Consider the following 57,671-nt stretch of genomic DNA (forward strand, 5'->3'; position numbering starts at 1 on the left):
CCACCTGACCCCATGCCGAACTCAGAAGTGAAACGCCGTAGCGCCGATGGTAGTGTGGGGTCTCCCCATGCGAGAGTAGGACACTGCCAGGCATCAAATAAAGCCGAAAGCCCTGAACTAACGTTCAGGGCTTTTTGCTATGCGTAAAACGTAAAAAAGCGCAGCTACGCTGCGCTGCTTTCTCCTCCTTCTTCTCCGTCAGCGAGCCAGAGAAAAGGCCCCGAAGGGCCTTTGATTAGGGTGTGTTTGCTTTTTTCACTTATTATTCGGTCAATGCGAGCTGCCCTGAGAAATGCCCAGCCCGGTTTGCGAACGAACAAACTGCGCCCGGAAGCGTTCCCGCTCTTGCTGCCCGGCCAGTGAGCTGTCGGTGATCGAGAACAGCCAGGTGCCGACAAAGGCCACGATCATCGAGAACAGCGCCGGGTATTCGTACGGGTAAATCGGTTTCTCATGGCCGAGGATCTGCACCCAGATCGTCGGGCCGAGGATCATCAGAATCACTGCCGTCAGCAGGCCTAACCAGCCGCCAATCATCGCGCCGCGGGTCGTCAAACGCGACCAGTACATCGACAGGATGATGATAGGGAAGTTACAGCTGGCGGCGATGGAGAACGCCAGCCCGACCATAAAGGCGATATTCTGCTTCTCGAACAAAATCCCCAGGGCAATGGCGACCAGGCCTAATACCACGACGGTGATCTTGGAGACCTTCAGCTCATCGCGCTCGGTCGCCTTGCCGTTTTTAATCACGCTGGCGTACAGATCGTGGGACACGGCCGAGGCGCCGGCCAGCGTCAGGCCTGCAACCACCGCCAGAATGGTGGCGAACGCCACCGCCGAGATAAAGCCGAGGAAGAAGTTGCCGCCAACGGCATTGGCCAGATGCACTGCCGCCATGTTGGTGCCGCCCAGCAACGCGCCGGTGGCATCTTTGAACGCCGGATTGGCGCTGACCAGCAAGATGGCGCCGAAGCCGATGATAAAGGTCAGAATATAGAAGTAACCGATAAAGCCGGTGGCGTAGAACACGCTCTTGCGCGCTTCCTTGGCGTCACTCACGGTGAAGAAACGCATCAGGATGTGCGGCAGACCGGCGGTGCCGAACATCAGCGCCAGGCCAAGCGACAGCGCGGAAATCGGATCGGACACCAGCCCGCCGGGGCTCATGATGGCGATGCCTTTCGGATGCACCTTCACCGCTTCGGCGAACAGGGTATTGAAGTCGAAGTTAACCGACTTCATCACCATCAGCGCCATAAAGCTGGCGCCGGCCAGCAGCAGCACCGCTTTGATGATCTGCACCCAGGTGGTGGCCAGCATGCCGCCGAACAGCACGTACAGCACCATCAGGATACCGACCAGGATCACCGCCACATGGTAGTTGAGCCCAAACAGCAGCTGGATCAGCTTGCCGGCGCCGACCATCTGCGCGATCAGATACAACGCCACCACCACCAACGAGCCGCAGGCCGAGAGGGTACGGATCGGTTTCTGCTGCAGACGGTAAGAGGCTACATCGGCGAAGGTATAGCGGCCGAGATTACGCAGGCGTTCCGCGATCAGGAACAGAATGATCGGCCAGCCGATGAGGAAGCCGATGGAGTAGATCAGGCCGTCATAGCCCGAGGTATAGACCAGTGCGGAGATGCCGAGGAACGAGGCGGCGGACATGAAGTCGCCGGCGATCGCCAGCCCGTTTTGCAGACCGGTGATGCGCCCGCCCGCAGTGTAGTAGTCCTGACGGGAACGGGTGCGTTTGGAGGCCCAATAGGTGATGTAGAGCGTGGCGCCGACAAACAGGATAAACATCACAATCGCCTGGATGTTCAGCGGCTGACGATGCACCTCGCCGCCAATGGCGTCGGCGCAGGCCAGGCCCGGCAGCAACAGCAGCGCGGCGGCGGACAATAAGCGCTTCATTGTTTCACCTCGCGCAGAATCTCTGCGGTGAGGCGATCGAATTCGCCGTTGGCGCGGAACACATAGATCCCGGTCAAGACGAAAGAGATCACGATCAGCCCGACGCCGACCGGGATCCCGCGGGTAATGGTCGATCCGGCGGCGATCGGCGTGCCGAGCCATTGGGGATCGAAGGCGATCAACAAAATGAAGCCGACGTACAGCGCCAGCGTAATCAGCGAAAGCAGCCAGGCGAACCGGCCGCGTTTTCTAACCAGCTCTTTAAAGCGCGGGTTTTCTTCAATCCCTTGATAAATGGTGTCATTCATCAGAGTGTCTCCAGTAGGTATTGATAGAGTACGCCGCGCCAGGGCCGCTCAACGGCGCGTTATCCGAATGAGCGGCCTGAAGCGGCGTAAATTATGACGGCACTTTCATTGATTGTTTTTCTTCCAACAGCTTGTCGACTACAGCCGGATCCGCCAGCGTGGAGGTATCCCCCAGGTTGCTGGTGTCGCCGGCGGCAATTTTGCGCAGGATACGCCGCATGATCTTGCCGGAGCGCGTTTTGGGCAGCGAGTCTGTCCAGTGCAGCACGTCCGGCGTGGCGATCGGCCCTATCTCTTTGCGCACCCAGTTGCGCACTTCGGCATAGAGCTCCGGCGTCGGTTCTTCGCCGTGGTTCAGCGTGATATAGGCGTAGATCGCCTGGCCTTTGATGTTATGAGGAATGCCGACCACCGCCGCTTCGGCGATTTTCGGGTGAGATACCAGCGCGGACTCGATCTCGGCGGTGCCCAAACGGTGGCCGGAGACGTTCAGCACGTCATCGACGCGGCCGGTGATCCAGTAGTAACCGTCCTCGTCGCGGCGGGCGCCGTCGCCGCTGAAATACATGCCTTTGAAGGTCGAGAAGTAGGTTTGCTCGAAGCGGTCATGATCGCCGAACAGGGTGCGCGCCTGGCCCGGCCAGGAATCGACGATCACCAGGTTGCCTTCGCAGGCGCCTTCCTGTGGCGTGCCGACATTATCGACCAGCGCCGGCTGTACGCCGAAGAAAGGCCGCGTGGCGGAACCGGCCTTCAGCTCGGTGGCGCCCGGCAGCGGGGTAATCATGAAGCCGCCGGTTTCGGTTTGCCACCAGGTGTCGACGATCGGGCATTTGGCGTTGCCTATCTTGTTGTAGTACCACTCCCAGGCTTCCGGGTTGATCGGTTCGCCGACCGAGCCCATGATGCGCAGCGAATCGCGCCGGGTGCCTTCGATCGCCTTGTCGCCTTCGGCCATCAGGGCACGAATGGCGGTCGGCGCGGTATACAGAATGTTGACCTGGTGTTTGTCTATCACCTGCGACAGACGATTGACGCCCGGATAGTTAGGTACGCCTTCGAACATCAGCGTGGTGGCGCCGCAGGCCAGCGGGCCGTACAGCAGATAGCTGTGACCGGTGACCCAGCCGACGTCGGCGGTGCACCAGTAAATGTCGCCGTCGTGATAGTCGAACACATACTTAAAGGTCATCGCGGCGTACACCAGGTAGCCGCCAGTGGTGTGCAGCACGCCTTTTGGCTTGCCGGTCGAGCCGGAGGTGTACAGGATAAACAGCGGATCTTCGGCGTTCACTTCTTCCGGAGGGCAATCGGCGGAAACGCCCTGGGTCAGCTCATGCCACCACAGATCGCGCCCTTCCTGCCAGTAACCCGGTTTGCCGGTGCGCTGGAACACCACGACGTTGGCCACGCTGACCACGCCGGGGTTTTTCAGCGCATCGTCGACGTTCTTTTTCAGCGGCACGGCGCGGCCGGCGCGCAGGCCTTCATCGGCGGTGATCACCAGTTTGGCGTTGGAGTCGATAATGCGCCCGGCGACCGCTTCCGGTGAGAAGCCGCCGAAGATCACCGAATGTACGGCGCCGATGCGGGCGCAGGCCAGCATCGCGACCGCCGCTTCCGGCACCATCGGCATATAGATAGCCACCACGTCGCCTTTTTTCACGCCGAGCTTTTTCAGCACGTTGGCGAATTGGCAGACATCATGGTGCAGCTGTTTGTAGGTCACTTTCTTGGATTGGGTCGGGTCATCGCCTTCCCAGATAATGGCGGTCTGGTCGCCGCGCTCGGCCAAATGACGGTCCAGGCAGTTGGCCGCCAGGTTCAACGTGCCGTCTTCAAACCAACGGATGCTGACGTGGCCCGGATCGAACGAGGTGTTTTTGACTTTGGTATAGGGTTTGATCCAGTCCAGGATTTTGCCATGCTCACCCCAGAAAGCTTCTGGGTCTTGAACCGACTGTTGATAATACTGTTGGTATTGTGCCGGATTAATCAGGGCGCGTTCTGCAATTGCAGAAGGAATAGCGTGTTTATGCAGTTGGCTCATAGCTTTTCTCCTTGAAGTTGTTAATGATATGTCAACTGAAGGTTAAGTATAGTTTGCTACGATTCTTTGTTTCTTTTTTGCGCGGCAGATCACGCAACAAAGATATTGATTTGTAATAGTTCTGTCGCATTTGCAGTACGTATCTATCTATTTGGCGTTTAAATCATCATAAACCCGCTTTTTTAGCCAAAAACACTTATCTAAAGAACAAAAAAGAATAAACAAAGGCGAGGGTATTTGCCTTGCGCTTAATAAGGGTGGGAGAGACCGACATTATTTCGCGCTATAAATCTTTTTTGATTATTTTTCGCTATTAATATTCGAAGTTGGTATTAACGCGATATAACGATGGACGGCACATCGTGAAATAACGTTCTATTAACGTTTAATTCCTGATGAAAACTCGGGAAATACCGTGTGGCATTCATCCTGCTGAATTGTTCGATTTTTAATCGGAATATAAAACGGCGCTGCATTTATGGGTGAAAATGTCACTCGGCCAATTCCCATTTATTTGACTTTTGAGTAACAAAATATAAACATTTGATGCGGACTAAATATGCAGAATGGACGAAAAATAACGCATTTTAATCGCGTTCAAAAAAACGTCGCCGTCGCGGTTATGTGCTTCATTATATGAAAAATTATGTTTTTAATAACAAGCAATTATGCCATTTGAAATAGTTACGCGAATTTTTTGTGATTCGATTCAGCGCTCAACCCTGACAAATCAAGGCTTGCAGAGCATGCCGCCCGGATGATACAGATTTATACTGCGTCGCACCCAGGGCAGGTGAACGCTTCCACTGAATTAACATAAGCCTGTAATAAATGATTAAGTATTCTTTTCGCCGTGTTGCGACTTTGTACGGCGCAAAGAGTCTTTGAGGACTTTTTGGGTATGAAAAGTGTAAAAATTAGCCTGGCTTGGCAAATCCTGATCGCGTTGGTGCTGGGTATTATTGTTGGCGCGGTATTGCACAACCAGACCGAATCTCGTGAGTGGCTGGTGATCAATATTCTCAGCCCGGCGGGTGATATCTTTATTCGTCTGATTAAGATGATTGTGGTGCCGATCGTTATTTCCACGCTGATCGTCGGTATTGCCGGCGTGGGGGATGCGAAAAAGCTGGGCCGCATCGGATTGAAAACCATTATTTACTTCGAAGTGATCACCACGATCGCCATCGTGGTGGGGCTCACCTTGGCCAACGTCTTCCAACCGGGCCACGGCATCGATATGTCGACGCTGACCACGGTGGACATTTCGCAGTATGAGAAAACCACCGAACAGGTGCAAAGCGGTTCGCACAGCCTGGTGGCGACCATTCTGTCGCTGATCCCGTCGAACGTCTTCTCGTCGATGGCCAAGGGCGACATGCTGCCGATTATCTTCTTCTCGGTGCTGTTCGGTCTGGGGCTGTCGTCGTTGCCGAAAGAGACCAAAGAGCCGCTGCTGAAGGTCTTCAAGGCCGTGTCCGAGAGCATGTTCAAAGTCACCCACATGATCATGCGCTATGCGCCGATCGGGGTGTTTGGTCTGATTTCGGTCACGGTGGCGAACTTCGGTTTCGCTTCGCTGCTGCCGTTGGCCAAGCTGGTGGTGCTGGTGTACTTCGCCATCGCGTTCTTCGCCCTGGTGGTGCTGGGGGCGGTCGCTCGGCTGTGCAACCTGCGCATCTGGACGCTGATCCGCATCCTGAAAGACGAACTGATCCTGGCTTATTCCACCGCCAGTTCGGAAACGGTGCTGCCGCGCATCATCGAAAAGATGGAGGCTTACGGCGCGCCCAAGTCGATCACCAGTTTCGTGGTGCCGACCGGTTACTCCTTTAATTTGGATGGTTCGACGCTGTACCAGAGCATCGCCGCCATCTTTATCGCCCAGCTGTACGGCATCGAGCTGTCGTTGGGGCAGGAGATCGTGCTGGTGCTGACGCTGATGGTGACCTCGAAAGGGATCGCCGGCGTGCCGGGCGTCTCGTTCGTGGTGCTGCTGGCGACGTTGGGCAGCGTCGGCATTCCGCTGGAAGGCCTGGCGTTTATCGCCGGCGTGGACCGTATCCTGGATATGGCGCGCACCGCGCTGAACGTCGTGGGCAACGCGCTGGCGGTACTGGTTATCGCCAAGTGGGAGCACCAGTTCGATCGCAAGAAGGCGCTGGCCTACGAAACGGAGTTCCTGGCGCAGAAGGTGAAGCCGGCCAATCAAGGCTAATCACCGGCTAGCGGGATATGAAAACGCCCCGGGCATCCGTGCCCGGGGCGTTTTGTTTTTATGCCCTTTCAGCCTGCCACTTTCTTTTCTCTGCCCCCGCTGCGTCGCTTGCATCCCCGCTTAACAGAATCTAAAGTGTTACCAAATTATTTGAAATGATAATAAATGTTATTATCATTTTCATTTGATGATGTATGGAGACACACAAAAGCCGTTGAACGGCGGGGTATCGCCCGTTCGGCGCTTTTATTCAGGCTTATCAAAGGTAGGTAACATGTCGGACACCGCTTTGGCCTCTGAATGGTTGCCGCTGGCGCCAGCGCAGCTTGATTTCTGGGAAGAATACACCTTGCACCCTGGGCAGACCTTATCCACCGTCGCCCATTGCACCGAACTGTGCGGCGCAATAGAGGAAGCGGCGCTCTGCCGGGCGATCGCCGCCACCCTCGCCGAGACGCAGGCGTTTGCCCTGCGCTTTGGCGAACGGCGTGGCGACCATCCTCCGCCGCTACGGCACGAGCCACAGCGCATACCGTCATTGCAACGTATCGATCTGCAAACGCATCGCGATCCCTGGCAGGCGGCGCAAAGCCTGATGCACGAGGATATCGCGCAGCACCGGGCGTTGCACCGCGAACCGTTAGCCGCCGCCTGGCTGCTGAAGCTGGGACCGGAGCGTTACCTCTGGTACGTGCGTGCGCACCATATTCTGGTCGACGGTTTCGGCATGGCGCTAATCGAACACCGCTGCGCCGCGCTATATGCGCACTACCTCGGCCAGGGGAGCGCGGGCATCCCTTTGGGTGCTTTCGCCCCCTTTCAACAGGCCGAGTTGGCCTACGTCGATTCTGAACGCTGCGAGCGCGATCGGCGCTTTTGGCAGGCCTATCTGCCGCCGTCGCAGGCGCTGCCGACGGTGCGTAAGGGGGGCGGGGAGTATGGCGTGCGACGCCTGAGCGTCAACCGTCGGTTGCCGACAGAAGTCGCGCAACGTCTGGCGCAGCAGTCGGAACGCAGTGGCATCAATTGGCCCGACTTGCTGGTGGCGCTGTCGGCGGCCTGGCTGTTTCAGGTCATGCCGCGCCACGTCCGGCAGGGCGATGCGTTGCCGATGTGGATGCCAGCGATGAATCGCCGCGGGCAAGCCGCCACCAACGTCCCTTCGCTGGCGGTTAATACCCTGCCGCTGCTGGTATCGCCGTCGCCAATGGAGACGCTGGGGAGCTTTCTGACCACCCTGACGCAGCAGCTGCGCGAGCTGCGCAGCCACGCCGGCTATCGTCTGCGTCAATTGGCCGCCGATCGCGGCGTGGATCCGAACTCGCGCTTCTTTATTTCTCCCTTCATCAACGTGCAACCCTTCGACGCGCCCCGTTTTGTCGGCTGTCGCGGCGCCCGGCGCGTATTGGCCGGGGGCTCGGGCGACGGTTTCAACCTGACGTATCGCGGCCGCACCGACGCCCGCGATCTGCAGGTGGATATCGACATTTATCTGGAACAGTTCCCGACGGAGGATGCGCTGGACTATGGCGAGGCGCTGCAAGAATTTCTGCTGCGCGCGCTGCAGCGGGAAGCCTGGGAACAACCGCTCGCGGCCCTGACGGCATTGCCCGCCTGATAACCTGCGGGCGGGGGATATCCCCGCCCGAGTGATGTGGCTTCAGCTGGTCAGTAACGCCGCCACTTCGCGCGCATTCTTGCACGGCAAGAGCGCACTGCTCACCAGCCGGGTGCCGAAAGCGTCATTGAGGCGCTCCGCCACCTGTTTGATATGCGGCAGCTTCAGCCCCATGGCGATAAATGCCGTCTCTTCTCCCCATTCCGGGCGCGGCGTCACGCCGATCGCCTGCCAATAGATGGTCAGGATCTCTGCGCTGCGCGCCAAAGGCGCGTTCGGCGGCGGGGCTGCGCAGGCGTTCAGCGCCGGCGCGGTTTGCCGCTGGCTCAGGTCGGCGCGGATGCGATGGCGGTCGGTTTTGCCGTTGGCAGACAGCGGCAGCGCCTCGGCGTGGATAAAGCGAGTGGGAATATGGGTACAGGGCAGATAGCCGGTGGCGAAGGCGCGGATCTCGGACAGCGGCAGCGGCTTGCCGTCGCGGGTCAGATACAGGGCGCCGAGCGCCGCCTCGTTGTTTTCTCCGCTGGGATAATCCACCACCACCATATCCCGGATCGCCGGATGGCGGCGCAGCACGTCTTCGATTTCCGGCAGCGAGACGCGCACGCCGCGGATCTTCACATAGCCGTTCACCCGGGTGGCGAACATGATGTTGCCGTCCGGACGGTAATAGCCCTGATCGCCGGTACGGAAAGCGCGCAGCGGCTGCCCGTCCGGCCCTGCGAGGGTGACGAAGTCGTGCTGCTTCAGCTCCCCCTGCTCCAGGTAGCCCAACGCCAGGTTGACCCCGGCGGTATGGATGCGGCCGACCACGCCGGCCGGGCAGTGGCTGCCGTCGTCATGGCAGATGAAATAGCGGTTGGCCGGCAGCGGGCGGCCGTAAGGCACGGTGCCGCTCTCCTGCGGGGCGATCGGGTGCCAGATGCTCCAGATGGTGGTTTCGGTCGGCCCGCCGAGTGAGAACAGAGTGAGATCCGGGCGCAGAGTGCGCAGGGTTTGCACCGTCGCTGGCTTTATGTAGTCGCCACCCTGCGCCACCAGGCGCAGCGAGCGCAGGCTGTCGGCCGTTTTACAGGTGAGCAGCATCTCCAGAATGGCGGGCACCGAGCACCACAGGCTGACCCGATGTTTTTCCACCAACTGGTTCCAACTGATGGCGTCTTTTTCCTGATGCGGCGCCGGCAGTACCAGCGTGGCGCCGGCGCACAGCGAACCGAACAGATCGAACATCGACATGTCATGGTGCGGCGGCGTCACGGAAATAAAGACGTCGTCGGCGGTGACTCTCCAGCGCTGTTGGGTTTGGTGCACGACGTTGGCGGTGGCGCGGTTGTTGAGCACCACGCACTTGGGTTTACCGGTGGTGCCGGAGGTATACAGGTAATAGCTCGCGGCCTGGCTGGCGCTGCGTTCCGTCAATGCCTGTTCATCCGGCAGCGCGCGCGCGCGATCCGTCGGCGTCAGCAGGGTCGCCGGCGTCACGCCGATCGGCGTCTCCAGATCGCCGCCGTGCACCACCAGCGTCGGCCGGCAGTTCTCCAGCAGGTAGGCGGTGCGCTCCGGCGGCGAGTTGATGTCGACAGGCACCCAGATCACCCCCTGCAGGGCGCAGGCGAGGCTGAAGATGATCTGTTCCGGGCTGCGCGGCAAATACAGCGCCACCACGTTGCCCGGCTGTACGCCGTGGCTCTGCAGGTTGGCGATCGCCGTGGCGATCCGCCGGCCCAGCTCGCGATAGGTCAGCGTCTGCTCGCCGCAGATCAGCGCGTTGCCGCCGTTATGCGCGCCGAACAGCCGCTCGGCCAGCTGCGCCAGATAAGGATAAGGCGCGTAATTCGCTTCGCTGTCGTTGTGGCGGTAATGCGCCAGATCGATGAAATCTCGTGGGGCGATCGCCAGATCGGCGCGTTGGCAACTGTGCAGGATGCGCCGCTGCAAGGCCGCCAGCATGGCCGCTACCTGCTCGCCGTGCAGCGCCTGCTCGGCGTAATCCACGCACAGCTGCAGGTTTTTTTCGCTGTCCAGCGTCAGGCGAATGTCGATGGCGACCTGCGGCGTTTGGGTCAGGCCGTCGTGGAAGCGCACCGGCGCCTCGGCCGGCAGCGTTTCCCAACCCAGACAGTTGGTCAGGATCACCGGCAGCGCCGGGCCGCCCTGGCTTTGGCCGAGCAACTGACGCGCCAGATCGACGCCGGAAAACGCCAGGTGATCGAGCGCACCGAGCACATCGTCCTGCAAGGCTTGCGCGCGCTGGATAAAGTCTTCGCCATAGCGCGAATAGCGCACCGCCACGAAGCTGGAGGCGTTGCCCAGCGCACCGTCGGCGGCGGGGAACGCCACCGGCACCCCGACGCACAGCTCCCCGTCGGTGGTCCAGTGGGCCAGCGTATCGAGGATCAGCGCCGAGAGCAGGCTGTTGCGCAGCAGCGCATGCGGCGATCCCAGGCGGCCGAGTTGTTTGACCGTGTCGTGCGGCAGCGTCAGGGTGGCGCGGCGATAGCGTGATGCGGTGAGATTGGCGAGCGGGGCGCGCCACGGCAACGCCGACGGGGTGGTGACATCCTGCAGCTTCTCGCGCCAGTAGGCGGCATCGGCCTGGCGTTGCGCCGCCGATGCCGCAGGGGGCGGCAGCGCGGCGGCGGTCGGCGTCAGAGGGCGATCGTCGAACAGGCGCGCGATCACGGCGGAGATCCCCTGGCCGTCGAGGATCAAGGCATCAAAGCTGGTAAAGATCAGCGTATCGTACGGCGATCCTGTCGGATCCTGCTGTTCGGCAAGTTGGATCACGGCGATGCGCCACAGCGGTTGGCTCGGATCGTGGCGCTGGTGGGAGTAACGCTCGCGCAGTTGTTCCGTCTGGCGCTGCGCCGCTTCGTCATCCAGCGAGCGCAGGTCGTGGCGATCCAGATGCAGCGTGATTTCCGGGCGCACGTGCTGCGTGCCGCGCTGCACATCGATGCAGGTGCGCAACGCCGGGTAGTGCTGTACCAGCTCGGCCAGGCGCGCTTCAAGGCGCAGCACATCCCGCTGCCGGGCGCGGTATTCGCGGAAGTCGTGCATCGCCACGCCGCCGAGCGGCCATCGATCGCTGCGGCCGAGAAGATAGGCCTGCTGCAGTGCGGTTAATGGTGTCTCCATGGTGCTTCCCTATAGTCGCTAACCGATTAAAACGTGCCGGACGTCGCGCGCCCGGAAACCGATCTCAGTGCTGCGGCGCCAGCGCGGCGAGCAGCGTTTTCGCATGCCGTCCTGCCTCGGGCGAGCGTTGGCAGATCAATGCCGCCAGCGCCGCCGGAGAGGGATGCGCCGCCAGATCCTGCGCCGTCAGCGCCGCCGCCAGATATTTGTTGAGCACCGTTAGCAGCGCGTTCACCCCAGCATCCGGCAGGGCCAAGCGGTGGATATCGTCGTGGTCGCGCAAGCCGGCCTCGGGAGCCACCCGCGCCAGCAGCCGGTGCAACACCTGGCGCACCGGCGCCTGCTGCGCCAGCGCGTCGGGGGTACACTGCGCCAGCAGTTGCGACAGCGGGCGATCGAACGCCCCCGCTTGCCGTGCGGCCAGGTGCAGCAGCGCCCGGTAACAGGCCAGCAGGCGTGGCAGCGCGTGCTCGGGAAACGCGTCCAGCCGCACGTCCCAGTTGATCAGAATGCCGTCGTCGACGTGGGCGACCTGCGCATCCAGCGCGACCTGCGGCCCCTGAGAGATGACCCAGCCGAGAGGGCCGAAGGTGTTGGCGACCCGTTCGGAAAACAGCGTCTTGCCGCGGATGCCGAAACCGGCGGTAAACACCACCGGCGAAGGCTGCAGGCTGCCGTGCAGGCGTGACAGATCGCGCATCACGCTGACGCCGGGATAATCTGCATGCTCGATCAGCTCCGCCAGCTGCGCCATCAGGCGTTGGCAGAAGGTGTTCAGGTTTTCCGTCGGGTTCAATTCCACGCCGAGCAATACCAGATTAGAGAAGTCGCCGACGAGGCGATGCGCGTCTTCCCGTTCGCTCTCGCGGTGGAACAGCGGCACGTTGAGCCGGAAGCGCGTCATGTTCCAACCCTGGCCGACGGCCAGCGCGAACAGCGCCAGAAACAGCGTCGAGAGGGAGGTGTGGTGCCGCTTGGCCACGCTCTCCAGCGCGCGGCTTTCTTCTGCATTCAACTGGATGGCCAAACGATCGCTGCGGCAGCGATCCGGCGTGCGCAGCAGGCGCGGCGCCGGCGGCACCTGCGCCAGGCGATCACGCCACCAACGCTGGCCGCGTTCGCGCCGCTGGCGCAGCGCCTCGTCGGCGTTGCGTCGTTCGAGGTGATCGAAGTAGGCCGGCGGCGCGTCATGGGAGGGCGCCGCCGGACACTGGTGATAAAACGCCGTCAGATCCTCCATCAGCAGGCGAAAGCTCATGGCATCGCCGGCGATCATGTCGAGATCGACGTGCAAGCGGCTGCGCCCTTCCGGCAGCAGGCTCAGGCTGATATCGCAGGGAACGCCCTGTTCCAGCGGCAGCAGCTGGGTGCTTTTCGCCTGGCGTTTGGCGTCGAGCGCGGCCGCCAGCGTCGCTTCATCGGCGTGTCGCCAGTCGTCGAGATGCAAGGTATGCCGGGGACTGGGGGGCGCGATCGTCTGTTGGCCATCGTCGGTAATGCGCAGGCGCAGCAGCGGATGATGCAGGTACAACATCTCTACGGCCTGGCGGAGCCGAGCGGCATCCAGCTCGCCGCCGTCGAACTCCGCATACAGGTGGGCGGCCATGCCGCCCAGAGGGGGAGCGGACTGTCGGCCTACCCAATAGGCGGCCTGCATCGTGGTTAACGCTTTCATCGGGTATCCATTTTGATTCAGCCAACGAGACTGCAAGAATATATCCAAATGTTAATAGGAATGAAAATTATTATTATTTGATCCATTTGGCGCATGGGTGCTATCTATAAGGCGTTTTAGCAATACTGAGCAGAGAGGGCGTTGGGCGTGAGTAATTTATCTATATTATTCTTAGCATTGAAATGATTGCTTGTTATTGCAGCGCTCGTTTTTCCTGCGAAAGTATAAGGGTTTCTGGCAGTTATCTTGTCAGGCTTCACACCTTTATTGATAATGATTTGCATTAGAAAATGCAAAATATTATCATTCTTAACATTATTTTACGTTTTTATACAAGCTGCCGGCCGCTCCGCCGGCGGCTTGGCCGTGGACGGGGCCGCGCCCGTTCGGCCGCGAAAGGCATGGGTTTGCCGCAGGGATAAGCAACAGCAAGGCCGGGAAGGCCGCAGCGTCATGATCTGTGTGAGTGTCGATGTAGGTTGTGTAAAAAAAAATCAAATTTTGTGCACCTCTGGGATGAAAGGAGAAGACATCTATGGGCAAGCATTTTGCGGCTCAACGGCATGAAAGCGTAGGAAACGGGGAAAAGGCGGGGTTGAAAGCCATTGGGGCATTTTCCTCCGTATTTTTAGGGGTTTGTTCACTGGCGATCGGTAACGTCAACGCGGCGGAAACGAAGAGCAACGAAACCTACCAGGACGCGGAAACGCTGCTGGTCACCGGTGAGAAGATCAAACGGTCCATTTTCGACACCGGCTCCAGCGTGCAGGTGTTCGACAGCAACCGCATCGCCTCGATGCCCGATGCGGTGCAGATCCCCGATCTGCTGCGCATGACCCCCAACGTGGTGGATTTGGGCATCGGCAACGAACTGCCGACCGTGCGCGGCATCGACGGTTCCGGCCCGAACGTCGGCGCCAACGCTTTCCTCAGCGGCACCCGCCCGCGCCTCAATCTGTCATTGGACGGCCGTTCGCTGACTTATAACGAACAGGCGTTCGGTCCGCAGTCGCTGTGGGATCTGGATCGCGTCGAAGTGTTCCTCGGCCCGCAAAGCTACATCCAGGGGCGCAACGCCATCGCCGGCGCCATCGTCATGGCCAGTAAGGATCCGACCTTCGAGTGGGAAAGCGCCTTCAAGGGCGGGGCCGGCAACCAGCACTCTTCACAGTTGGCGGCCATGGCGTCCGGCCCGCTGGTGGAAGATCAGCTGGCGTTCCGCGTCAGCGTCGATCGCCAGCGCCGCCGCAGCGAAGCCGATCTGCCGGCCTATGCGCCGGTGGGCGATCCGCGCGAAGTGGAAGCCACCACCGCCCGCGCCAAGCTGTTGTTCAACCCGGCCGGCCTGCGCGATCTGACCACCAAGCTGACCTTCAACCACTTCGGCAGCACCGCGCCGCAGAACGAAAGCCTCAACCCTCAGCCGCATCCGACCAACCCGCGCCACGATCCGCGCCGTGCCGTGTTCAAAAGCAACATGAACAGCACCATCTGGGATCTGGCCTGGGAGCAGTCCGACGCACTGACGTTGGAAAACCGCGTTATCTACACCGACTTCAACATCAACCGTCCGACCGCTTACAACATCCAATACGCCGAGATCGACGGCCAGGAAGTTCACGTGGAGCCGGTAGTGCGCTTCGGCGGCGCGGACAGCCGCCTGCACGGGCTGGCGGGGCTGCGTTACTTCCACGGCACGCAGGATGAGTTCGTCAACATCTTCGGCGGCTCGACCTTCAAGGATAAGACCGATACCCATTCGGCGTTCGCCGAGCTGACCTATGCGCTGACGCCGCAGGTGGACGTGACCGCCGCCAGCCGTCTGGAGCGCGAACATCGTCGCCGAGACGGTGGCAGCCAGGCGGTGCGCATCGATTTCGATGAAACCTACACCGTGTTCCTGCCGAAGCTGGACGTGGCCTGGAAACCGACGGATACCCAAACCTACGGCGCCAAGATCGCACGCGGCTATAACGCCGGCGGTGGCGGCATCACGATCGGCACGCCGGTGGTCAGCTACACCTACGGTTCCGAGTATGTCTGGAACTACGAGCTGTACACCCGCCATCACCTGAAAGACGCCAACGTGGTGCTGACGGGTAACATCTTCTACAACGATTATAAAGACATGCAGCTGCCGTACTCGCTGGGCGAGAACTCCAGCGTGATCCGCAACGCCGACAAGGTGGAAACCTACGGCGCGGAAATCGGCGCTACCTGGCAGCCGCGCTGGGATTTCGAACTGTTCGGCAACCTCGGCCTGTTGAAAACTGACATCAAGAAGTTCTCGGGCAGCGGCGTGGAAGGGCATGAGCTGGCGCGCGCGCCGGCTTACACCGCCAATATGGGCGCCAAATATCAGTTCCTGAAAGGGTGGGAGCTGAGCAGCAACGTGGCGTTTACCGACTCCTACTATTCGCAATACGACAACGACTCGCGCGGGCGCATCGGCTCCTATTGGACGGCCAACGCCCAGCTGGCTTACACCTTCGACTACGGTCGCGCCACGCTGTATGCGAAAAACCTGTTTGATTCCGACCGCCGCGAGATGGTCAGAAGCAATGACATTTACACGGCGACTCTCCAGCGAGGCCGCCTGGTCGGCGCAGCGGTTGAGCTGACTTTCTAACGCTATCGCGGTGACGGGGGACGAATGTCCCCCGTTTTATGCGCTATCCCGGCACGGCCGGGCAAAGGAGATAACGCAGTGATCGGTGATTTTGACAGCATTCTGAGCGATGAAGAGGCCCAGCGGCTGGAGAGCGCGTTTCAGGCGCTGGGCGCGGGGGCGGCGAACGGCGAGCGGCCGGTAAGCGAAGCCGAAGAACGGGCATGGTTTGCCCATCTGCAGCAGGGTGACGCACGCGGGCAGCGGGCGCTGGCCTGGCGCCTGACGGGAGAGGTGGATATCGCCCAACTGACGGCGGCGCTGCAGGCGCTGGTGCGGGAAACGCCGGGCGTGAACGTGCATTACGTTTTTGATGACGAAAACGGTCTGATTAAACGCGCCGCCGATTCGGCGCCGTTGCCGGTGAGCCTGCGTCAGGTGGCGGATGAACAACACGCCATGGATTGCCTGCTGCAGGCGCAGGCGGCGCCGTTTGAACTGGAAGGCGAAGCGCCGCTGCGCTTCTTGCTGTTGCTCACGCCGGGCGGTGACGTGATGTTGGGCGCGGTATTGCATGACATCCTGGCGGAAACGCTGCCTTGGCGCCACCTGCCGGCGATGTTGTCCGCCCGTTATAACGGAGATGCGATGCCTCTGCCTTTCGCGGCGGAGCCGGTCGAGCCGCCGGAAACCCCGGAGCCACAGCTGCCCTGGGCGCGCCAGGCGGTCTCGCTGCAGGATTACCGCAGCCCGGCGCAGCGTGTTGAAGCGTTGCCACCGGTGGGCGCGCGCGTGGTCACGCGCATTGCGCGCTTGCTGTTGCCCGCCAACGACACGCCGCGGGCGTTGATGGCGGCGGTGGCGGCGCGTTTTGCCGAGTTCGTCGCCACGCAGGCCGGCGGCCAAGCGGTGCAGCTGTGCGTGCCGGCGGCAGAAACTGCGGAGTGCGTCGGCCTGGAGTTGGGCCTGACGGCAGCGCCGCTGATGCGCCTGACCGTACGTCACGGCGACGGCGATGCCGGGCAACGGCTGCTGGCGCAGACCGTGTCTGAACAGCCGGATCCGCAGCGGGCGCAGCTGCTGGTGGCCTGGCGCGACGATCTGGCTGCAGAGTGGCGGTTGGAAGGCGTTCACGCCGAACGCCTGTTGCTGCCGCCGCTGCATACGCCGTTTGAACTGGCGCTGCTGTTGAGCTCGCCCGAGGCGGAAACGCTGACGCTGGAGCTGGTCACCGATCCGCGTCTGTCTCCGCATGCGGCGCCTTTCCTGCTGGAGCAGTTCAGCGCCTTTCTGGCCGGGCAGCGGATTGCCGTCGCATTGCCGGCGGCTGAGGCCGTTTCCCCGGCGATGGCCGCGCCGGTGGCGAACGGCGACCCGGACGAAAGCGTTGCATCACTGATTTTGCAGGCGTTCCGTGAGGCGCTGGCGGCGCCGGAAATGACCCTGGATGAAGACTTCTTCGATCGCGGCGGCCATTCGCTGGTCGCCACCCGGGTGATCGGCCGCTTGCTGAGCCTGCATCAGATCGAAATCAACATTAACGATCTGTTCAGCCATCCGACGGCGCGCGGGCTGGCGGGGTACGCCAAACGCCTGGACGTCGCGCAGCCGAATGCCGCACTGACGACCGCCGACGATCATGAGCGGGCGCAGGCGCCGCTGTCGTTGGCGCAGGAATCGTTGTGGAAGGTGTATGAAGCCTTTGGTCATGACGAGATCTTCAACCTGCCGTTCTCCCTGCGTTTCTTCGATGAGGTGGATGAAACGGCGCTGCGTCAGGCGTTTATCGACGTCATGACTCGCCATACCGTGCTGCGTTCACGCTTCGTCGAGCAGCAGGGGGAGGTGGTGCAGGTGGTGGTGCCGGCCGCCGAACTGTCGGATTACCAATGGTTCCGCTTCTCTCAGGAAACGCCGGCGGGCAACGCCGCCGCCCTGTTGGCCAACGCCGGCCAGCACCGTTTCGATCTGGCCGCCGAGCTGCCGCTGCGCGTCACGCTGCTGCGCGATGCGGACAACGGCCAGCAGCTGCTGTCGCTGCTGTTCCACCACGTGGTATTGGATGAATGGTCGCTCAACCTGATGATGGATGAGCTGGGCGTCGCCTATCGCCATCGCGTCGTCGGCCAGGCGCCGCAGTGGAGCGGACAGCCGCCGCAGTTCCACACCTTCGCCCGGCAGCAGCGGGCCTCCGGGGTGCAGCAGCAACATCTGGATTACTGGCTCGACGCGCTGCGCGGCGCGCCGGTCGGCCAGCCGATCTTCCGGCAAGAACCGTCCACCCATCCGGCGGTGCCAGCGCCGGCGGACGTCAACGGCGGCTGGCTGGAGTTCGAGGTCGATCCCGCCGTGGCGGAAGGCCTGTATCAGCTCGCTCGCCGCAACAACGCTTCGTTGTTTAACGTAGTGTATGCCGGGATTACCTCGGCGCTGCGCCTGCTGGGCGGCCCGGCGGATCTGCTGGTGGGCACCTCGACCTCCGGCCGTAACGACGCCGAGTTCTTCGATACCGTCGGCTACTTCACCACCGTGGTGGTGCACCGCGTGCGCTTCGACGAAGGGCTGACGGTCGCCGGGTTGGTCAGTCAGGTGAAAAACACCATCAATGGCTCGCTGCCATACACCGACATTCCGATCGACCTGGTGGAAGAAGGGCTGTTCGGCGTGGATGCCGACCGCAAAAACCACATGTTCGAAGTGTTCATCCAGATCCACAGCCGCATCAAGCTGAACGGCGAGTTCCGGCTGCAGGACGGCCGTGCGATCGCCTACCGTCAGGTGGAGCCGGAGAAAGCCGAATCGCTGCTCGGCCTGCAGTTTGAGGTGATGGAAGACGATCTGGCCGGGAAGAAATCCCTGCGGGTGATGATGACCTATCGCCAGGATCACTACAGCAGGGAGCAGGCCACTCTGATCGCCGACGGCGTTCAGCACGTCTTTACCCAGTTTGCGCAGCACATCGCTGGCGATATCGCTCTGGCGGCGCTGCCGCCCGGGCCGCAGGCATGACGTTGTTTCACTCTAACCGAAAGCATGATTTTCAAGGAGATAAAAGGATGTCTGGAACCCTAGCAACCCCGCGCGCGTTACTGTCGCTGCTGGTGGCGGCCTCTCTGGTGGTCGCCGGCGCCGCGCAGGCCGACGATGCCGGCATCAAACCGCAGGACATCAAGCGCCAGGCGCTGTCGTCGGCGGTGGTGGAGATGGCCTACAGCACTTCGCAACAGGCGCTGTTCGTCAGTGCGCCGGACTGGAAGGAAGAGGCGCGCTCCCGCGTGCTGCGGCTGGATCCCAACACCCTGGCGATCAAGGCGGAGATCCCGCTGCAGGTGAAAGGCTTCGGCGTGGCGCTGAACGACGCGGGCAATCGCCTGTACCTGACGCAGGCCTTCAACGGCGAAGTCGGGGTGGTGGACACCACCACCAACCACGCGCTGGGCAGCATCAAGTTGCTGGACAAAGCGGTGCTGGAGCAGGCTTACAAGCAGGCGGGCATCAGCGGCAAGCGTCTGGATTTCCTGTTGGCGGAGCTGAAGAAGTTTAAAATCACCGAGGACTACCTGTACCGCCTCCGCGAGCTCAAGTATGACGCGCAAAGCGGCCGTCTGTTCCTGCCGGGTCTGGGCTTCGGCGTCGACAGCGTGCTGTACGTGGTCGATACCAAGGCCGGCAAGCTGGAGAAAGTGATCCCGGGCTTCGGCTACAACGCGGTGGGCATCACGCTGGATGAGAAGGGCCGCCGGGTGTTCGTCTCTAACATGCAGGGGCAGGTGATCACCCTGAACGCCGACACGCTGGCGATCGCCGCCACGCACGAAGTGCAGGCCGATCAGCTGCTGAACCTGGTGTATGACCCGGCGAGCAATCGCCTGCTGGGCGTCGATCAGGGCATCGATCGCGACGACTACCGCAATCATCATCTGGGGCACGACTATGTGAAGCGCAGCAGCGGCCACCGGGTATTCGCGCTGGATGCGGACAGCGGAAAAGTGCTGGCCAGCGAGCTGACGGATGAGGTGCCGATCGGCCTGTTGCTCGATGAGCGCAGCCAGCGGCTGTATGTCGCCAACCGCAAAGGCGTGCGCGTGGATCACGGCGCCGGCACGCTGACGGTGTTTGACGCCAAAACCCTCAAGCGCCTGCAAACCGTAGACCTGCCGCCGCACCCTAACAGCCTGGCGCTGGATCCGAAAGGCGATGCGCTGTTCGTGACGGTGAAAAACGACGGCGCTGCCACCAAGGCCGGCAAACCCGAAAGCGTAGTGCGCATTCAGCTACACACCAAATAACTGAATGGAAAGATAAAAAAAGGGCGCCGCGGCGCCCTTTCTCGTGGCTGACAAAGGAGGAAAAAGCGTGGTTTTTCCTCCTTTGTGGTTATCAGCCGAAAATCAATGAATTGATTTTCCTTGTTTTCTATCTGTCGCCTAATGAAAGCCCGGCAACGTCATCCGCTTTGTCATTTACCTCAAAGGGGGGCTGAGCCCCCCTTTGTCGTTGGTTCATGTCATCAGAAGTGGGTGTTGATGCTCATGTAGTAGGTACGGCCCGGTTCGTTGTAGGTGGCCGCGCCCGCGCCGGCGATGTTGATCGCGCCGGTGTTCGGATCGCCCACGTTCTGCGCGTTGCCGGCGCGGAACTGGCGTTTGTCGAACAGGTTGTCGATGCCGGCGGTGAGGCTGACGTTTTTGGTCAGGTCATAGGTTGCGCTGGCGCCGACGACGGCGTAAGGGCTGACCTCGCGGGTTTCGCCGCCGGTGGCCGGTTTACCCTGATAGTTGTACTTCTTCGGCTTCTGCCGGCCGTACCAGGTCAGGGTGGACTGCATCGACAGATCCTGCGTGGCCTGCCAGCTGAGGGTCGAGTTGACGGTGAACTTCGGGATCACCGACAGGTAATCGCCGGTGGTCTTGTTCTTGTTCTCGATCATGTAGGTGGCGTTGTTGCTCCAGGTGACGGTCTCGCTGACCGGCACGTTCAGCGAGCCTTCCAGCCCTTGCACCACCGCCTTCGGCACGTTTTCCCACTGATAGACCGCCGTGCCGGTGCTGCTGGTGGCGATGCGGGAGTTACCCGCTTCAATCTTGTTGTGGTAATCGTTGCGGAAGTAGGTCACGCCGGCCAGCCAGCCGTCGTTATGGAACTCCAGCCCGATCTCTTTGTTGACGCTGGTTTCCGCCTTCAGATCGTCGTTGCCGAGCAGGTAGCAGCCGTTTCTGGTATCGCTACCGGCGCATCCCTGGCCTTTGCTGTACAGCAGATAGTTGCCGTTGGTCTGGAACAGGGTCGGGGCTTTATAGGAACGCGCGATGCCCATCTTCAGCGTGAAGTAGTCGCCCAGTTCCTGCGACAGGTTCAGCGCCGGGCTCCAGTTATTGCCGGATTCGGAGTGCAGATCGTAACGCAGCCCCGGCGTCAGCATGGTGGTGTCGGTCAGTTCAATGTTGTCTTCGGCGAACAGCGAGAAGATATGCGCGGAAGCGTAAGGGCTGCGCGTACCGGTCGTCATGCCGGGAATGGTGCCGCCCATCAGCGTTTGGCTGGTGGAGGTGCCGTCCTTCATCCGTTGTTGGCTCCACTCGGTACCCAGCGTAGCGGTTTGCGCGACGCCCAGCTCGAACGGCACGCTGACTTCGCTGTGCGCCAGGAAGTCATCCAGCTTGGTGGTGCCGAAACCGGTGTTCTTGGTATCGAAGATGCCTTCGGTGCCGCCGGCCAACCCTTCGTTTATGCGGGTGTTGCGGGTGCGTTCGAACTGCACGTAGTTGTTGGTGCTCACGCCGTTGTCCCAGGCGCCGCGGTGGGTCAGGCCGAAGGTTTCACGGTAGATGCGGTTGGTTTCTTTGCCGTAGTTGCTCTGCACCAGGGCGTTGGTGTTGGTGTTCTGGGTATCGCCGGCGTACAGGTTGCCTTGGCGGCCATAGGCGTATTCGAACTCCAGCGACTGCAGATGGGCGAAATCCCAGTGCAGCAAGGCGTCGATGTTTTTATCGACCACCCCTTCGCGCCCGGCGGGCACGCTGTTGGCGTAGGCGCCGACGCGTTCGGATTTGTGCGATTCGTTAATGTCCCAGGCATCGGCCTGCGTTTTGCTGTAGCCGCCGAACAGGCGGAAGCTCAGGGAATCGCTCAGCGGGCCGGACAGGCTGAAATCGGTGCGCTTGGTGGCGCCTTCCTGCTTGTGCTGCGGCACGTTGAAGTAGCCGTTCAGCGAGCCGTGCAGCGCATCGCCGGCCTTCTTGGTGATGATGTTGACCACGCCGCCCGCGGCGCCGTTGCCATAGCGCGCCGCAGCCGGGCCGCGCAGCACTTCGATGCGTTCGATCATTTCCGGCGGCACCCAGGCGGTATCGCCGCGTGAGTCACGTTCGCCGCGCCAGCCCTGACGCACCGAGTTGCGGCTGGAGGCCGGTTTGCCGTCGATCAGAATCAGGGTGTTTTCCGGGCCCATGCCGCGGATATCGATCTGGCGGTTGTTGCCGCGCTGGCCGCTGGTGGAGTTGCCGGTCAGGTTAACCCCGGGCATGGTGCGGATCAGCTCACTGATGTCGCGTGCCGGCGGGCGTTTCTTGATCTCGTCGGCGGTGATGGTGGATACCCCCGGCGCCTGCAGGTTCTGCCGGGCGGCGGTCACGACGATGGTGTCTTCGCCGCGCGGCTTTTTATCCGCTGTGCCGCTGTTTTCTTCCGTGGTGGGGGTGTCGGTCTGCTGCGCGGCGTTGGCGAACGCGGACGCGCCCAATCCCAAGCCGATAAGAGTGGCCAAAGAATAACGTGATAGCTTGCTTTTCATTTGAGTGCCCTACCTTGCTGCCCTCCCTCGCCGAATGGGGGAAAGGCGGTTGTAGTTTTTGTGTAGTCGGAATAGAAAATCGGCTGCGGCAAGGGATGCCATTGATGTATCCCCGATCCCTGTCCGTTGCGCGCAATACCAGCACGATCTCCAAGCCTTACACACTATTGCAAATGCAAATTATTATCAATAGTATTTGACCTACAGTGTGTTCGGGCGGTGGCCGGCGATAGGGAAAAGTCGACGTTCCCGGTGCCGCCAACTACAAAATGGGTAGGCGTTGTGAATACAGAACTAGAATCAGAAAGCAGCAGATTATTGGCCAGCAGCAATGCGGGCAGTCCAGGGTGGTGGTTGACGGTGGCACGACGCGGTACGCCATGGGTAGAACCGGCGGGTAACGGCCGGTGGCGAACCACCTTTTTCTGGCGCGATCCGCAGGGATGCGAATTGACTTCTGCCTACCGCCGGGTGTGGATCAACATCAACTGCCTGACCGACCACCATCAGCCGAATCCGCCGCAAAGCCTGCTGCGTTTGGCCGGTACCGACGTATGGTACTGGCAGACCGAGCTGAACGGCGCCTGGCGCGGCAGCTACTGCTTTATTCCTTGTTTTGACGAGCGGCCGCCGGCGTTCAGCGACGACGACGCGCACGCCAACATGCACAACCTGCGTCACTGGTGGCACCAGGTGTTCGCCTGCGCCACTCCCGATCTGCTCAACCCCTATCGCTCCTGGCAAAGCGCCAGCGGCCACAGCGTTTCCGGTCTGCATATGCCGGATGCGCCGCCGCAGCCGGTGTGGCGCTCGTTCGATGAGTATGAGATCGCCAGCGGGCGCTGCACGCCGCCGCTGCCGGCGCGTTTGCAGCGCCATACCTGGCAGAGCGAGCGTCTGGGCAACAGCCGCGATGTCTGGATCTACACCACCGGCGACAGCAAGCCGGCCGAACGCCCGCTCGCGATCCTGCTCGACGGCCAGTTCTGGGCGAAGCAAATGCCGGTCTGGGCGCCGTTGATGCAACTGACCCGCGAGGGGGCGTTGCCGGAAGCGGTGTATGTGCTGATCGACATCATCGATCTGCCGCACCGGGCGCGTGAGCTGACCTGCAAGGACGATTTCTGGCTGGCGGTGCAGGAAGAACTGATGCCGCAACTGGCCGAATGGGCGCTGCACAGCGACAATCCGGCCGAGACGGTGGTGGCGGGGCAAAGCTTTGGCGGCCTGGCCTCTCTGTACGCCGGGCTGCGCTGGCCACAGCGCTTCGGCGCGGTGATCACCCAGTCCGGCTCCTATTGGTGGCCGCGGCGCGACATGCTGCAGCTGCCGAGCATTCCCGACGACGCCTGCTGGCTGATGCAACAGGTCGAACGCCACGGCCTGGGCAACCACGGCGCGCTGAAGGTATTTATGGAAGCCGGTACGCAGGAAAAGCTGGTGCATCAGGTCAGCGGGCAAATGGCGGCGCGCCTGAGCGAAGCCGGCCATCGGGTGCACTACCGGGTGGTGGAAGGCGGGCACGACGCGCTGTGCTGGCGCAGCGGCCTGACCGACGGGCTGCAGGCGGTGTGGGCTTCCGCTTTCGCCACCGCTTATCCGGCATCGGTAACGACGGCGGCACAAGGAACGCAGGATGGAAAGCCTGAATCCGTTCGATGATCAACAGCAGCGCAGCCTGGTGCTGCGCAACGTACAACAACAATACAGTTTGTGGCCGGATTTCCGCGCCATTCCACCCGATTGGACGATCGTATTTGGCCCGGCGGCGCGCACCGAATGCGCCGAGTGGCTGGAACAGCATTGGCAAGATATTCTGCCGGTCGCAGCACGCAAGGCGTGACCGGCGCCTGGTAATCACGGGAGCAATAAGCAGTGTCACACACCCCTAACTCTCTCAGCGGCCCGGCGCTTGCGGGCGAATGGCCGCTGGTCGCGGCGCAACCCGGCATCTGGGTCGCCGATCAAATCTCCCCGCATCGCAATGCTTACGCGGTGGCGCATGCCATCGAACTCAACGGCCCCGTCGCCGTGGAGCCCCTGCTGCAGGCCATCACTCAGGGTCTCGGCGAGGTGGACATGCTGCGGCTGCGTTTTGCGGAACGCGACGGCGTGCCGGTGCAATGGCTGGATGACTCGCTGGCGGTGCATGCGCCGGAACTTGTCGATCTGACGACGTCGCCGGATCCCGAAGCCGCCGCTCGCGCGCTGATGGATATCGATCTGGCGAGCGATCTGCGCGCTGGCAGCGGCGCACCGCTGTATCGCCATGTGGTGATGCGCCTGGCGGACGATCGCTGGTTCTGGTATCAGCGTTATCACCATCTGCTGGTGGACGGTTTCAGCTTCACCGCCATCGCTCGCCGTGTGGCGGCGATTTATACCCAACTTTGCCGCGGCGACGCGCTGGAGCCGACGCCTTTCACGGCGTTCAGCGACGTGGTGGCGGAATACCAGGCTTACCGGCAGGCGCCGGCCTGGCAACGCGACGCCGATTTCTGGCGCGAAAAAGCGCGGCAGCTGCCGCCGCCGGCCACGATCTGCCCGCAGCCGCTGGCCGGGCAAACGCCCACGCCGCGCATCCACCGGCTGGAACAGCGCTGCGATCCGCAGGCCTTCGCCGAACTGGTGCAGCGTGGCGCGCATCAGAAGCTGAACGCCGCCGATATGGCGGTGGCGCTGGTGGCGCTGTGGGTGTCGCGCCTGAGCGGCCAACCGAGCTTCAGCGCCGGTTTTATCTTCATGCGCCGTACCGGCTCGGCCGCCTTGTGCGCCGCAGGCCCGGTGATCAACGTGCTGCCGATGGAGATGCATCTCGAGCCGCAGGCCACGCTGTATGAGGCCGCCGCACGCATCAGCCGCGAGCTGAAAACGGTGCGCCGCCATCAGCGCTACGACGCCGAACAGGTGCAGCGCGATCTGGGGCGCATCGGCGACGGCGAACCGCTGTACGGCACGGTCTTCAACTTCAAAATGTTCGATTACCAGCTGGATTTCGCCGGCATCGAGGGCATTACCCACGATCTGGCCTCCGGGCCGGTGCGCGATCTGGAGATTGCGCTGTTTATCGATGAACACCACCAATTGAAGGTGGAGCTGCTGGCCAATGCCGAACGTTACAGCCGCCAGGAGCTGCAGGCGCACCTACAACGGTTGCCGCTGCTGCTGGCGCAGTTCGCCGCGCAGGCAACGTTGCCGATCGGCGAGGCCGATATGCTGACCGCCGACGATCGCGCGCTGCTGGCGCGGATCAACGACACGGCGCATCCGGTGCCGGCGACCACGCTGAGCCAATTGCTGGCGCAGCAGGCGCAAGCCACGCCGGACGCGCCGGCGTTGGCGGATGCGCATTTCAGCTTCACCTACCGCGAAACGCGCGAGCAGGTCACGGCGCTGGCGCGCCAACTGGTGGCGCAGGGCGTGCGGCCGGGCGACATCGTGGCGGTGGCGCTGCCGCGGTCGGTGTTCCTGTCGCTGGCGTTGATGGCGATCGTCGAAGCGGGCGCCGCCTACCTGCCGCTGGACACCGGTTATCCGGACGAGCGGCTGGCGATGATGCTGGAAGACGCCGCGCCCCGCTTGATCATCACTCACCCGGCGCAGCAGGCGCGTTTCGCCGACAAGGGCGACATGTTGCTGTATGACGCGCCGCTGGCGGCCGATCACGCCGCCGGGGTGGCGATCGCGGGCCCGACGTCGGACCATGCGGCCTATATCATCTTTACCTCCGGCTCCACCGGGCGCCCGAAAGGCGTGCTGGTCGGCCATCAGGCGATCGTCAACCGCCTGCTGTGGATGCAACACCAGTATCCGCTGGGGGCGGACGACGCGGTGCTGCAGAAAACGCCGTGCAGTTTCGATGTCTCGGTGTGGGAATTCTTCTGGCCATTGATGGTCGGCGCCCGGCTGGTGATGGCGCCGCCGGAGGCGCACCGCGATCCGCAGCAGCTGCAACAGCTGATCGCCCAACACCGCATTACCACGCTGCACTTCGTGCCGTCGATGCTGGCGGCTTTCGTTGCCGCCCTGGACGACGACGCGGCGGTGGCGAGCTGCGCCGCGCTGCGCCAGGTGTTCTGCAGCGGCGAAGCGCTGCCGGCGGAGCTGTGCCGCCTGTGGCAAAGCCGCACGGCGGTGCCGTTGCACAACCTCTACGGCCCGACCGAAGCGGCGGTGGACGTGACCTGGCATCCGGCCTACGGCGAGGCGCTGGCGAAGGTGACCGGCGCCAACGTGCCGATTGGCCTGCCGGTGTGGAACACCGGGCTGCGCATTCTGGACGCGCGTCTGCGGCCGGTACCGCCGGGCGTGGCGGGCGATCTGTATCTGACCGGCGTGCAGCTGGCGCACGGCTACCTTGGCCGGCCGGATCTGACCGCCAGCCGCTTTGTCGCCGATCCGTTCGGCGAGGGCGGGCGCATGTACCGCACCGGCGACGTGGCGCGCTGGCTGCCGGACGGCGCGGTGGAATATTTGGGCCGCAGCGACGACCAGCTGAAGATCCGCGGGCAGCGTATCGAGCTGAGTGAAATCGACCACGCCCTGCTGTCGCTGCCGGGCGTGCGCCAGGCGGTGACGCACGCGCTGGTGCTGCAGGGCACGCCGGTGGACGCCGGCGGCGATGCGCGCCAGCTGGTGGGTTATCTGGTGATGCAGCCTGGCGCGAGCTGGGATGCGGAAGCCCTGCGCGCGGCGCTGGCCGACCGCCTGCCGCCGCACATGGTGCCGGTGGCGCTGGTGGAAATGCGCGATTTGCCGCTGAGCGCCAACGGCAAGCTGGATCGCAAGGCCTTGCCGCAGCCGCAGGGCGGTGAGCGCAAGGCGGGGCGGCCGCCGCAGGCCGGGTTGGAAAGCGAGATCGCCGCGGTATTCGCCCGCCTGCTGCAGCGCGAGCAGGTGTTCGCCGACGACGATTTCTTCGCACTCGGCGGCCATTCGCTGCTGGCGATGCGTCTGGCGGCCGAGCTGCGCCGCGATCTGGGCAAGGCGGTGTCCGTCGGCCAGGTGATGGTGGCGTCGCGCGTTGAGCAGCTGGCCGCCTTGCTGGCGGAAGATCGCACGCAGGAAGAGGCCGATCGCAGCGGCTTCGACAGCGTATTGCCGCTGCGCGTCACCGAGGGGCCGACGCTGTTCTGTCTGCATCCGGCATCCGGTTTCTCCTGGCAGTTCAGCGTATTGCCGCGCTATCTCGATCAGCACTGGTCGCTGGTTGGCATCCAGTCGCCGCGGCCGGACGGCCCGCTGGCGCTGAGCGAAGACATGGACCAGGTGGTGGAGGCGCACCTGCAGACGGTGGTGCAGGTGCAGCCGCACGGGCCGTACCACTTCATCGGCTACTCGCTGGGCGGCACGCTGGCCCAGGGCATCGCCGCCCGGCTGCAGGCGCGCGGCGAGCAGGTGGCGTTCCTCGGCCTGCTGGATACCTATCCGCCGGAGACCCAAAACTGGGACGTGATGCTGGACGACAACGTGTTGAAGGAAGTGCAGCGCGAGCGCGAACAGTTCCTGGCGGTGTCGCAGGATACGCTCGATCCGGCGCTGGGCGAGACGCGCACCATGATGTTCGACAACATCGAAGCCAACTACGCCGATTCGGTGCGGTTGCTGTCGCACACGCGGACCGCCCGCTTCCACGGCCAGGCGACGCTGTTCGTCGCCAAACGCACGTTGCAGGCAGGGATGGACGTGCAGCAGACCTGGTCGCAGTACGTCGATGCGCTGCAGGCGCACGAGCTCGACTGCGCGCATGTCGATATCGTTTCGCCGGCGTCGTTCAAAGTGCTGGGGCCGCTGCTGAACCGGATTTTGCGCACGCTGTAATAACGCCCGTCATCTCGCCGCCAGGCACGGGGATTGCCCCGCGTTTGGCGGCGTTTCTTGCGTCTGCTCACAATTGAATATCAATGATTTCTATTATCATTATTGATTTCGTTATCTGTGCTAGCATAGCGCTCCGCAACTGCAGAATCCCCGTTTAAAGATGTGGTGAACAACCGATGAGTAGCAAACCCTCCATCCTGCTTGATTTTAGCCTGCTGAAAACCCACCGGGCCTTTCGCGCGGTATTCTGTGCGCGTTTCATCTCCATTGTGGCGCTGGGGCTGATGGCGATCGCCATCCCGATGCAGATCCAGGCGCTGACCGGTTCCACCCTGCAGGTCGGGCTGGCGGTGACGCTGGCCGGCGGCGGCATGTTCGCCGGGCTGCTGATGGGCGGCGTATTGGCCGATCGCTATGAGCGGCGCCGGTTGATCCTGTTCGCGCGCTCCACCTGCGGCGTCGGGTTCGTCGGCCTGTGCCTCAACGCCCTGTTGCCGTCACCTTCGCTGGCGGCCATTTATCTGCTGGCGGTGTGGGACGGTTTCTTCGGCGCCGTGGGGGTGACGGCGCTGCTGGCGGCCACGCCGGCGCTGGTGGGCCGCGAAAACATCGTGCAGGCGGGCGCCATCAGCATGCTGACGGTGCGCTTCGGCTCGATTCTTTCCCCGGCCATCGGCGGCCTGGTGATCGCCCATATGGGCATCGCCTGGAACTACGGCCTGGCGGCGTTCGGCACCCTGTTGACGTTGCTGCCGCTGCTGAGCCTGCCGCAGCTGATGCCGCCGCCGCAGCCGCGTGAACATCCGCTGCGCGCGCTGGCGGGCGGTTTCGCCTTCCTGTTCCAGAACAAGGTGATCGGCATGGTGGCGCTGATCGGCGCGTTGCTGACCATGGCCAGCGCGGTGCGCGTGCTGTACCCGGCGATGGCGGAAAGCTGGCGCATCGACGCAGCCCACCTCGGCTATATGTACGCCGCCGTGCCGCTCGGCGCGACTATTGGTGCGTTCACCAGCGGGCGCGTGGCGCACGTGGCGCGCCCCGGTTGGGTGATGCTGCTGACGGCGATCGCGGCTTTCGCCTCTATTGGCCTGTTCGGCCTGATGCCGTGGTACAGCCTGGCGTTGCTGTGTCTGGTGGCGTTCGGCTACCTGAGCGCGCTGAACTCGCTGCTGCAATACGGCCTGATCCAGGGCCTGACGCCGGACAATTTCCTTGGCCGCATCAACGGCCTGTGGACGGCGCAGAACGTGGTGGGCGATGCGCTGGGCGCGTTGCTGCTGGGGGCGATGGGCGCCTTTATGCTGCCGGCGATGAGCGCCAGCGGTTTCGGCTTTGGCGCGGCGCTGCTCGGCATCCTGTTGCTGTTCGCCATGACCGGTTTGCGCCAGGTTACGCTGCACAAACCGGAGCCGCAGCCCGCCACAGAAAAGTAGTCGAACGCGTTAAGACAACGCTGTGGGATCAAATAGCAATGCTTATCATCGGCATGCGTAAAACCCACAGCGTTTATGTCATGATTTCGAAATGAAAGAAGTGCTTACGTTTATTGACATAGCAAATATCGGCGAGTAATTTAGCGCGGAATTAACTCAAATGATAATCATTATTATATTGGTTATCACTTCAAATTCTTGAGGGCGAAGCGATGGTTACTGCCGTGAACGACATCAATCGAAAGGAAATGCAGGAGCGCGAAGAACACCGGTTCGCCGCTGATTTTTCTCCGGCGTCGGGCTTCTTCTTTACCTCCCCTTACCGCAGCTTGACCACCACCGGTTGTTTCAGCCGCATTCGCCTGCCGGCCGCGGACGGTGCCGATCTGAACGGCGAGTTCCAGCGCCGCGTGCGGCAGGCGTTTGCCGAGGCCCGTCAGGCCGGCATCAAAAAGCCGCTGCTGTGCGGCGCCATTCCGTTCGATACCCGGCAGCCTTCGGCGCTGTTTGTTCCCCAGCAGAGCCGCTGGTTCGACCGCGCCGCCTTTATGGCCGGCGTTCGGCCTTCGGCGAACGGCCCTGAACTGGCCGGGGTGACGGAGCTGCCGCCGCAGCAGACGTTCATGAACATGGTCAGCGACGCCGTTGCCGCGATGAAGGCCGGTGAGCTGGATAAAGTGGTCTTGTCGCGCCTGCTGGAGATCGAAACGCGCCAGCCGGTGGATCGCCATGCGCTGATGGCGCGCGTGATCGCCCAGAACCCGCACGGTTTCCACTTCCATGTGCCGCTGGAGCAGGGCGCGCTGTTGGGCGCCAGCCCAGAGCTGCTGCTGCGCCAGGACGGCGGCCGTTTCTATTCCAACCCGCTGGCCGGTTCCGCCCGGCGCGAGGCCGATCCGCAGCGCGATCGCGAAGTGGGGGAGCGGCTGATGGCCTCGGCGAAAGATCGCCACGAGCACCGCATCGTCACTGAAAGCATGCGTGACGTGCTAGCCGGCCGCTGCCGCTACCTGAACGTGCCGCACACCCCTGAACTGCTGACCACCACCACGCTGTGGCATCTCTCCACGCCGATCGACGGCGAGGCGGCGTCTCCGGACGAAAACGCCCTGTCGCTGGCTTGCCTGCTGCACCCGACACCGGCGCTGTGCGGCATGCCGACGGCCGAGGCGCACGCCCTGATCGGCAAGCTGGAGCCGTTCGATCGCGGCCTGTTCGGCGGCATCGTCGGCTGGTGCGACGACGAAGGCAACGGCGAGTGGGTAGTGACTATCCGCTGCGGCACCGTTGACGGCAAACGGGTGCGGCTGTTCGCCGGCGCCGGCATCGTGGAAGACTCTTCACCCGAATCTGAATGGCATGAAACAGGTACCAAACTCAGCACCATTCTGCGTGCCTTTGGTATGAATCAAGGATAACGACAAGATGAGCATTGCCTTTACCCCCTGGCCGGTGGAGTTCGCCAGCCGCTATCGCGAACGCGGCTACTGGATTGACAAGCCGCTGACCGAGATCCTCGACCGCCAGGCCAACAATGACGCTCCGGCGATTATCGACGCCCAGGGCAGCCTGACCTACCGCGAGCTGCAGCAGCGCGCCGATCGCCTGGCGGCCGCTTTGCTGCGCCGCGGCGTGAAATCCGGCGACACCGCGTTGGTCCAGCTGGGCAACGTGGCGGAGTTCTATATCGTGTTCTTCGCGCTGCTGAAAATTGGCGTGGCGCCGGTCAACGCGCTGTTCAGCCATCAGCGCAGCGAGCTGAACGCCTATGCCGAGCAGATCAAACCGGCGCTGCTGATCGCCGACCGCCAGCATGCGCTGTTTGCCGACGATCAATTCCTGAACGCCTTCCGCGATGCGCATCCTTCGCTGCGGGTTGTGGCGCTGCGCAGCCAGCCCGAGGGCGAGCTGGCGCTGGCCGCCTGGCTGGACGAAGCGAGCGACGGTTTTGTCGCGCAGCCTTCCGCGGCCGATCAGGTGGCGTTCTTCCAGCTTTCCGGTGGCAGCACCGGCACGCCGAAGCTGATCCCGCGCACCCACAACGATTACTACTACAGCATTCGCCGCAGCGTGGAGATCTGCCGTTTCGACGCGCAGACCCGCTATCTGTGCGCGCTGCCGGTGGCGCACAACTACCCGATGAGTTCGCCGGGCGTGCTGGGCGTGTTTTATGGCGCCGGGTTGGTGGTATTCGCCGCGGATCCGGACGCCGGGCAGTGCTTCCGCCTGATCGAACAGCACCAAATCAACGTGACGGCGCTGGTGCCGCCGGCGGTCACGCTGTGGCTGCAGGCGATCGAAGAGTGGGGCGGCAACGCCCAGCTCGCCAGCCTGAAACTGCTGCAGGTGGGCGGCGCCAAGCTGGGCGAAACGCTGGCGGCGCGCATTCAGAACGAAATCGGCTGCCAACTGCAGCAGGTGTTCGGCATGGCGGAAGGGCTGGTGAATTACACCCGGCTGGACGACGACGAACGCCACATCCTGACGACGCAAGGGCGGCCGATGTCGCCGGACGACGAGGTGTGGGTGGCGGATGACGACGGCAATCCGTTGCCGGCGGGCCAGGTCGGCCGGTTGATGACGCGCGGGCCTTATACCTTCCGCGGTTACTACCAGAGCCCGGCGCACAACGCCGACGCCTTCGACGCCGACGGTTTCTACTGCTCCGGCGATCTGATCAGCATCAGCGAAGACGGCTACATCACCGTGCAGGGGCGGCAGAAAGATCAGATCAACCGCGGCGGAGAGAAGATCGCCGCCGAGGAGATCGAGAACCTGCTGCTGCGTCATCCGGACGTGATCAACGCCGCGCTGGTGTCGATGCCGGACGCGCTGATGGGGGAGAAGAGCTGCGCCTATATCATCGCCAACGCGCCGCTGAAGCCGGTAGTGCTGCGTCGCCACCTGCGCGAACAGGGCGTGGCGGACTTCAAACTGCCGGATCGCTTTATTCAGGTGGACAGCCTGCCGCTGACTCCGGTCGGCAAAGTAGACAAAAAACGGCTGCGCCAGCAGCTCGACGCGCAACTACAGACTCAGGCTCAGGGAGATTAATTGATGGCCATTCCAAAACTTAATGATTACGCGCTGCCGACGGCGGACGAACTGCCGCAAAATAAAGTCACCTGGCAGGTAGAACCGCAGCGCGCCGCGCTGCTGATCCACGACATGCAGCAGTATTTCCTCAATTTCTGGGGCGAAGACAGCGCGCTGATTAAACAGGTGGTGGAGAACATCGCCAACCTGCGTCGCTACTGCAAACAGCAGGGCATTCCGGTGTTCTATACCGCGCAGCCGAACCAGCAGAGCGATGAAGACCGCGCGCTGTTGAACGACATGTGGGGGCCGGGCCTGAACAAGCACCCTGAGCAGCAGGCGGTGACCGCCGCGCTGGCGCCGGACGAAGACGACACGGTGCTGGTGAAATGGCGCTACAGCGCCTTCCACCGCTCGCCGCTGCAGGAGATCCTGCAGGAGTCCGGCCGCGATCAGCTGATCATCTGCGGCGTGTATGCGCACATCGGCTGCCTGACCACCGCCATCGACGCCTTCATGCGCAACATCCAGCCGTTCATGGTGGCCGACGGTCTGGCGGACTTCTCGCGTGACGAACACCTGATGGCGCTGCGCTACACCGCTGGCCGCTGCGGCCGGGTGGTGACCACCGCGTCTCTGCTGCCGGCGGCCGGCATCGCCAGCATCGATGCGCTGCGTCAGCAAATCCTGCCGCTGCTGGACGAAGACAGCGAAGACATGGGCAACGATGAAAACCTGATTGATTACGGTCTGGATTCGGTGCGCATCATGGAGCTGGCGACCCGCTGGCGCAAGATCCGCGGCGATATCGACTTTATCGCGCTGGCGCGCAACCCGACCATCGACAGCTGGTGGGCGCTGCTTTCCGAAGAGAAAGCCTGATTTTAATAACGATAATGCGGCGGCCGTCTGGTTTGACATAAAACGCCGCTCTTTTGAGCCATATCCAAAATAATTGCAGTTGCATCAAGGCGGCAAGAACGTGAGTTCCCAGGAGCTTACTCCGGTAAGTGACTGGGGCGAGCGAGCGCAGCCAACGCCGATGTAGCTGCAAGTATGAAGGATATAAGGAGATTTCGATGAATGCTTTGATCACCAAGGGAAAACGGGCGGCATTTCCGCTGATGCTGCTGTCCACGCTGCTGTTCTCCAACACCCTGCAGGCGCAGACCGCGCCGGACGTGCTGCGCAAACCGGTCGGCAAGGGCGCCTATGAAATGGCCTACAGCCCGAGCGAGAACGCGCTTTACCTGGCGACCTCGCAGAGCCGCAAGCTGGATAAGGGCGGCATCGTCTACCGCCTGGATCCGACCACGCTGGACGTGACCCAGATTATTCATAACGACATCAAGCCGTTTGGCGCCGCCGTCAACGCCAAGACCGGTACGCTGTTCTTCGGCAACACCGTCAATAACTCGGTGACCGCCATCGACGCCAAGACCGGCGACGTGAAAGGCCGCCTGGTGCTGGACGCGCGCAAGCGTTCCGAGACCGTCAAGCCGCTGGCGCCGCGCGAGCTGGTGGCGGATGCCGACAGCGATACCCTGTACATCACCGGGCTGGGTGAATCCAGCGTGGTGTGGGTGGTGGACGGCAAGGATCTGACCCTGCGCGCCACCGTGACCGACACCGGCAAATATGGCACCGGCCTGGCGCTGGACGCCGCCGCCAAGCGTCTGTACGTCACCAACGCCGACGGCGAGCTGGTGACCATCGACACCCAATCCAACAAGGTGCTGTCGCGCAAGAAGCTGGATGAGTCCAAAGAGCACTTCTTCCTGAACATCAGCCTGGATACCGCTACCCATCGCGCCTTCATCACCGATTCCAAGCAGCCGCAGGTGCTGGTGGTGGATACCCGCAACGGCAACATCCTGAGCAAGATCGACGTGCCGGAATCGCTGGCGGTGCTGTTCAACCCGGCGCGCAATGAAGTTTACGTCACCCATCGCCAGGCGGGCGAAGTGAGCGTAATCGACGCCAATAGCTACAAGGTGCTGAACACCATCAAGACGCCGACCCACCCGAACAGCCTGGCGCTGTCGCCGGACGGCCAGACGCTGTACGTCAGCGTCAAGCAGGCTTCCAGCCGCGAGAAAGAAGCCACCGCGCCGGACGACGTGATCCGCGTAGCGCTGAAATAATCCCGCTTAGGGTAAGCACACACTGAACAGGCGAAGCGGCGACGCTCCGCCTGTTTTTTTTCGCCCCAGGATCTGCGGTATAAAGAGTGCGTTGATCCGTTAACCTGAAGGAACGTTGGTTATGCCCGCCTCGCGCACCCCGCTGTTGTTGTCCGTTATCACCCTGCTGCTGCTGGCCGCGCTGATCCACAGCGGCATCCGCCCCTACGATCGCACCACCTGGCTGATGGAGGTGGCGCCGGTATTGATCGCTCTGCCGCTGCTGTGGCTGACCCATCGCCGTTACCCGCTGACGCCGCTGCTCTATACGCTGATTTTCGTCCATGCGCTGATCCTGATTTTCGGCGGCATGTACAGCTATGCTCGCGTGCCGCTGGGGTTTGAGGTGCAGCAGTGGCTGGATCTTGGCCGCAACCCGTACGACAAACTGGGGCACTTCTTCCAGGGACTGGTGCCGGCGCTGGTGGCGCGCGAAATCCTGCTGCGCGGCGGCTATGTGCAGGGGCGCAAGATGCTGGGCTTTGTGGTTTGCTGCATCGCGCTAGCCATCAGCGCCGTGTATGAGCTGATCGAGTGGTGGGCGGCGCTGGCGCTGGGCCAGGGCGCCGACGAGTTTCTCGGCACCCAGGGCGATCCGTGGGATACCCAGTCCGACATGTTCTGCGCGCTGCTCGGCGCGCTATGCGGTTTACTGCTGTTCGCCGGCTGGCAAGACCGGCAAATTCGCCGCCTGCGCTGAGTATTTTCCGACGTTGATCAGGCCCGCCTTATGGCGGGTTTTTTTATTTATGCTCAGTTTGTTAATCCACTTCATTCGTGCATTGAATTAGAAAAAGGCTGCAAAATTCACTCTGTGAATTGTATGGTGGTATTTAATATCTATTTGTTTTTATTAAACTTTATTCTTTTTGTTAAGAATTTTCTTATCATTTGCGCTATGCTAATATTGCCACGTTTGATAGGGGCTAATGGGCGTTAACCAGTTTATCGCGCAGGGAATTATGAGATATATAATTAATAATAATATTAAATATCATGAAGATAGATCGGAGCTGATCTCGCTGCATGACGACATTCCGCCGATTGTGCTGACGGCCACGCTGAACCGCCTGCTTTCCGCCCTGGTGCGCAACAATAACCTGGTGCTTTCCCGCGATACGTTGCTGATGCAGGTGTGGGAGGCGCACGGCCAGGTTGCCTCCGGCAACAACCTCAACAACACCATCTCGATTCTGCGCAAAGCGTTCTCTTCGCTCGGTGAGGAAGAGATCATCGTCACCCTGCCGCGGCAGGGGTTTATGTTTACGGCAGCCGAACTGCATACGATGGACAGCCAGGCGGAGGCGTTGCCGACAAGCGAAGAACAGCCTGCCCCGGCCCCTGTGGCATCATCTTCCGCTGTGCCCGGGCGGTGGAACCGCTTGAAAGTTATCGCATTGAGTGTGTTGTTGATCGTGGCGATGATTGCGAGCATTTGGGCTTGGCAAGATTCCGGCTATCCGGCAATTAGCACCACCACGGTGGGGAAAATTGGCCAGTGTGAGGTGAAATTTATCACTTCCTACCACAAGGTCGGCCCTAATCAGGTGGATTTAGCGCATCTGCAACAGATGCTGGATCAAAAAAATCATATCAAATGCAGTGAGCCGGCGACCATCTTCTATTACGACACCCCGTCAATAACGCCAAATACCACGGGGCAGGTCAGAGCGTCTTATTTCTATTATTGTCCGTCGGAAAAAATGGCGACGGGCGAAGTGCAATGCGAGAACTTCTATGAAAGCACGGGGCTGTAGTTTTTTCCGCGCCTATTGCTACGGCCTGTTGGCCGTTCTGGCGTTGGTTTGCTGCGGTGCTTCCGCCTACCTGCTGTTTTTTAAACCTCAGGTGCCGGAATGCCGGGCGGTGTTGTGGATGAGCAACCAGCAGGGTGATAAGGCGCTGCGACGCGCTTTATTGATCAGTGTGCTGCCCGATGGCGCGCGGCGCGCGGTGGTGCGGATCAACGGCAGTTTGTTTGATAACGAGGTGAGGTATAACATCGATCGGGCGCTCGAGCTGGACTATCGTCGGTTGGGGAGCAACTACACCTTCAATGTGGTCAGCAACACTCGAATGCCGCAGGATACGTTGAAATCCCCCGAGTTGAATCTGCGCCTGCCGTTGGAAGGGCGGCAGTATCATTTACGTATCGAACAGGTAGATAAGCACCATTTTCTTTTTGTGAACAACTACGGGCCGATGTTCGTCTGTGCCACGGCATCTGGCGGATAGCCCCCGGTGATACCGGGGGCCATTCATCTGCGGACCCTGGGGGATAAATAGCAAAAGTATTAAGACTGTTTATTGTCGATATAATTGTTGATGCACGGGCTGTTACCCGATCGCGGGCAAAACGTGAGCCACTGTTCCGTGTTCTCAGTACCTTCATTGCGAATGTTGTCGTAGTAATAGACATCCGCTCTTTTTTGGCAGCTGAACCCGGCGCGCCGTATCATCTGCTTAATGTAATCCACATTACCACTGCCCAACCGCATACTGTATATCTGACACTGCTCATAGCTGCCCAATGGATAGACGTTGATGCGTGTACTATTTTGATACAGGACAACGATCGCAAAAGGCACCAGACAGGCGGCGGCGATCATCACCAGCCGTTGTAATAAACGGCGAAGATTGATGATGCTGTCGTTTGGTAGCGTGACTGCTACCGGTTCCGCAATATCATTGCCTTTATTGGTATCAATTCCTTTATCTCCATCAGCTTTATGAATACTCAATGCGATAAATTTAAACCCCTGCCGGGGATAGGTGACGATAATTTCTTCTATGCCGAACTGCGCCAGTGATTTACGTAAGCCGGATACATAATTATTCAGGTTGTTATTTGAGGCCTTTAGCCCATGCTCGACCCAAACATCATTAATCAGGCGTTCACGGAGCAATAGCTCATTATTATTCCTGATGAATAACGATAGCAGTCGGCTGGTCGGTTTAAGTAAAGCTATTTTATTGTTGGTATTGTCAATATGCGACAACGTTCCGTCTTCCTCATTATAGAGGACGCTGTTATTGATGATAAAAATCATTTTTTTAACCTGCAACTTTCCTGTCGAGAGATTATTCTGAGGCTTGGGTTGGTTTTTTTCAATCTTTGAGGTTGCCTGTAAATCGGATTTTTCTCTATATCAATATAAATGAGGTTTAACGCCTGTTACTTGCCAAGTTTTTAAAAATAAATATTGATAATTAAAAGGTATTTCATGGTGTTAAAACCTATGTTTTGCCTATTTTTTTTATAAAAGTCCTGTGTTTTTGTATTTTTACGACATAACATTTTATTTTTTGTTTGTGGCGTGTAGATTTGTTCTCACTGATACGGAGCGCAGAAATGCGGCGTATTGGCCACGTAAATCATGTTTGTGAATATATCTGAAGCATTGATTGCGTGACTCTTATGGATTTAATTGACTCCACTGCTTACTAAGGAATGTAAGGGATTTCTATGAAACTGAATAAAATTATGCTGGCTGCCGCAATGGCTTTGGGTGTTTCTTCTCTGGCACACGCAGCCGATCAGGGCCACGGTAAAGTGACCTTCAGCGGTTCTATCATCGATGCGCCTTGCTCGATCGCACCTGAATCTCTGGATCAAACGGTAGAGCTGGGTGCAATCTCTAACGTAGCGCTGAAGCTGGGCGGCAAGTCCACTCCGCGTAATTTCCAGATCAAACTGGAAAACTGCGATCTGATTTCCGATCCAAAAGAGCCAGGCAAAAATAATACCGTGGCGCTGACCTTCACGGGTTCTTCATCTGCCGTGGATGCAAAACTGTTGGGTATTACCGGTACCGCTAAGGGTGCGGGCATCGCCATCACCGACGGCGCAGGGAACGATATCGAACTGGGTAAACCATCCAACCCACGTGCTTTGCAGAATGGCAACAACACTCTGAGCTTCGCCGCCTACCTGCAGGGCGCCAAGGCTTCTGAGACTGCCATCGTCCCAGGTGACTTCCAGTCCGTTGCCGACTTCACCCTGGCTTACCAGTAATCGTTATCTGACGAACTGCGTGTGATTATCGGGCATGCGGGGCGACCCGCATGCCATTTACCGGAAACCGTTATTTATCAAAGGATGAAGATGACATTTCGGGGTAAAGGAATAAAGGCGCTTTGCCTATTGTCGTTATGGGTTTCTTTTGCCGGGCAGGCTATTTCTGCCGTGCAAGGGCAGGGGCGCGTCAATATGCAAGGGGCCATTATTGATACTGCCTGTGCCATCGCGACGGAAAGTCGTGATCAAATTATCGCAATGGGCGTGACGCCGGTTGCGGACATTATGCGAGATGGTAAAGGAAAAGAGGTGCCTTTCAGTATTGAACTGGTTAATTGCGTGCTGGAGCGGGTGGATAGCAACTTACCGGACTGGCGACAATTTCAGGTGACGTTCGATGGGCGCAGTGAAGGGGATATGTTTGGCGTTAATGGGGATGTTTCCGGTCTGGCGATAAGAATAACTGACTCGACGGGAAATATCGCACGCCCTGGCATGCCATTGCCAGCACGGGATATTTTTCAAGGGAATTATCGGCTGGATTTTTCTATGGCGCTGGTAAGCAATAAACAGGTGTTGAAGGCGGGAAGTTATTTTTCATCGGTGCGTTTCAAAATGGATTATTACTGAGGCGAACGATGTTTTAGGGAAAGTTAATCGATAAAAGGTTATGGATATGATGTTTCTTCCTGCGGGTAAGCCGTTTCGTTTGCATATTCTGAGCGCTTGCGTGGCCCTGGTGTTGGGCAGCCTGATGGCCGATGCCAGTGCGGTGGAAGAAATTCAGTTCAACACCGACGTGCTGGATGTGAACGACCGCAAAAATATCGATTTGAGCCAGTTTTCCCGCGGCGGTTACATCATGCCGGGCCGTTACACCATGGTGGTGCACCTGAACAAGAACGACCTGCCGGAGCAGCAGGTGCCGTTTTATGCCCCGGACGACGATCCGAACGGTAGCCGCGCCTGTTTATCGCCGGCGCTGGTGGCCTTGCTGGGGTTGAAGGATAGCCTGGCGAAGCAGTTGAGCTGGTGGCACCAGAATGAATGCCTGGATGAAGCCAGCCTGAAGGGGATGGAAGTGCGTGGCGATTTGGCGACGTCATCGTTATATCTCAGCATTCCGCAGGCATACCTGGAATATACCTCGGAAGACTGGGATCCGCCGTCGCGCTGGGACGAAGGCGTGCCTGGCCTGCTGCTGGACTACAACGTTAACGGCCAGACGCAAAAAAACCTGCGGGGCGGCGATAACAACGCCAACCTCGGCGGTAACGGCACGGCAGGAGCCAACCTTGGCGCCTGGCGGCTGCGCGCCGATTGGCAAGGGCAATTGAACCGCATCTCAGGCGGCGGGCAGACCAGCACCACCCAGAATCTGGACTGGAGCCGATACTACGCCTATCGGGCGCTGCCGGCGCTGCGCTCGAAGTTGACCGTTGGCGAAGATTATCTGGACTCCGGGCTGTTCGACAGCTTCCGTTTCGGCGGGATAAGCCTGCGTTCCGACGACAACATGCTGCCGCCCAACCTGCGCGGCTATGCGCCGGAAGTGGTGGGCGTCGCGAAGAGCAACGCCAAGGTGACCATCAGCCAGCAGGGCCGAGTGTTATACGAGACCCAGGTCGCGGCAGGCCCGTTCCGCATTCAGGACATCAACGACGCGGTGTCCGGCGAACTGGATGTGAAAGTGGAAGAGCAGGACGGCAGCGTGCAGGCGTTCAAGATGAACACCGCCAGCATTCCTTATCTGACGAGGCCCGGCTCGGTGCGCTATAAGCTGGCGACAGGTAAGCCGTCGGATATGGATCACCGCTACCGCGGCCCCATGTTCGGCACCGGCGAATTTTCCTGGGGGGTGAGCAACGGCTGGTCGCTGTACGGCGGTGCGCTGCTGGGCGGTGACTACAACGCGCTGGCGCTGGGCATCGGCCGCGATCTGATGCTGCTTGGGGCGCTGTCGTTCGATGTCACCCAGTCGCGCGCCAAATTGCCGCAGGAGGCTGAGACACTGAGCGGCGGTTCGTACCGCGTCAGCTACTCGAAGACCTTCGACGAGCTGGACAGCCAGGTGACCTTTGCCGGCTACCGCTTCTCGGAGCAGAACTTTATGAGCATGAGTGAATACCTGGATGCGCGCGAATACGGGCGGCGTTTCGGCAACAGCAAAGAGATGTACACCATCAGTTATAACCAGCAGCTGCGCGATCTGGGGCTGAGCGCGTACCTCAACTACAACCACCAGACCTACTGGGATCGGCCGGCCAACGATCGTTACAACCTGACGATGGCGCGCTATTTCGATATCGGTCGGTTTAAAAGCCTGAGCCTGTCGCTCTCGGCCTATCGCAACCGCTACAACGGCGTGAACGACGACGGCATGTACGTCTCGGTATCCGTGCCCTGGGGCGGGGGCGGCACCCTGAGTTACAACGCGGCGCTGAGCCGCAACGACATCACCAACCGGGTGGGGTACTACGACCGGATTGATGAACGTAGCAACTACCAGATCAGCGCCGGCAATGCGCGCAGCGGGGTCAATATGAGCGGTTACTACAACCGCGACGGCGACGCGGCGCGCGTGAGCGCCAACGTCAGTTATCAGCAGGATCGCTACCGCGCAATGGGCTTTTCCGCGCAGGGCGGCATGACGTTGACGGCGGAAGGCGGGGCATTGCACCGCATCGGCATGCCGGGCGGCACCCGGTTGCTGCTGGATACCGAAGGGGTGGCCGGGGTGCCGGTGCGCGGCTATGGCAGTGCCGTGGCGACCAACCGCTGGGGCAAGGCGGTGGTGGCGGACGTCAACAGCTACTACCGCAACAAGGCCAGTATCGATCTGAACGCGCTGGGTGATAACGCCGAAGCCACCAAATCGGTGGTGCAGGCGACGCTGACCGAGGGGGCTATTGGTTATCGCAAGTTTGCGGTGATCGCCGGGGAGAAGGCGATGGCGGTAATCAAACTGGCGGACGGCAGCGAGCCGCCGTTTGGCGCCACGGTGCTGAACGCCCGCAAGCAGGAGACCGGCATCGTCAACGACGGCGGTAGCGTCTACCTGAGCGGCATCAACGCCGGGGAGAGCATGACGGTGCAGTGGAACGGCGTGGCGCAGTGCCGGATAACCCTGCCGCAGCAGCTGCCGGCAGAGATGCTGATGACTAACTTATTGTTGCCGTGCCGCAAGCTTGACGGTGAAAGTACCCATGAATAAGTGTGGTTTTTTATGCTGAAAAAATGGCTGTTATTGCCACTTTTATTTTATAGCCTGACACCCCAGGCTGCCATTGTAGACGGTTATTTCTCTGACTGGTACTGGCAGAGCGGCAGTCAAAGTGGGGTGATGGATTATAATATTAACTCATTCCGATTAGAGGGGGGTGAGTATATATTTACCGGTGATAAGGTGGTGTGTAATAAATATTGGAAGTGTCGGTTTGAAATTGAAGTGTGGGACAAGGGTTGGCTATTGGAGAAATTTGTTAGTTGGCCTATAAATAAAGATGATAGTGCTCATCAATACTATACCCTCGAGCAATTTAATGAGGCGGTAAAGAGTATATTACCTATGGGAGGGAAAATAAATTACAGTACTTATATCACTTGCATAACAATTACTCTCACTACGGGTTGGCAATCTGAGCAGGTTGGATCCACTTGTGACGGCACGTTGCCGCCACCGCCACCACCCCCCTCGGTACCGGTATTTTGCAACGTTAATGGGCTGAGCAGTGATACCGTCGATTTTGGTGTATTGGTGCAGGGGCGAGCCGCCAGCCGCAGCATCACCGCTTCGCTGGGGTGTAACGGCACCAAAGATGTTATCGGTAAAGGGCGCTTGTTAATTACCGATGCGGCCCGATCGGGTGCCGCGACGGCGACGCTGCGTAATGCCCAGAGCGGGGCGGAAATTAAAGTGCGCTTATCCATCGGTGACGAAAACGGCAGTAACGAAAAACGTTACGACGTCAAATCGGGATATCAGGCGGATGTTCCGATCTATTTTAGGCTGGATGCCGGTGAAACAACGAATAAACCTGGCTATTTCTCCGGTAGCGCCCTGTTAATTTTCGATGTGCTGTAACCACGGCGATGAAAAGCTTTATTCAAAGTGATAAACATATTCAAATTTTGGTCGGTAAATTATGCGGCCTGAAAGGAGGGTTTTTGTAATGAGCATGAATACAATTAACGGGAAAAAAAACGGCGCGCTGTACGCGGCGGCGGTATTGACTGCCCTTATCGGCAGCTGGGTGCCGCAGGCCAATGCCGCCATTGCGCTGGATCGCACCCGGGTGATTTTCGACGGTAGTGCACAGTCGGTGAGCCTGAGCGTCAGCAACCAGAACAAACAGTTGCCGTATCTGGCGCAGGGCTGGCTTGAAGACGAGCAGGGCAACAAGATCCAAAGCCCGCTGACGGTGCTGCCGCCGGTGCAGCGCATCGAGCCGGGCAAGCCGAGCCAGGTGAAGATCCAGGCGCTGCCGGCGGCTAAACAGCTGCCGCAGGACCGCGAGACGCTGTACTACTTCAACCTGCGCGAGATCCCGCCGAAGAGCAACAAGCCGAATTCGCTGCAGATTGCGCTGCAGACTCGCATCAAACTGTTCTATCGCCCGGCGGCAATCGCCCCAGAGCGCAATGCGGCGCCGTGGCAGGAACAGCTGACGCTGACCAAACAGGGCGATAAATACGCAGTGAACAACCCGACGCCGTATTACATCACTATCGTCGACGGCGCGAGTCGCAAAGGCGTGGAAGGGGTGAAAGGCTTTGACCCGTTTATGGTGCCGCCAAAAGGCACGGCCCCGCTGACGGTGAGCGCAGCCAGCCTGGGCGGCAGCCCGGTACTGACCTATATCAACGACTACGGTGGCCGGCCACAGCTGACCTTCAACTGCAGCGGCAGCGGTTGCAGCGTGGTGCCGGAGAAAGCCAAGCCGTAGCGGCAATAATGGCGCGCCGCGCGAAAGGAGAAAAACATGGCAGGGAAAAAGACAGGGCTGCGTGATTGGAGCTATGTACACAGCGAGTTGCGTTACTACGCGGCCTTGAGCGGTCTGGCGCTGATGGCGCCGTTGAGCCTGGCGGCGATGCTATGGCTGCTGCCTGCCTCCCAGGCGGCGGATAACTGGGGCGTCGAGGGCGCCAACGGCGTGCTGTATATCGAAGGGGCGCTGACCGAAAGCGCCTGCCGGTTGGAGATGGACAGCGCGCGCCAGGATATTCGCCTGGGGGACGTGTCGACCGGGCGGCTGGCGCAGGTGGGCGATCGCGGCGTGCCGGTGGCATTTGAACTGCGGCTGCGTGATTGCCTGCGTAGTCCGGCGGTCAGCCGGGATGAACGTACTGGCGCGCTAAGCTGGGCGCATGACCAACCGGCGGTGCGGGTGGCCTTCCACGCCCCGGCTGACGCCGATAACCCGCAGCTGGTGAAGGCGCAGGGCGTCTCCGGTCTGGGCCTGAGGTTACTGGATGCCCAGGGCCGGGACGTTCGGTTGGGTAGCCGTGGTATGCCACTGTGGCTGACGCCGGGCAGCGACGTGCTGAGCTACCGCGTAGCGCCGGAACGCACTGCGGCACCGCTGCGCGCCGGCAGCTATCGCGCCGTGGTGGATTTTAGTTTGAGTTATGACTGACGGCGGGTGAAAGCCGGCGCAGCGCCAACAACCCATATGGAGTGACGGGGTGAAAACAGGAAACGGAATACAGCGGCTGCTTGCGGCAGCGGTTATGGGATGCATCACGCTGCCGGTGACGGCGGCGACGACTGTGACCGTGAGCGTAACCGTGTTGGCGCCATTGCCTTGTGTGATCAACGGCGGCAAACCGATCGAGGTGGATTTTGGCAGTGAAGTATTGACCACGCGAATCGACGGCAGCAATTACCTCACGCCAATAAATTACTCCCTGAGCTGCACGGGGCAGGCGAGAAACAGCATGAAGCTGCAGATAGCGGGCAATGGCGCAGGGTTTAACGGGCAGCTGTTGCAAACCAGCGTGAACGGTTTGGGGATTGCGCTGCTGCGCGGTGATTCCCGTATCCCATTGAACAGCTGGCAAAACTTTACGTACCCGAATGTGCCGGAGTTGAAAGCGGTGCCGATAAAACAGGCCGGCGTTCAGCTGCCGACCGGTGAGTTCACGGCATCCGCCACCCTGCGGGCGGATTACCAATGAAGTGGGGAGTGAAGATGAAACAGGCGGCTATCGTTCTGCTGTTGGCCTTTGGCCCAGCGTGCCTGGCGGCGGAAGACGTGAAGATGAATTTTCGCGGCACGCTGCGTGCGCCGCCGCCTTGCACCATCAATGACGGCGGCACGGTGGCGGTGGATTTTGGTCAGCGGGTGGGGGTCAATAAAGTTGATGGCGTCAACTATCGGCAACAGGTGGATTACCTCATCAACTGCGATTCGCCGGGGGCACGGCCGTGGGAAATGATGCTGTCCTTGAAGGGGGCGGCCACCGCCTTTGATCGGGCGGCGGTACAAACCGATAAAACCGATCTCGGCATTCGTCTTTACCAGAATGATACGCCCTTTGCGCTTAATACCAGCTTCAAGATTGATCCCGGCAACCCGCCGCGCCTGGAGGCTGTGCCGGTCGCCAAACCGGGGGCCGTTCTGAAAGAAGGGGCGTTTGTGGCGACGGCGACGCTGCAGGTCGATTACCAGTGAGGGGGCGAAAATGAAACAACGGATCGTGATGGGATTAGCGCTGGCGCTGTGTTGCCTGCCGCCGTTGGCCGGCGCGGCGGATAATCTGCGATTTAGCGGCGCGCTGGTAGCGGAACCCTGTGTAATCCCTCCGGGGCAGGAGACGATAGCGCTGGATTTCGGCAACGTGGTGGATAAATACCTGTACCTGAATCAGCGAACGCCGGGCGTGCCGTTTGCCATTACCCTGGCGGACTGCGATCTCAGCCTGGGTAAAACGGTTACCGTGACCCTGAGCGGCAAGGAGAGCGCCGCTTTGCCGGGGCTGCTGGCGCCGGCGGCCGGCAGCCAGGCCGCCGGCATCGCCATCGGGCTGGAGAGTGCGGCGGGCGAAGCGTTACCGGTGAACCGTGTCGGCAGCCCGGTAAGTTTATCATCCGGCAACACCACTCTCCGTTTACAGGCATATGTGCGAGGTGAACCAGAGGCCATTATCAATAAAAAATTGGTGCGTGGGGGGTTCAATGCAACGGCGACGTTTATGCTGGAATATAACTAGATTCTGGTCTCTTTGTTCCATTCCGGATACCGAATAATTGAAGTTTATTTCTAAGGTTAATAACTGTGATGAAATCAGTAATCGCATTTCTTCTTCTCCTTACTCCTTGCTTGGTTCTGTCAAAAAGTGTTGATTTTAAGATAGAAGAGTATGGCAGAGTGGACGCTAATATATGGAATCAATACAAGGCAACGCTCACTCGCTGGGATGTGACTGACGAGAGCACCCCCAATCCTATGTATGGATGCTCACCATTATCATGCAAGATTTATATCCATCTGAGCACAGAGAATGCAATCATGAGTGGGGGATGGCTGGCACTTACAACTGACCAGAGCCAGTGGGTGAGCACCAGTAAAACCTACGCTGAATTGGCACGCCGACTTGGCGTTAATAGAGTGGCTATAGGCAAACTTTTTAATGTGCCGAAGGGAACAAGGTATTGCGCTGCGTTGGGCCATACTAATCCACGGGGTGGCGGCCTTATTTACATGCCTGGCAGCGGGTTTGACTGTATGTTTCCTGCTATTGAGCCGACGGTATGCAACATTCCGGAGCCAATTATTAACTTGATGCACGGTACCGTGACTTCAAATAAGGTCAATGGCCATACGGCATCGGCGGTTTTTCATGTCCGTTGTAACTTCCCATTCCGGGTGCGGCTGAGGAGTGCAGACGAGCAAGGCAGTGTACTGTTTAATGCTGCCGATGGCTTTCGCAGCGATCTCTCAGTGAACGGCGTCAGCCTGGCCGGTAAAGGTTTACTGATTGACGCAACGCCAGCGGGGACATCCGTTAATATTACTTCAACGTTAAAGAACTATTCAGGAAGAATGGGAGACTTTAACGGGGTTGCTGTGATTGTTATATCCGCTGAATGAGACATTGATTGATTTTTCTACCTCAGATTACACTTCTGTTAACTGTGGAATAACAGAGGGTGGGGTGAAAGAGATTACTCTCTTGGGTTCCATAAGCGTTTATGGGCGGGCGAAATTCATCCGCAACGGTATGGTTATGTTACTGCTAATAAAGCTACCGTCAGGGTGTATAGAGTGAGGTTACGTACCGGGAGTTATCTGAATTCCTTATTGAGCAGTGAGAGGGGAAAATGAAAATGAACAGGAGGGGGGGTGTTAAAGTTTTTTTTAATCGCCATTTTATGGGTTGTTTCTGCCGGTGCTTATGCAACGGTAACTATTGAGTGGACGTTGTCAGACTCAGGCACCTTGTCATATTTAGTGACGGCGGCAGAGCCGCGGCCGCTGGACCCCGATGGCATTTTAAAGTGCGGCTCTTTTTTACAGTCACCAAAGTGTAATATCAGGTCGCGTTACGGTTTTTCAAATATTATTTCAAATGATTATGTTCAAATTAAAGGGGATCAGAAGTTCTCCACGGTGGTTTCCACCTGGCTGGCGTCAGGCCCCAGAGGATATATCAATAACTGGCCAGAGCTAGTGGAGAAAAACGGCGGCGTCGCGCCTTGCATCATGTTTGATTTGAACTCCGATTTAACGGGTGGCGCCGGCACAAGGGGAACCTTCGGCAGCACTTGCTTCGGCACGGCCACGCCACCGCCCATAAAGCCACCGCCGCCACCGCTATCCTGCTATCTGATGAACAATATTGTTTTACAGCATGGCACCCTGGCGGCGGATGAGGTGACCGGCCATCGGGCCCAGACGACGGCCCGCGTTTATTGTACCGGCGCCGCCAGAGTGAGGCTGAAGGTATTATCCTACCAGGGCGGAGAAGATTATAACGTGAAGCTGCGTTCAGACGGCAGCCTGGTTTCCTTATTAAGTATCAATGGAACCTCTGGCTCAGCATTGTTGGACGTTCCGGCCATTGGGGGAAAAGAAGTGACGTTTTCATCGTTATTGCTTGCCTATGCCCCGTTATCGTCAGGAAGTTTTTCGGGCTCGGCGGTGGCGGTAGTTGAAGTTATTTAAATGACCCGCATGAATTGGCGTTTTTACTTTTCACGTTAACGATTACGCCATTTCTCTTTGTGAGGGGCGGTTATGATGCACCTAATAAGGTTCTATTGGTTTTATATGTGCTGAGAGGGCGAAATGAAAACAATAAATATTGTTATCGATGATGAGAATCGTTATTTCGCGGCGGGGCTGGAGCAAAGCATCGGTGAGTATGCGCTAACCCATCACAAGACCGTGAATTTTTTAAGGCCGGATGCCGAAATACAAGCGGATATGGTGATCGTTTCCTCTCGCCGGGGGGCTCAGCGTTGGCGGAGAACTGGCGTTACCCGTGCGATGACGCCGGTTGTGACTATCAAGGAAAGAACGATAACACCGTTGCGGGAAGCGCCACAGGTGCTGTATCGAACGGACAGTCAGCATCGTTTGTTTGAGCTGCTGACCGAAACGCTGGATGGTACCGGCGCAGCCCGTTTGCGTGAGCGCCACGCGCTGACGCTTCGGGAACGACAGGTGATGAGCTATTTAAGGCGTGGGCTCGATCAATCGCAAACCGCTCGGGTGTTGGGGGTGAGTGTAAAAACGGTACATAGCCACAAGCGCTCGGTGATGAGTAAAATGATGCTGAGACGGTCTCATGACTTTATGTACTGGCTGATTTATCATGAGGGAGAATATTCCTAACCGTGATGAGGGATGTTTTGTTTTTTATTTTTGCTATATTTTTATTCCTGTAATTTTTTCTGGTAATTAAATTGGTGGTGTGAATATTTTTTGTTTATCTATCTGTTTATTTTAATATTACACGACTGTTCAAGTCATGCAATTTCATTGGTTCTCTTCTGCACGGTGCTGCCGACTTGTGCGCATGTTGGCACTTTGCCGGAAACAGCAGTATCGGGGTATGTCTGAACGGTAACGATCAACGTGTTGGATAATGAACAGGGGAAAGTAACGGTGCCGAAAGCTGAAAGAAATGAGAAGGGTGAGACGTAGAGTTCCATTTTTCTTCAGCCGCTATGAAAAGTATTCCGCAATCTGTCAGTATTCAGTATTCAGTATTCAGTATTCAGTATTCATATTAAAAAGCAGGGGTGCCCCTCTGCTTTTTTTGTGATCCTGGTCGGGGAGGGCCATGGATTCAGTTCTAAAGATAACTTTGGGGAATAATACCAGTCCGGTATCTGGCTAGGTGGTTTTTTATAAATAAAGCGCGCCAATAAGCGTTGCCAAAGGAAGGTACAGTGAGTTTATTTTTTCTGGCGATATTACTGTTTTGCTTGAGTGTGTTTTCATTTTTTATGCATGCGAAACGTATGAAAAAAAGGCGTTTGATGCTACAGGGAGAGATGATTGATAGAACGATGCGACGGTGGTTGTGGGGCTAATTGCAATCACCAGGAGTCGCTCGATGATGAGCGCTGGCCCGCAGGGTGAGGCCTTTGGCCGAATAATCGAACGCAGTTCGATGGAGAGTCCTGTCCCTGAAAAGCAAAAACCCAGCCATAGGCTGGGTACTCTAAATAGGGCGACCGGGCTCGGACAACCGGCGCTGGCGCCGGGTTGAACAGCGCTTTAGCGCTGGCCCGCAGGGTGAGGCCCTTGGCCGAATAATCGAACGCAGTTCGATGGAGAGTCCGTACTCCAGAAAGCGAAAAACCCGCCATAGGCGGGTTCTTCTGAATATGGTGCCCGGACTCGGACAACCGGCGCTGGCGCCGCGTTGAACAGCGCTTTAGCGCTGGCCCGCAGGGTGAGGCCTTTGGCCGAATAATCGAACGCAGTTCGATGGAGAGTCCGTACCCCAGAAAGCGAAAAACCCGCCATAGGCGGGTTCTTCTAAATATGGTGCCCGGACTCGGAATCGAACCAAGGACACGGGGATTTTCAATCCCCTGCTCTACCGACTGAGCTATCCGGGCAACGCGCAGCATTAAACCGTATTGGCCGATGGCCGTCAACGGCTTTATGCGTGAAAGACGTTAAAATGCCTCCGGTTGCTGGCTTTTCAGGCAAAGGGCGCAAAAAATGCGCCTGCTGTGGCTATCACCTTGGGTTGGCGGTGCCGTAAGCGCGGCTCGCTCAGCTCAGCGCCCCGTTGCGGCGGCACTGTGCCACCTGCAAGATGTCTTCCGCCAGCCGTTTGGCGACCGATACGTCCTGGAGCTGGCGTTTTACCAGCAGTTTGCTCAGGCAGCCTTCCTGAATCAATTCCATTTGCTGCGCCACCATGTCGGCGTCGTCGGCGTCCATTTCACGCAGCAGTTCGCGGGTCAGCTCCAGCGAGGTCAGCTTTTGCTGCTCCGCCAGCTGGTGGATCGGGTGATCCGTTTCCGGGAAGAAGCTGCAGGCGGCGATAAACAGGCAGCCGGGGTAGCGGTCTTGCTGTACGTATTCCGCCAGCACGTCATAGCGCGCCAGCAGTTTTTGCTGCGGGCTCAGGTTTTCGTCCAGCAGCAGCTGGCGGCGCCAGGTGTCGATCTGTTGGCTGTGGTAGCGCAGGCAGTCGTACAGCAGCGCTTCGCGATCCGGCCAGAACCGTTTGAGATCGCCGGGCTGAACGTCGAGTTTTTCCGCCAGCATCTCTAATGTGGCGGTCGCCAGGCCCTGTTGTTCCAACAGGCCCAGCGCGGTATCAAGGACGTGTTCACGTTGCACTTGTGCTTCCTCCCATTCGGTTCAGATCCTCAGTGTCATTTATTATACCCGTCATCTTTCGAGCCGCAGCGTTGTTGGCTGCTCACACTCACCCCAGTCACTTACTTTAGTAAACTCCTGGGGACTCCTGTGCTTGCCGCCTAGCTGCAACTCGAAAGCTATAGGGTATATCGCATCACTTTCTGCAAATGCGCGTTGAAGGCTTCCGCCTTCATAAAACCGGTGACCCGCTGGGCCGTCAGCTCCTGGCCGGCCGGATCGAAGAACAGGATCGTCGGCAACCCCAGCACCTGCAGGTGCTTCAGCAGCGCCGCCTGTTCCGCACCGTTGGCGGTCACATCCGCCTGCAGCAGCACCGCGTTGGCCAGGCTCGCCTGCACCGCCGCATCGCTGAAGGTGTATTTTTCGAACTCTTTACAGGCTACGCACCAGTCGGCGTACAGGTCCAGCATCACCGGTTTGCCCCGCGCCTGTTGCAGCGCCAGATCTAATTGCTCGACGTTGTTGATGCGGGTAAAAGTCAGATGCGGCTGAGCCGCCTGCTGCGCCTGATCGGCGCCGAAAGCCCAGTCCTGCAGCGGCCGTGCGGCGATCACCGCCGCCGCCAGCAACAGCAGTTGCAGGGCGCGTGCCCAGCCGCGCGCGCTTCTCAGGCTCAGGGCAAAGGCCCAGCCGAAGAACGCCAGGCCGAGCAGGCTCCACAGGCGCAGGCCCCACAGATCGCCGATCACCCGCTCCAGCAGGAACACCGGCAGCGCCAGAATGACGAAGCCGAAGGCTTCTTTCACGTACTGCATCCACGGGCCGCTGCGCGGCAGCAGGCGGTTGCCGAACAGGGTGACGATCACCAGCGGAATGCCCATCCCCAGCGCGTACAGGTACAGCGTGCCGCCGCCGGCCCACAGATTGCCGCTCTGGGCGATATACAGCAGGATGGCGCTGAGCGGCGCGGTGGTGCAGGGGGAACAGATCAGCCCAGCCAGCGCGCCCATCAGGAATACGCCGGTCAGTGAGCCGCCGCGCTGGGTGTTGCTCCAGTTTGCCAGCCGGGTTTGCAGCGCCGAGGGCAGCTGCAGGGAATAGAGGCCGAACATCGACAGCGCCAGCGCGATGAACAGCGCCGACAGGCCAATCAGCACGTAAGGATGCTGCAGCGCCGCCTGGAACTGCAATCCGGCGGCGGCCACCACCAAGCCCAGCAGGGTGTAGGTGAGCGCCATGCCCTGCACGTAAACCACCGCCAGCGCCAGAATGCGGCCGCTGCTTTGCGGCCGGTCGCGGCCGAGGATGATGCCGGAGATCAGCGGGTACATCGGCAGTACGCACGGGGTGAAGGCGATGCCGATGCCGATCAGCAATGCCCACAGCGGCGAGAACGGCAGGCTGGCCGGTGTTGCGGATTGTTCGGCTGGCTCAGAGGCAGCCGCCGAGAGCGGCGCGGCTGCGGTGGCGCTGACCGCGTCCAGCGGGATGGTTCGGGTTTCCGGCGGGTAGCAGAAGCCGGCCTCGGCGCAGCCCTGATAGGTGACGCTGAGGCTGGCGTTGGCCGCCGCCTGTTGGAGCGGCACCTGCAGATTCAGCTGCTGTTTGAAAATCGCCACTTCGCCGAAGAACTCGTCTTTGTGGCTTAACCCTTCGGGCAGGGTAAAGGCGCCGAGCGTCGCCTGCTGCGGCACCAGTTTGATCTGCTGACGATACAGGTAATAGCCGGGGCGGATCTGCCAGTTCAGCGTCACCTGGCCGCCTTGCTGTTTGAAATCGAAGGCGAAGGCCTGATCGACGGGCACGAACTGGCTGCCGCCCTTCGGCGCGAACAGCGAAGCCTGCGCCGCCTGCGGCAGGAAGCACAGGCTGCACAGTAGCAAAATCAGTTTAATGAAGCGTTGATCCATAACAGGTAGTCTTTATCTCCGGCCATCACCGGCAAGACCAGCAGCTCAGGCGTCTGGTATGGGTGATGTTGTTTCAGGGTGTCGAGCAGGGCTTGCTGACGGCGGCGATCGCTTTTGAACAGCATCTGCACTTCGTATTCCTGTTCCAGCTTCCCTTCCCAGTAATACAGCGAGGTGGCGCCGGGCAGCAGTGTGGCGCAGGCCGCCAGCTTATCGCCCAAGACCCGCGCCGCCAGTTCCTGGGCGCTGGCTTCATCGGGTGCGGTACAGAGTATGACGACAGCTTCGCAATCAGACATCTTCAGCCCTCTCATCGGTTCGAATGGGCACTATACCCTGAAGGCGGATTGGCTAGAAGGCGAGTTTATCGCCAGAAAGAAAACCGGGGCCGCAGCCCCGGTCGACGCCTTACAGCATGACGCTGCCGAGCAGGAAGCCGAATACCACCGCGAAAATCACGCCCATGGTGCCGGGAATGAAGAACGGGTGGTTGAACACGAAGCGGCCGATGCGCGTGGTGCCGGTATCGTCCATCTGCACCGCGGCGACCAACGTCGGGTAGGTCGGCAGAATGAACAGGCCGGAAACGGCGGCGAAGGAGGCGACGGCGGTCAGCGGCGACACGTTCAGCGCCAGCGCCATTGGCATCAGCGCCTTGGCGGTGGCGGCCTGCGAGTACAGCAGCGCCGAGCAGAAGAAGAAGATCACCGCCAGCAGCCACGGGTGCGCCTGAATGACGCTGCCGGCCGTCTCTTTGATCCAGTCGATGTTGGCCTGGACGAAGGTATCGCCCAGCCAGGCGACGCCGAGGATACAGATACAGGCGCTCATGCCGGCCTTGAAGGTGCTGGAGTTCAGCACCATGTCGGTGTCGACGCGGCACAGCAGGGTGGTCAGCGTGGCGACGCTCAGCATGATGATCAGAATGGCGTTGGTGGTGTTCATCAGCGGCTTGGCCACCAGACCCAGGCCCGGGCTGTTGATGATGGCGTAGGCGACCACGCACAGCACGCCGAGTAGGAACAGCAGCACCGAGGTTTTGGCGCGCGGTTTGATCGCCAGCGCGTTGTTGCCGCGCAGGGTGATCAGGCCTTCTTCGAGGCGTTTCAGGTACACCGGATCGTTAGACAGCTTGGAGTCGAACAGCCAGGTCACCAGCAGCGACATCAACAGCACCGCGCAGAAGGTGGACGGGATCACCACCATCAGCAGGTGCAGGTAGCTGACGCCGTGGCCCTCCATCACCGAAGACATGTACACCACCGCGGCGGAGATCGGTGAGGCGGTGATGGCGATCTGGGCGGAGACCACGGCGGTCGACAGCGGGCGGCAAGGCTTGATGCCCTGTTCTTTCGCCACCTCGGCGATCACCGGCAGCGCCGAGAGCGAGATATTGCCGGTGCCGGCGAAGATGGTCAGGAAGTAGGTGACAATAGGGGCGAGAATGGTGATGTGCTTGGGGTTTTTGCGCAGCAATTTTTCGGTCTGCTGCACCAGGTAGTCCATCCCCCCAGCGACCTGCATGGCGGAGATCGCCGCAATCACCGCCATGATGATGGAGATGACGTCGAAGGGAATGTTGCCCGGTTTGACGCCGATCAGCGCCAGCGCCAATACGCCCAGTCCCCCCGCGAACCCGATACCGATACCGCCCAATCTGGCCCCTAAAAAGATGGCCAGCAGAACGATAACCAATTCCAAGGCTAGCATAGTGTTTACTCCTTAAAATGAGATTTCCCGTCATCCTTGAAACTGCATCGGTGTTGGCTGCGAACGCTCACCCCAGTCACTTACTTGAGTAAGCTCCTGGGGACTTGCGCTCTTGCCGCCTTGATGCAGTCCCAATGATTTAGGGTGTAAATTGAAAATAAAACGTTAAAATTTTGTGGGCGCCTAAAAGTAAAAAGGCACGCTATCCAGAGGATTTAGCGTGCCTTTCAGGGCTACCGGGTAGGTCTGTTATTGTTCATTTTCATCCGTATAGCGTTTGGCTTTATAGGCCGGGTGCATCAGGTTCTCCACGGAGAAGATGTCATCCAGCTCGGCTTCGGTCAGCAGGCCGCGTTCCAGCACCACTTCGCGCACGCTCTTGCCGGTTTCGGCGCAGATCTTCCCGACGATGTCACCGTTATGGTGGCCGATGAACGGGTTCAGATAGGTGACGATACCGATCGAGTTGAAGACGTAGTGTTCGCAGACTTCTTTATTCGCGGTGATGCCGTTAATGCATTTTTCCAGCAGGTTGTAGCAGGCGTTGGTCAGGATGTGGATCGACTCGAACATCGCCTGGCCGATCACCGGCTCCATCACGTTCAGCTGCAGCTGGCCCGCTTCGGCCGCCATGGTAACGCAAGTGTCGTTGCCAATCACCTTGAAACACACCTGATTGACCACTTCCGGCACCACCGGGTTCACTTTGGCCGGCATGATGGACGATCCCGCCTGCAGCTCCGGCAGGTTGATTTCGTTCAGGCCGGCGCGCGGGCCGGAGGAGAGCAGGCGCAGGTCGTTACAGATTTTGGACAGTTTCACCGCCAGGCGTTTGAGCGCGCTGTGCACCATCACGTAGGCGCCGCAGTCGGAGGTGGCTTCGATCAGGTCTTCCGCCGGCACCACCGGCAGGCCGCTGACTTCCGCCAGTTTTTGCACCGCCAGCGGCTGGTAGCCTTCCGGGGTGTTGAGCGCGGTGCCGATGGCGGTGGCGCCGAGGTTCACTTCCAGCAGCAGCTCCGCGGTGCGGTGCAGGTTGCGGGTCTCTTCGTTCAGCAGCACGCTGAAGGCGTGGAATTCCTGGCCGAGGGTCATCGGCACCGCGTCCTGCAGCTGGGTGCGGCCCATTTTCAGGATGGTTTCGAACTCTTTCGCCTTGCGATCGAAGCCTTCGCGCAGCTGGTTGATGGCGTCGATCAGTTTCTGGTTGGAGGCGTACACCGCGATGCGGAACCCGGTCGGGTAGGCGTCGTTGGTGGACTGGCATTTATTGAGGTGATCGTTCGGGTTCAGGTACTGGTATTCGCCTTTTTGATGGCCCATCAGCTCCAGGCCGATGTTCGCCAGCACTTCGTTGGTGTTCATGTTGAGCGAGGTGCCCGCGCCGCCCTGGAATACGTCCACCGGGAACTGATCCATGCATTTGCCTTTATCCAGCACCTCGTCGCAGGCCTGGATGATCACGTCGGCGATTTTGCGCGGGATGGTTTTGAGTTCTTTGTTGGCCATCGCCGCGGCCTTTTTCACCATCACCATGCCGCGAACGAACTCGGGGACATCGCTGATTTTGCTGTTGCTGATGTAGAAGTTTTCAATCGCACGCAGAGTGTGAACTCCGTAGTAAGCGTCTGCGGGGACTTCACGTGTTCCTAACAGGTCTTCTTCGATACGAATGTTGTTTGACATGAGAACCTTCTCTATGTGTTGCTGCCGAATTAATAATTTGTCAGGTCAAGGCTAGTAAGGGCACAGCCTAAATTAATATTGCCGAAGGCTTGGGGCGTGAAACGATTAACCAAATCGCCCGTAGCTGCCCAGATCATATGCTGGTTGGTAAGAAATGACTGAATCCAGATCACCTTATGGTGTTTAAGGATATGCCCTTTTTCGGTTCTGTGACTTCTTTCACGTTTGTGAACTTTAGCAATAAAAACCGGCTCTCGGTTGAAATGGTGGGGGGATGCCCTCATTGTAATAGTGTCGGCCGTTTACGGCCTCTTTTTTCGCACCGTCGCCCCGTGGCGGCCGTGCCTTACCTACCGATAGGAGAACCAGGTGCGCTGGTTACCGCTACTGCTGATATTTCTGCTGGCTTACATAGAAATATCCATCTTTATCAAAGTCGCCGCCGTGCTCGGCGTGGCTGTCACCCTGCTGCTGGTGGTGTTCAGCTCCTGCGTCGGCATTTCGCTGGTGCGCAATCAGGGCATGAAAACCTTCGTGCAGATGCAGCAAAAACTGGCGGCCGGCGAAAGCCCGGCGGCGGAAATGGTGAAAAGCGTTTCGCTGGTGCTGGCGGGCTTCCTGCTGCTGATACCGGGTTTCTTCACCGATTTCCTCGGCCTGTTGCTGCTGCTGCCGCCGGTGCAAAAATCGCTGACGCTGAAACTGATGCCGCACCTGTCGGTGTATCGCCCCGGCGGTTGGACGGGCGGCGACGCCGCCAACGGCAACACCTTCGACGGCGAATTCCAGCGCAAGGACGATGAACGCCCGGTGCTGGAACACCGCCCGGACGAGGATCGCAAACCTCACGATCGTTAAGCAAACGCGGCTCTGGCCGCGTTTTTCATCTCTGCGGCACTCGTCGGACCAAAAATGCGAAATTTTTTTTGTTCGCCCCCTTGAAGGGGGCTGGAACGCCCCCATCTCAAATGCCACGAGGCCGGTAATAACAACCATCCGGTGTACAACCCTAAATCTGATAGAGACCTTCTTACAGGAGAGCGTTCAATGAGTATTCGTCCATTGCATGACCGCGTTATCGTCAAGCGCAAAGAAGTTGAATCAAAATCTGCTGGCGGCATCGTCCTGACTGGCTCTGCTGCGGGTAAATCCACTCGCGGTGAAGTGGTTGCAGTGGGTAAAGGGCGTGTGCTGGAAAACGGCAACATCCAACCGCTGGATGTGAAAGTTGGCGATATCGTGATTTTCAACGACGGCTACGGCGTGAAAGCAGAGAAGATCGACAATGAAGAAGTGTTGATCATGTCCGAAAGCGACATTCTGGCAATTGTTGAAGCGTAATTGCGCTTTATCTTCTGAACTGAACGAGTTGAAGGGAAATACCAATGGCAGCTAAAGACGTAAAATTCGGCAATGACGCTCGCGTGAAAATGCTCCGCGGCGTGAATGTTCTCGCTGATGCAGTAAAAGTGACCCTGGGCCCGAAAGGCCGCAACGTAGTGCTGGATAAATCTTTCGGCGCACCGACCATCACCAAAGACGGCGTTTCCGTTGCGCGTGAAATCGAACTGGAAGACAAGTTCGAGAACATGGGCGCACAGATGGTGAAAGAAGTGGCCTCCAAAGCGAACGACGCGGCGGGCGACGGCACCACCACTGCAACCGTACTGGCTCAATCCATCATCACCGAAGGCCTGAAAGCGGTTGCTGCAGGCATGAACCCGATGGATCTGAAGCGCGGCATCG

At 59.7% G+C, this 57,671-nt stretch carries 43 protein-coding genes, 1 tRNA gene and 1 rRNA gene (1 of these 45 running past the window's edge); 32 read left to right on the forward strand and 13 right to left on the reverse strand.

Translation table 11 applies throughout. The features are described 5' to 3' along the window. Window positions 1-92: ribosomal RNA gene (gene rrf, locus ACJ8PE_RS17470) — 5S ribosomal RNA — on the forward strand; the annotation flags it as partial. A 178-nt stretch (window positions 93-270) separates the two neighbouring features. Here rrf and actP read toward each other — a convergent pair. The 3 genes from actP to acs all read right to left on the reverse strand — a co-directional run bounded on the left by actP (window position 271) and on the right by acs (window position 4,281). After that, complete coding sequence (gene actP / locus ACJ8PE_RS17475; RefSeq protein WP_004930048.1) at window positions 271-1,923, reverse strand: cation/acetate symporter ActP; 1,653 nt, start codon at window positions 1,921-1,923, stop codon at window positions 271-273. Continuing rightward, window positions 1,920-2,231, reverse strand: coding sequence for a DUF485 domain-containing protein (locus ACJ8PE_RS17480; protein ID WP_004930047.1), 312 nt, complete (start codon window positions 2,229-2,231; stop codon window positions 1,920-1,922). Before ACJ8PE_RS17480 ends, actP begins: the two co-directional genes overlap by 4 nt. A gap of 91 nt (window positions 2,232-2,322) precedes the next feature. Continuing rightward, window positions 2,323-4,281, reverse strand: a complete 1,959-nt coding sequence (gene acs / locus ACJ8PE_RS17485) for an acetate--CoA ligase (protein ID WP_033652607.1) — start codon at window positions 4,279-4,281, stop codon at window positions 2,323-2,325. A 901-nt stretch (window positions 4,282-5,182) separates the two neighbouring features. Here acs and gltP point away from each other — a divergent pair. Continuing rightward, on the forward strand, window positions 5,183-6,499 hold the full coding sequence (gltP, locus tag ACJ8PE_RS17490; RefSeq protein WP_197793686.1) for a glutamate/aspartate:proton symporter GltP: 1,317 nt from the start codon (window positions 5,183-5,185) through the stop codon (window positions 6,497-6,499). 274 nt (window positions 6,500-6,773) lie between these two features. Continuing rightward, the gene (locus tag ACJ8PE_RS17495) at window positions 6,774-8,117 is read left to right on the forward strand and encodes a condensation domain-containing protein (RefSeq protein ID WP_042783479.1); all 1,344 of its coding nucleotides are present in this window, start codon (window positions 6,774-6,776) and stop codon (window positions 8,115-8,117) included. A gap of 42 nt (window positions 8,118-8,159) precedes the next feature. On the opposite strand, the gene ACJ8PE_RS17500 is transcribed toward ACJ8PE_RS17495, so the two are convergent. Both ACJ8PE_RS17500 and ACJ8PE_RS17505 read right to left on the reverse strand, forming a co-directional pair. Next, window positions 8,160-11,255: an amino acid adenylation domain-containing protein gene (locus tag ACJ8PE_RS17500; protein WP_197793688.1), complete on the reverse strand. Its 3,096-nt coding sequence runs from the start codon at window positions 11,253-11,255 to the stop codon at window positions 8,160-8,162. A 64-nt stretch (window positions 11,256-11,319) separates the two neighbouring features. Beyond that, window positions 11,320-12,930: a condensation domain-containing protein gene (locus ACJ8PE_RS17505; RefSeq protein ID WP_197760357.1), complete on the reverse strand. Its 1,611-nt coding sequence runs from the start codon at window positions 12,928-12,930 to the stop codon at window positions 11,320-11,322. A gap of 535 nt (window positions 12,931-13,465) precedes the next feature. Between ACJ8PE_RS17505 and ACJ8PE_RS17510 the strand changes: the two genes are divergently transcribed. The 3 genes from ACJ8PE_RS17510 to ACJ8PE_RS17520 all read left to right on the forward strand — a co-directional run bounded on the left by ACJ8PE_RS17510 (window position 13,466) and on the right by ACJ8PE_RS17520 (window position 19,827). Continuing rightward, window positions 13,466-15,559 (forward strand): TonB-dependent receptor, encoded by a 2,094-nt coding sequence (locus tag ACJ8PE_RS17510; RefSeq protein ID WP_033641581.1) that lies wholly within the window; start codon window positions 13,466-13,468, stop codon window positions 15,557-15,559. Between the two features lie 78 nt (window positions 15,560-15,637). Beyond that, window positions 15,638-18,547, forward strand: a complete 2,910-nt coding sequence (locus ACJ8PE_RS17515; protein ID WP_197797932.1) for a condensation domain-containing protein — start codon at window positions 15,638-15,640, stop codon at window positions 18,545-18,547. 47 nt (window positions 18,548-18,594) lie between these two features. Then, on the forward strand, window positions 18,595-19,827 hold the full coding sequence (locus ACJ8PE_RS17520) for a YncE family protein (RefSeq protein ID WP_197793691.1): 1,233 nt from the start codon (window positions 18,595-18,597) through the stop codon (window positions 19,825-19,827). Between the two features lie 221 nt (window positions 19,828-20,048). Here ACJ8PE_RS17520 and ACJ8PE_RS17525 read toward each other — a convergent pair whose 3' ends face one another. Beyond that, the gene (locus ACJ8PE_RS17525) at window positions 20,049-22,331 is read right to left on the reverse strand and encodes a TonB-dependent siderophore receptor (RefSeq protein ID WP_033641584.1); all 2,283 of its coding nucleotides are present in this window, start codon (window positions 22,329-22,331) and stop codon (window positions 20,049-20,051) included. A 282-nt stretch (window positions 22,332-22,613) separates the two neighbouring features. Between ACJ8PE_RS17525 and fes the strand changes: the two genes are divergently transcribed. The 11 genes from fes (at window position 22,614) to ACJ8PE_RS17580 (ending at window position 37,038) form a co-directional block, all read left to right on the forward strand. Next, the gene (gene fes / locus ACJ8PE_RS17530; protein ID WP_273873541.1) at window positions 22,614-23,993 is read left to right on the forward strand and encodes an enterochelin esterase; all 1,380 of its coding nucleotides are present in this window, start codon (window positions 22,614-22,616) and stop codon (window positions 23,991-23,993) included. Further along, on the forward strand, window positions 23,968-24,174 hold the full coding sequence (locus ACJ8PE_RS17535) for an MbtH family protein (protein ID WP_033644173.1): 207 nt from the start codon (window positions 23,968-23,970) through the stop codon (window positions 24,172-24,174). The genes fes and ACJ8PE_RS17535 overlap by 26 nt, the downstream gene beginning before the upstream one ends. A 32-nt stretch (window positions 24,175-24,206) precedes the next feature. Next, window positions 24,207-28,151: an enterobactin synthase subunit F gene (locus tag ACJ8PE_RS17540; protein WP_404769129.1), complete on the forward strand. Its 3,945-nt coding sequence runs from the start codon at window positions 24,207-24,209 to the stop codon at window positions 28,149-28,151. 176 nt (window positions 28,152-28,327) lie between these two features. Further along, the gene (gene entS, locus ACJ8PE_RS17545) at window positions 28,328-29,584 is read left to right on the forward strand and encodes an enterobactin transporter EntS (RefSeq protein WP_442536826.1); all 1,257 of its coding nucleotides are present in this window, start codon (window positions 28,328-28,330) and stop codon (window positions 29,582-29,584) included. 212 nt (window positions 29,585-29,796) lie between these two features. Beyond that, window positions 29,797-31,002, forward strand: a complete 1,206-nt coding sequence (locus tag ACJ8PE_RS17550) for an isochorismate synthase (RefSeq protein WP_197760352.1) — start codon at window positions 29,797-29,799, stop codon at window positions 31,000-31,002. A gap of 7 nt (window positions 31,003-31,009) precedes the next feature. Continuing rightward, window positions 31,010-32,638, forward strand: coding sequence for a (2,3-dihydroxybenzoyl)adenylate synthase (locus ACJ8PE_RS17555; protein WP_197760351.1), 1,629 nt, complete (start codon window positions 31,010-31,012; stop codon window positions 32,636-32,638). A 3-nt stretch (window positions 32,639-32,641) separates the two neighbouring features. Further along, window positions 32,642-33,502: an isochorismatase gene (locus tag ACJ8PE_RS17560; protein ID WP_004930014.1), complete on the forward strand. Its 861-nt coding sequence runs from the start codon at window positions 32,642-32,644 to the stop codon at window positions 33,500-33,502. Between the two features lie 242 nt (window positions 33,503-33,744). Continuing rightward, window positions 33,745-34,764: a 7-bladed beta-propeller protein YncE gene (gene yncE, locus ACJ8PE_RS17565; protein WP_373275656.1), complete on the forward strand. Its 1,020-nt coding sequence runs from the start codon at window positions 33,745-33,747 to the stop codon at window positions 34,762-34,764. Between the two features lie 121 nt (window positions 34,765-34,885). Continuing rightward, complete coding sequence (locus tag ACJ8PE_RS17570; RefSeq protein ID WP_197760349.1) at window positions 34,886-35,503, forward strand: DUF2238 domain-containing protein; 618 nt, start codon at window positions 34,886-34,888, stop codon at window positions 35,501-35,503. A 229-nt stretch (window positions 35,504-35,732) separates the two neighbouring features. Then, on the forward strand, window positions 35,733-36,560 hold the full coding sequence (locus tag ACJ8PE_RS17575; protein ID WP_232094953.1) for a winged helix-turn-helix domain-containing protein: 828 nt from the start codon (window positions 35,733-35,735) through the stop codon (window positions 36,558-36,560). After that, window positions 36,541-37,038, forward strand: a complete 498-nt coding sequence (locus ACJ8PE_RS17580; RefSeq protein ID WP_197760348.1) for a hypothetical protein — start codon at window positions 36,541-36,543, stop codon at window positions 37,036-37,038. The genes ACJ8PE_RS17575 and ACJ8PE_RS17580 overlap by 20 nt, the downstream gene beginning before the upstream one ends. 59 nt (window positions 37,039-37,097) lie before the next feature. On the opposite strand, the gene ACJ8PE_RS17585 is transcribed toward ACJ8PE_RS17580, so the two are convergent. Further along, on the reverse strand, window positions 37,098-37,853 hold the full coding sequence (locus ACJ8PE_RS17585) for a winged helix-turn-helix domain-containing protein (protein ID WP_197760347.1): 756 nt from the start codon (window positions 37,851-37,853) through the stop codon (window positions 37,098-37,100). A gap of 416 nt (window positions 37,854-38,269) precedes the next feature. Here ACJ8PE_RS17585 and ACJ8PE_RS17590 point away from each other — a divergent pair, with 416 nt between their 5' ends. The 12 genes from ACJ8PE_RS17590 (at window position 38,270) to ACJ8PE_RS17645 (ending at window position 48,663) form a co-directional block, all read left to right on the forward strand. Next, window positions 38,270-38,818: a fimbrial protein gene (locus ACJ8PE_RS17590; protein ID WP_197760346.1), complete on the forward strand. Its 549-nt coding sequence runs from the start codon at window positions 38,270-38,272 to the stop codon at window positions 38,816-38,818. A gap of 90 nt (window positions 38,819-38,908) precedes the next feature. Next, entirely contained in the window at window positions 38,909-39,451 is a 543-nt protein-coding gene (locus tag ACJ8PE_RS17595) for a fimbrial protein (protein ID WP_197760345.1), read from the forward strand. 46 nt (window positions 39,452-39,497) lie between these two features. Beyond that, window positions 39,498-42,035 carry an outer membrane usher protein gene (locus ACJ8PE_RS17600; protein ID WP_197760344.1) on the forward strand — a complete coding sequence of 846 codons (2,538 nt, stop codon included), beginning with the start codon at window positions 39,498-39,500 and terminating at the stop codon, window positions 42,033-42,035. A 12-nt stretch (window positions 42,036-42,047) separates the two neighbouring features. Beyond that, complete coding sequence (locus tag ACJ8PE_RS17605) at window positions 42,048-42,905, forward strand: hypothetical protein (RefSeq protein WP_197760343.1); 858 nt, start codon at window positions 42,048-42,050, stop codon at window positions 42,903-42,905. Between the two features lie 88 nt (window positions 42,906-42,993). Continuing rightward, window positions 42,994-43,767, forward strand: a complete 774-nt coding sequence (locus ACJ8PE_RS17610; RefSeq protein ID WP_373275642.1) for a fimbria/pilus periplasmic chaperone — start codon at window positions 42,994-42,996, stop codon at window positions 43,765-43,767. A gap of 36 nt (window positions 43,768-43,803) precedes the next feature. Next, a complete protein-coding gene (locus ACJ8PE_RS17615; protein ID WP_197760342.1) occupies window positions 43,804-44,460 on the forward strand; it encodes a fimbrial protein in 657 nt (218 codons plus the stop codon). Between the two features lie 49 nt (window positions 44,461-44,509). Continuing rightward, the gene (locus tag ACJ8PE_RS17620; RefSeq protein ID WP_273873543.1) at window positions 44,510-45,001 is read left to right on the forward strand and encodes a fimbrial protein; all 492 of its coding nucleotides are present in this window, start codon (window positions 44,510-44,512) and stop codon (window positions 44,999-45,001) included. Between the two features lie 14 nt (window positions 45,002-45,015). Further along, complete coding sequence (locus ACJ8PE_RS17625) at window positions 45,016-45,498, forward strand: fimbrial protein (RefSeq protein ID WP_197760341.1); 483 nt, start codon at window positions 45,016-45,018, stop codon at window positions 45,496-45,498. Window positions 45,499-45,508: 10 nt separating this feature from the next. Next, window positions 45,509-46,036 (forward strand): fimbrial protein, encoded by a 528-nt coding sequence (locus ACJ8PE_RS17630; protein WP_197760340.1) that lies wholly within the window; start codon window positions 45,509-45,511, stop codon window positions 46,034-46,036. Window positions 46,037-46,104: 68 nt separating this feature from the next. Beyond that, on the forward strand, window positions 46,105-46,917 hold the full coding sequence (locus ACJ8PE_RS17635) for an MrpH family fimbial adhesin (protein WP_197760339.1): 813 nt from the start codon (window positions 46,105-46,107) through the stop codon (window positions 46,915-46,917). 252 nt (window positions 46,918-47,169) lie between these two features. Continuing rightward, window positions 47,170-47,991, forward strand: a complete 822-nt coding sequence (locus tag ACJ8PE_RS17640) for an MrpH family fimbial adhesin (RefSeq protein WP_197760338.1) — start codon at window positions 47,170-47,172, stop codon at window positions 47,989-47,991. 123 nt (window positions 47,992-48,114) lie between these two features. Beyond that, entirely contained in the window at window positions 48,115-48,663 is a 549-nt protein-coding gene (locus tag ACJ8PE_RS17645; protein ID WP_197760337.1) for a helix-turn-helix transcriptional regulator, read from the forward strand. A gap of 1,162 nt (window positions 48,664-49,825) precedes the next feature. Here the strand turns inward: ACJ8PE_RS17645 and ACJ8PE_RS17650 are convergent. The 6 genes from ACJ8PE_RS17650 to aspA form a co-directional block, all read right to left on the reverse strand. Next, window positions 49,826-49,901, reverse strand: a tRNA-Phe gene (locus ACJ8PE_RS17650). Between the two features lie 160 nt (window positions 49,902-50,061). Next, window positions 50,062-50,637 carry a division control transcriptional repressor DicD gene (dicD, locus tag ACJ8PE_RS17655; RefSeq protein ID WP_197760336.1) on the reverse strand — a complete coding sequence of 192 codons (576 nt, stop codon included), beginning with the start codon at window positions 50,635-50,637 and terminating at the stop codon, window positions 50,062-50,064. A 158-nt stretch (window positions 50,638-50,795) separates the two neighbouring features. Continuing rightward, window positions 50,796-52,529, reverse strand: coding sequence for a protein-disulfide reductase DsbD (locus ACJ8PE_RS17660; RefSeq protein ID WP_197793283.1), 1,734 nt, complete (start codon window positions 52,527-52,529; stop codon window positions 50,796-50,798). Next, entirely contained in the window at window positions 52,505-52,828 is a 324-nt protein-coding gene (gene cutA, locus ACJ8PE_RS17665; RefSeq protein ID WP_004929657.1) for a divalent cation tolerance protein CutA, read from the reverse strand. The genes ACJ8PE_RS17660 and cutA overlap by 25 nt, the downstream gene beginning before the upstream one ends. Window positions 52,829-52,937: 109 nt before the next feature. After that, window positions 52,938-54,239: an anaerobic C4-dicarboxylate transporter gene (locus ACJ8PE_RS17670; protein WP_197793284.1), complete on the reverse strand. Its 1,302-nt coding sequence runs from the start codon at window positions 54,237-54,239 to the stop codon at window positions 52,938-52,940. Between the two features lie 249 nt (window positions 54,240-54,488). Further along, window positions 54,489-55,925: an aspartate ammonia-lyase gene (aspA, locus tag ACJ8PE_RS17675; protein WP_004929659.1), complete on the reverse strand. Its 1,437-nt coding sequence runs from the start codon at window positions 55,923-55,925 to the stop codon at window positions 54,489-54,491. A gap of 369 nt (window positions 55,926-56,294) precedes the next feature. On the opposite strand from aspA, the gene ACJ8PE_RS17680 reads away from it, so the two are divergent. The 3 genes from ACJ8PE_RS17680 to groL form a co-directional block, all read left to right on the forward strand. Then, complete coding sequence (locus ACJ8PE_RS17680; protein ID WP_004929660.1) at window positions 56,295-56,783, forward strand: FxsA family protein; 489 nt, start codon at window positions 56,295-56,297, stop codon at window positions 56,781-56,783. Window positions 56,784-56,972: 189 nt separating this feature from the next. Then, window positions 56,973-57,266: a co-chaperone GroES gene (locus ACJ8PE_RS17685; protein ID WP_004929661.1), complete on the forward strand. Its 294-nt coding sequence runs from the start codon at window positions 56,973-56,975 to the stop codon at window positions 57,264-57,266. Between the two features lie 44 nt (window positions 57,267-57,310). Further along, on the forward strand, window positions 57,311-57,671 hold the 5' portion of the coding sequence (gene groL / locus ACJ8PE_RS17690; protein ID WP_004929662.1) for a chaperonin GroEL. 1,286 nt of this gene lie beyond the right edge of the window; 361 of the gene's 1,647 nt are visible here — the first part of the coding sequence; it begins with the start codon at window positions 57,311-57,313; the stop codon falls past the right edge of the window.

Origin of the sequence: Serratia sp. CY74737, from assembly GCF_052166775.1 — a bacterium.
GTDB lineage: Bacteria > Pseudomonadota > Gammaproteobacteria > Enterobacterales > Enterobacteriaceae > Serratia > Serratia ureilytica.

Coding starts and splice junctions, on each gene's coding strand:
- actP (WP_004930048.1), bottom strand. CDS start 1,923: ATGAAGCGCTTATTGTCCGCCGCCGCGCTGCTGTTGCTGCCGGGCCTG.
- ACJ8PE_RS17480 (WP_004930047.1), bottom strand. CDS start 2,231: ATGAATGACACCATTTATCAAGGGATTGAAGAAAACCCGCGCTTTAAA.
- acs (WP_033652607.1), bottom strand. CDS start 4,281: ATGAGCCAACTGCATAAACACGCTATTCCTTCTGCAATTGCAGAACGC.
- gltP (WP_197793686.1), top strand. CDS start 5,183: ATGAAAAGTGTAAAAATTAGCCTGGCTTGGCAAATCCTGATCGCGTTG.
- ACJ8PE_RS17495 (WP_042783479.1), top strand. CDS start 6,774: ATGTCGGACACCGCTTTGGCCTCTGAATGGTTGCCGCTGGCGCCAGCG.
- ACJ8PE_RS17500 (WP_197793688.1), bottom strand. CDS start 11,255: ATGGAGACACCATTAACCGCACTGCAGCAGGCCTATCTTCTCGGCCGC.
- ACJ8PE_RS17505 (WP_197760357.1), bottom strand. CDS start 12,930: ATGAAAGCGTTAACCACGATGCAGGCCGCCTATTGGGTAGGCCGACAG.
- ACJ8PE_RS17510 (WP_033641581.1), top strand. CDS start 13,466: ATGGGCAAGCATTTTGCGGCTCAACGGCATGAAAGCGTAGGAAACGGG.
- ACJ8PE_RS17520 (WP_197793691.1), top strand. CDS start 18,595: ATGTCTGGAACCCTAGCAACCCCGCGCGCGTTACTGTCGCTGCTGGTG.
- ACJ8PE_RS17525 (WP_033641584.1), bottom strand. CDS start 22,331: ATGAAAAGCAAGCTATCACGTTATTCTTTGGCCACTCTTATCGGCTTG.
- ACJ8PE_RS17535 (WP_033644173.1), top strand. CDS start 23,968: ATGGAAAGCCTGAATCCGTTCGATGATCAACAGCAGCGCAGCCTGGTG.
- entS (WP_442536826.1), top strand. CDS start 28,328: ATGAGTAGCAAACCCTCCATCCTGCTTGATTTTAGCCTGCTGAAAACC.
- ACJ8PE_RS17550 (WP_197760352.1), top strand. CDS start 29,797: ATGGTTACTGCCGTGAACGACATCAATCGAAAGGAAATGCAGGAGCGC.
- ACJ8PE_RS17555 (WP_197760351.1), top strand. CDS start 31,010: ATGAGCATTGCCTTTACCCCCTGGCCGGTGGAGTTCGCCAGCCGCTAT.
- ACJ8PE_RS17560 (WP_004930014.1), top strand. CDS start 32,642: ATGGCCATTCCAAAACTTAATGATTACGCGCTGCCGACGGCGGACGAA.
- yncE (WP_373275656.1), top strand. CDS start 33,745: ATGCTGCTGTCCACGCTGCTGTTCTCCAACACCCTGCAGGCGCAGACC.
- ACJ8PE_RS17570 (WP_197760349.1), top strand. CDS start 34,886: ATGCCCGCCTCGCGCACCCCGCTGTTGTTGTCCGTTATCACCCTGCTG.
- ACJ8PE_RS17575 (WP_232094953.1), top strand. CDS start 35,733: ATGGGCGTTAACCAGTTTATCGCGCAGGGAATTATGAGATATATAATT.
- ACJ8PE_RS17580 (WP_197760348.1), top strand. CDS start 36,541: ATGAAAGCACGGGGCTGTAGTTTTTTCCGCGCCTATTGCTACGGCCTG.
- ACJ8PE_RS17585 (WP_197760347.1), bottom strand. CDS start 37,853: ATGATTTTTATCATCAATAACAGCGTCCTCTATAATGAGGAAGACGGA.
- ACJ8PE_RS17590 (WP_197760346.1), top strand. CDS start 38,270: ATGAAACTGAATAAAATTATGCTGGCTGCCGCAATGGCTTTGGGTGTT.
- ACJ8PE_RS17595 (WP_197760345.1), top strand. CDS start 38,909: ATGACATTTCGGGGTAAAGGAATAAAGGCGCTTTGCCTATTGTCGTTA.
- ACJ8PE_RS17600 (WP_197760344.1), top strand. CDS start 39,498: ATGATGTTTCTTCCTGCGGGTAAGCCGTTTCGTTTGCATATTCTGAGC.
- ACJ8PE_RS17605 (WP_197760343.1), top strand. CDS start 42,048: ATGCTGAAAAAATGGCTGTTATTGCCACTTTTATTTTATAGCCTGACA.
- ACJ8PE_RS17610 (WP_373275642.1), top strand. CDS start 42,994: ATGAGCATGAATACAATTAACGGGAAAAAAAACGGCGCGCTGTACGCG.
- ACJ8PE_RS17615 (WP_197760342.1), top strand. CDS start 43,804: ATGGCAGGGAAAAAGACAGGGCTGCGTGATTGGAGCTATGTACACAGC.
- ACJ8PE_RS17625 (WP_197760341.1), top strand. CDS start 45,016: ATGAAACAGGCGGCTATCGTTCTGCTGTTGGCCTTTGGCCCAGCGTGC.
- ACJ8PE_RS17630 (WP_197760340.1), top strand. CDS start 45,509: ATGAAACAACGGATCGTGATGGGATTAGCGCTGGCGCTGTGTTGCCTG.
- ACJ8PE_RS17635 (WP_197760339.1), top strand. CDS start 46,105: ATGAAATCAGTAATCGCATTTCTTCTTCTCCTTACTCCTTGCTTGGTT.
- ACJ8PE_RS17645 (WP_197760337.1), top strand. CDS start 48,115: ATGAAAACAATAAATATTGTTATCGATGATGAGAATCGTTATTTCGCG.
- ACJ8PE_RS17660 (WP_197793283.1), bottom strand. CDS start 52,529: ATGGATCAACGCTTCATTAAACTGATTTTGCTACTGTGCAGCCTGTGC.
- cutA (WP_004929657.1), bottom strand. CDS start 52,828: ATGTCTGATTGCGAAGCTGTCGTCATACTCTGTACCGCACCCGATGAA.
- ACJ8PE_RS17670 (WP_197793284.1), bottom strand. CDS start 54,239: ATGCTAGCCTTGGAATTGGTTATCGTTCTGCTGGCCATCTTTTTAGGG.
- aspA (WP_004929659.1), bottom strand. CDS start 55,925: ATGTCAAACAACATTCGTATCGAAGAAGACCTGTTAGGAACACGTGAA.
- ACJ8PE_RS17685 (WP_004929661.1), top strand. CDS start 56,973: ATGAGTATTCGTCCATTGCATGACCGCGTTATCGTCAAGCGCAAAGAA.